The organism is Aureibaculum luteum, assembly GCF_003449015.1.
GTDB classification, from domain to species: domain Bacteria; phylum Bacteroidota; class Bacteroidia; order Flavobacteriales; family Flavobacteriaceae; genus Aureibaculum; species Aureibaculum luteum.
Genome location: NZ_QRGD01000008.1, coordinates 230,687 through 288,357, shown reverse-complemented (window position 1 = coordinate 288,357; position 57,671 = coordinate 230,687). Strand labels below are relative to the sequence as shown.

The 57,671-nt window shown below is 31.1% G+C and carries 60 protein-coding genes and 1 pseudogene (1 of these 61 cut by a window edge); 22 read left to right on the top strand and 39 right to left on the bottom strand.

The window, feature by feature from the left end:
- Positions 1-323 precede the first annotated feature (323 nt).
- The gene (locus D3P13_RS17890) at positions 324-698 is read right to left on the bottom strand and encodes a YchJ family protein (protein ID WP_117884242.1); all 375 of its coding nucleotides are present in this window, start codon (positions 696-698) and stop codon (positions 324-326) included.
- A gap of 137 nt (positions 699-835) precedes the next feature.
- Here D3P13_RS17890 and D3P13_RS17885 point away from each other — a divergent pair, with 137 nt between their 5' ends.
- The 17 genes from D3P13_RS17885 (at position 836) to D3P13_RS17805 (ending at position 20,155) form a co-directional block, all read left to right on the top strand.
- A complete protein-coding gene (locus D3P13_RS17885; protein WP_117884241.1) occupies positions 836-1,798 on the top strand; it encodes an endonuclease/exonuclease/phosphatase family protein in 963 nt (320 codons plus the stop codon).
- A gap of 252 nt (positions 1,799-2,050) precedes the next feature.
- Complete coding sequence (locus D3P13_RS17880) at positions 2,051-2,866, top strand: RNA polymerase sigma factor (RefSeq protein WP_117884240.1); 816 nt, start codon at positions 2,051-2,053, stop codon at positions 2,864-2,866.
- 46 nt (positions 2,867-2,912) lie between these two features.
- Positions 2,913-3,314: a hypothetical protein gene (locus tag D3P13_RS17875; RefSeq protein WP_117884239.1), complete on the top strand. Its 402-nt coding sequence runs from the start codon at positions 2,913-2,915 to the stop codon at positions 3,312-3,314.
- Between the two features lies 1 nt (position 3,315).
- On the top strand, positions 3,316-3,984 hold the full coding sequence (locus D3P13_RS17870; RefSeq protein WP_157972959.1) for a DUF2461 domain-containing protein: 669 nt from the start codon (positions 3,316-3,318) through the stop codon (positions 3,982-3,984).
- A gap of 2 nt (positions 3,985-3,986) precedes the next feature.
- A complete protein-coding gene (locus D3P13_RS17865; protein WP_117884237.1) occupies positions 3,987-4,361 on the top strand; it encodes a TfoX/Sxy family protein in 375 nt (124 codons plus the stop codon).
- Positions 4,362-4,857: 496 nt separating this feature from the next.
- Positions 4,858-6,636, top strand: coding sequence for a serine hydrolase (locus tag D3P13_RS17860; RefSeq protein WP_117884236.1), 1,779 nt, complete (start codon positions 4,858-4,860; stop codon positions 6,634-6,636).
- 118 nt (positions 6,637-6,754) lie between these two features.
- Positions 6,755-8,245 (top strand): alpha/beta hydrolase family protein, encoded by a 1,491-nt coding sequence (locus tag D3P13_RS17855; protein ID WP_117884235.1) that lies wholly within the window; start codon positions 6,755-6,757, stop codon positions 8,243-8,245.
- 62 nt (positions 8,246-8,307) lie between these two features.
- Entirely contained in the window at positions 8,308-9,162 is an 855-nt protein-coding gene (locus D3P13_RS17850; protein WP_117884234.1) for an energy transducer TonB, read from the top strand.
- Positions 9,163-9,425: 263 nt separating this feature from the next.
- Entirely contained in the window at positions 9,426-11,189 is a 1,764-nt protein-coding gene (locus tag D3P13_RS17845; protein WP_117884233.1) for a serine hydrolase, read from the top strand.
- Between the two features lie 86 nt (positions 11,190-11,275).
- Positions 11,276-12,370 (top strand): peptidase MA family metallohydrolase, encoded by a 1,095-nt coding sequence (locus D3P13_RS17840; protein ID WP_117884232.1) that lies wholly within the window; start codon positions 11,276-11,278, stop codon positions 12,368-12,370.
- 161 nt (positions 12,371-12,531) lie between these two features.
- Entirely contained in the window at positions 12,532-12,942 is a 411-nt protein-coding gene (locus D3P13_RS17835) for a DUF6326 family protein (RefSeq protein ID WP_117884231.1), read from the top strand.
- A 2-nt stretch (positions 12,943-12,944) separates the two neighbouring features.
- Positions 12,945-13,655: a DUF4386 domain-containing protein gene (locus D3P13_RS17830; RefSeq protein ID WP_117884263.1), complete on the top strand. Its 711-nt coding sequence runs from the start codon at positions 12,945-12,947 to the stop codon at positions 13,653-13,655.
- A 177-nt stretch (positions 13,656-13,832) separates the two neighbouring features.
- Entirely contained in the window at positions 13,833-16,085 is a 2,253-nt protein-coding gene (locus tag D3P13_RS17825; protein ID WP_117884230.1) for a serine hydrolase, read from the top strand.
- Positions 16,086-16,435: 350 nt separating this feature from the next.
- The gene (locus D3P13_RS17820) at positions 16,436-17,035 is read left to right on the top strand and encodes a LytR/AlgR family response regulator transcription factor (protein WP_157972958.1); all 600 of its coding nucleotides are present in this window, start codon (positions 16,436-16,438) and stop codon (positions 17,033-17,035) included.
- Positions 17,036-17,185: 150 nt separating this feature from the next.
- Positions 17,186-17,764 carry a methyltransferase family protein gene (locus D3P13_RS17815; protein WP_117884228.1) on the top strand — a complete coding sequence of 193 codons (579 nt, stop codon included), beginning with the start codon at positions 17,186-17,188 and terminating at the stop codon, positions 17,762-17,764.
- Between the two features lie 28 nt (positions 17,765-17,792).
- On the top strand, positions 17,793-19,313 hold the full coding sequence (locus tag D3P13_RS17810; protein ID WP_117884227.1) for an ArnT family glycosyltransferase: 1,521 nt from the start codon (positions 17,793-17,795) through the stop codon (positions 19,311-19,313).
- A gap of 428 nt (positions 19,314-19,741) precedes the next feature.
- The gene (locus D3P13_RS17805; RefSeq protein WP_157972957.1) at positions 19,742-20,155 is read left to right on the top strand and encodes a DinB family protein; all 414 of its coding nucleotides are present in this window, start codon (positions 19,742-19,744) and stop codon (positions 20,153-20,155) included.
- A gap of 312 nt (positions 20,156-20,467) precedes the next feature.
- On the opposite strand, the gene D3P13_RS17800 is transcribed toward D3P13_RS17805, so the two are convergent.
- The 8 genes from D3P13_RS17800 to D3P13_RS17765 all read right to left on the bottom strand — a co-directional run bounded on the left by D3P13_RS17800 (position 20,468) and on the right by D3P13_RS17765 (position 27,457).
- Positions 20,468-21,283, bottom strand: a complete 816-nt coding sequence (locus tag D3P13_RS17800) for a DUF4138 domain-containing protein (RefSeq protein ID WP_117884225.1) — start codon at positions 21,281-21,283, stop codon at positions 20,468-20,470.
- A gap of 31 nt (positions 21,284-21,314) precedes the next feature.
- Complete coding sequence (gene traM, locus D3P13_RS17795) at positions 21,315-22,238, bottom strand: conjugative transposon protein TraM (RefSeq protein WP_117884224.1); 924 nt, start codon at positions 22,236-22,238, stop codon at positions 21,315-21,317.
- Positions 22,239-22,249: 11 nt separating this feature from the next.
- The gene (locus D3P13_RS17790; protein ID WP_117884223.1) at positions 22,250-22,864 is read right to left on the bottom strand and encodes a conjugal transfer protein TraK; all 615 of its coding nucleotides are present in this window, start codon (positions 22,862-22,864) and stop codon (positions 22,250-22,252) included.
- Between the two features lie 60 nt (positions 22,865-22,924).
- Entirely contained in the window at positions 22,925-23,743 is an 819-nt protein-coding gene (locus D3P13_RS17785; protein WP_232829234.1) for a hypothetical protein, read from the bottom strand.
- Positions 23,744-23,770: 27 nt separating this feature from the next.
- Positions 23,771-24,352, bottom strand: coding sequence for a conjugal transfer protein (locus D3P13_RS17780; RefSeq protein ID WP_117884262.1), 582 nt, complete (start codon positions 24,350-24,352; stop codon positions 23,771-23,773).
- A 58-nt stretch (positions 24,353-24,410) separates the two neighbouring features.
- Complete coding sequence (locus D3P13_RS17775) at positions 24,411-26,825, bottom strand: TraG family conjugative transposon ATPase (protein WP_117884221.1); 2,415 nt, start codon at positions 26,823-26,825, stop codon at positions 24,411-24,413.
- A 3-nt stretch (positions 26,826-26,828) separates the two neighbouring features.
- Positions 26,829-27,101 (bottom strand): hypothetical protein, encoded by a 273-nt coding sequence (locus D3P13_RS17770; RefSeq protein WP_317124802.1) that lies wholly within the window; start codon positions 27,099-27,101, stop codon positions 26,829-26,831.
- Between the two features lie 68 nt (positions 27,102-27,169).
- Complete coding sequence (locus tag D3P13_RS17765; protein ID WP_117884219.1) at positions 27,170-27,457, bottom strand: hypothetical protein; 288 nt, start codon at positions 27,455-27,457, stop codon at positions 27,170-27,172.
- 223 nt (positions 27,458-27,680) lie between these two features.
- On the opposite strand from D3P13_RS17765, the gene D3P13_RS17760 reads away from it, so the two are divergent.
- The gene (locus D3P13_RS17760) at positions 27,681-28,295 is read left to right on the top strand and encodes an N-acetylmuramoyl-L-alanine amidase family protein (RefSeq protein ID WP_232829236.1); all 615 of its coding nucleotides are present in this window, start codon (positions 27,681-27,683) and stop codon (positions 28,293-28,295) included.
- A gap of 160 nt (positions 28,296-28,455) precedes the next feature.
- Here D3P13_RS17760 and D3P13_RS17755 read toward each other — a convergent pair whose 3' ends face one another.
- From D3P13_RS17755 to D3P13_RS17715, 9 genes are all read right to left on the bottom strand, one after another.
- Complete coding sequence (locus D3P13_RS17755; RefSeq protein ID WP_117884218.1) at positions 28,456-28,815, bottom strand: iron chaperone; 360 nt, start codon at positions 28,813-28,815, stop codon at positions 28,456-28,458.
- A gap of 54 nt (positions 28,816-28,869) precedes the next feature.
- On the bottom strand, positions 28,870-29,190 hold the full coding sequence (locus tag D3P13_RS17750) for an iron chaperone (RefSeq protein WP_117884217.1): 321 nt from the start codon (positions 29,188-29,190) through the stop codon (positions 28,870-28,872).
- 8 nt (positions 29,191-29,198) lie between these two features.
- A complete protein-coding gene (locus D3P13_RS17745; RefSeq protein ID WP_117884216.1) occupies positions 29,199-29,618 on the bottom strand; it encodes an SRPBCC family protein in 420 nt (139 codons plus the stop codon).
- Between the two features lie 11 nt (positions 29,619-29,629).
- On the bottom strand, positions 29,630-30,292 hold the full coding sequence (locus D3P13_RS17740) for a DNA alkylation repair protein (protein ID WP_117884215.1): 663 nt from the start codon (positions 30,290-30,292) through the stop codon (positions 29,630-29,632).
- A gap of 174 nt (positions 30,293-30,466) precedes the next feature.
- Positions 30,467-31,117, bottom strand: a complete 651-nt coding sequence (locus D3P13_RS17735; RefSeq protein WP_117884214.1) for a DUF998 domain-containing protein — start codon at positions 31,115-31,117, stop codon at positions 30,467-30,469.
- Positions 31,118-31,172: 55 nt separating this feature from the next.
- Positions 31,173-31,658, bottom strand: a complete 486-nt coding sequence (locus D3P13_RS22480) for a Crp/Fnr family transcriptional regulator (RefSeq protein ID WP_394336476.1) — start codon at positions 31,656-31,658, stop codon at positions 31,173-31,175.
- 247 nt (positions 31,659-31,905) lie between these two features.
- The gene (locus D3P13_RS17725; protein ID WP_117884213.1) at positions 31,906-32,352 is read right to left on the bottom strand and encodes a DinB family protein; all 447 of its coding nucleotides are present in this window, start codon (positions 32,350-32,352) and stop codon (positions 31,906-31,908) included.
- 405 nt (positions 32,353-32,757) lie between these two features.
- Positions 32,758-33,462: a LytR/AlgR family response regulator transcription factor gene (locus D3P13_RS17720; RefSeq protein ID WP_117884212.1), complete on the bottom strand. Its 705-nt coding sequence runs from the start codon at positions 33,460-33,462 to the stop codon at positions 32,758-32,760.
- The gene (locus D3P13_RS17715; protein WP_117884211.1) at positions 33,459-34,526 is read right to left on the bottom strand and encodes a sensor histidine kinase; all 1,068 of its coding nucleotides are present in this window, start codon (positions 34,524-34,526) and stop codon (positions 33,459-33,461) included. The genes D3P13_RS17720 and D3P13_RS17715 overlap by 4 nt, the downstream gene beginning before the upstream one ends.
- 239 nt (positions 34,527-34,765) lie before the next feature.
- On the opposite strand from D3P13_RS17715, the gene D3P13_RS17710 reads away from it, so the two are divergent.
- On the top strand, positions 34,766-36,943 hold the full coding sequence (locus D3P13_RS17710; RefSeq protein ID WP_117884210.1) for a DUF5916 domain-containing protein: 2,178 nt from the start codon (positions 34,766-34,768) through the stop codon (positions 36,941-36,943).
- A 265-nt stretch (positions 36,944-37,208) separates the two neighbouring features.
- Here the strand turns inward: D3P13_RS17710 and D3P13_RS17705 are convergent, their stop codons facing one another.
- The 3 genes from D3P13_RS17705 to D3P13_RS17695 form a co-directional block, all read right to left on the bottom strand.
- A complete protein-coding gene (locus tag D3P13_RS17705; RefSeq protein WP_117884209.1) occupies positions 37,209-37,652 on the bottom strand; it encodes a hypothetical protein in 444 nt (147 codons plus the stop codon).
- A 27-nt stretch (positions 37,653-37,679) separates the two neighbouring features.
- Positions 37,680-38,426 (bottom strand): hypothetical protein, encoded by a 747-nt coding sequence (locus tag D3P13_RS17700; RefSeq protein ID WP_117884208.1) that lies wholly within the window; start codon positions 38,424-38,426, stop codon positions 37,680-37,682.
- 95 nt (positions 38,427-38,521) lie between these two features.
- The gene (locus D3P13_RS17695) at positions 38,522-40,255 is read right to left on the bottom strand and encodes a LytTR family transcriptional regulator DNA-binding domain-containing protein (protein ID WP_117884207.1); all 1,734 of its coding nucleotides are present in this window, start codon (positions 40,253-40,255) and stop codon (positions 38,522-38,524) included.
- Between the two features lie 425 nt (positions 40,256-40,680).
- On the opposite strand from D3P13_RS17695, the pseudogene D3P13_RS22505 reads away from it, so the two are divergent.
- Positions 40,681-40,854: pseudogene (locus tag D3P13_RS22505) on the top strand (IS110 family transposase); the annotation flags it as partial.
- On the opposite strand, the gene D3P13_RS17685 reads toward D3P13_RS22505, so the two are convergent.
- From D3P13_RS17685 to D3P13_RS17655, 7 genes are all read right to left on the bottom strand, one after another.
- Positions 40,851-41,342 (bottom strand): flavodoxin family protein, encoded by a 492-nt coding sequence (locus tag D3P13_RS17685; RefSeq protein WP_117884206.1) that lies wholly within the window; start codon positions 41,340-41,342, stop codon positions 40,851-40,853. The pseudogene D3P13_RS22505 and the gene D3P13_RS17685 sit on opposite strands and share 4 nt — an antisense overlap.
- Positions 41,343-41,506: 164 nt before the next feature.
- Positions 41,507-41,920 carry a nuclear transport factor 2 family protein gene (locus D3P13_RS17680; RefSeq protein ID WP_198680060.1) on the bottom strand — a complete coding sequence of 138 codons (414 nt, stop codon included), beginning with the start codon at positions 41,918-41,920 and terminating at the stop codon, positions 41,507-41,509.
- A gap of 5 nt (positions 41,921-41,925) precedes the next feature.
- Positions 41,926-42,603 (bottom strand): type 1 glutamine amidotransferase domain-containing protein, encoded by a 678-nt coding sequence (locus tag D3P13_RS17675; RefSeq protein ID WP_117884204.1) that lies wholly within the window; start codon positions 42,601-42,603, stop codon positions 41,926-41,928.
- 78 nt (positions 42,604-42,681) lie between these two features.
- A complete protein-coding gene (locus D3P13_RS17670; protein ID WP_117884203.1) occupies positions 42,682-43,002 on the bottom strand; it encodes a YdhR family protein in 321 nt (106 codons plus the stop codon).
- 82 nt (positions 43,003-43,084) lie between these two features.
- A complete protein-coding gene (locus tag D3P13_RS17665) occupies positions 43,085-43,669 on the bottom strand; it encodes a Crp/Fnr family transcriptional regulator (protein ID WP_157972956.1) in 585 nt (194 codons plus the stop codon).
- A gap of 310 nt (positions 43,670-43,979) precedes the next feature.
- On the bottom strand, positions 43,980-44,288 hold the full coding sequence (locus D3P13_RS17660) for a type II toxin-antitoxin system RelE/ParE family toxin (protein ID WP_117884201.1): 309 nt from the start codon (positions 44,286-44,288) through the stop codon (positions 43,980-43,982).
- A complete protein-coding gene (locus D3P13_RS17655) occupies positions 44,285-44,521 on the bottom strand; it encodes a type II toxin-antitoxin system ParD family antitoxin (RefSeq protein WP_117884200.1) in 237 nt (78 codons plus the stop codon). Before D3P13_RS17655 ends, D3P13_RS17660 begins: the two co-directional genes overlap by 4 nt.
- A 367-nt stretch (positions 44,522-44,888) precedes the next feature.
- Here D3P13_RS17655 and D3P13_RS17650 point away from each other — a divergent pair, with 367 nt between their 5' ends.
- Complete coding sequence (locus D3P13_RS17650; protein WP_117884199.1) at positions 44,889-47,966, top strand: protein O-mannosyl-transferase family; 3,078 nt, start codon at positions 44,889-44,891, stop codon at positions 47,964-47,966.
- A gap of 497 nt (positions 47,967-48,463) precedes the next feature.
- Here D3P13_RS17650 and D3P13_RS17645 read toward each other — a convergent pair whose 3' ends face one another.
- The 11 genes from D3P13_RS17645 to D3P13_RS17590 all read right to left on the bottom strand — a co-directional run bounded on the left by D3P13_RS17645 (position 48,464) and on the right by D3P13_RS17590 (position 57,129).
- Positions 48,464-48,868: a hypothetical protein gene (locus tag D3P13_RS17645; protein ID WP_117884198.1), complete on the bottom strand. Its 405-nt coding sequence runs from the start codon at positions 48,866-48,868 to the stop codon at positions 48,464-48,466.
- Between the two features lie 40 nt (positions 48,869-48,908).
- Positions 48,909-49,097 carry a hypothetical protein gene (locus D3P13_RS17640; RefSeq protein WP_157972955.1) on the bottom strand — a complete coding sequence of 63 codons (189 nt, stop codon included), beginning with the start codon at positions 49,095-49,097 and terminating at the stop codon, positions 48,909-48,911.
- A 418-nt stretch (positions 49,098-49,515) separates the two neighbouring features.
- Positions 49,516-49,788 (bottom strand): type II toxin-antitoxin system RelE/ParE family toxin, encoded by a 273-nt coding sequence (locus D3P13_RS17635; RefSeq protein WP_117884196.1) that lies wholly within the window; start codon positions 49,786-49,788, stop codon positions 49,516-49,518.
- On the bottom strand, positions 49,772-50,017 hold the full coding sequence (locus D3P13_RS17630) for a hypothetical protein (protein ID WP_117884195.1): 246 nt from the start codon (positions 50,015-50,017) through the stop codon (positions 49,772-49,774). The genes D3P13_RS17635 and D3P13_RS17630 overlap by 17 nt, the downstream gene beginning before the upstream one ends.
- 410 nt (positions 50,018-50,427) lie before the next feature.
- Complete coding sequence (locus tag D3P13_RS17620; protein WP_317124801.1) at positions 50,428-51,429, bottom strand: type II toxin-antitoxin system HipA family toxin; 1,002 nt, start codon at positions 51,427-51,429, stop codon at positions 50,428-50,430.
- Between the two features lie 246 nt (positions 51,430-51,675).
- Complete coding sequence (locus D3P13_RS17615; RefSeq protein ID WP_117884194.1) at positions 51,676-51,963, bottom strand: helix-turn-helix domain-containing protein; 288 nt, start codon at positions 51,961-51,963, stop codon at positions 51,676-51,678.
- 70 nt (positions 51,964-52,033) lie between these two features.
- Complete coding sequence (locus D3P13_RS17610) at positions 52,034-52,696, bottom strand: P-loop NTPase family protein (protein WP_117884193.1); 663 nt, start codon at positions 52,694-52,696, stop codon at positions 52,034-52,036.
- A complete protein-coding gene (locus D3P13_RS17605; protein ID WP_117884192.1) occupies positions 52,693-53,223 on the bottom strand; it encodes a hypothetical protein in 531 nt (176 codons plus the stop codon). The genes D3P13_RS17610 and D3P13_RS17605 overlap by 4 nt, the downstream gene beginning before the upstream one ends.
- A gap of 6 nt (positions 53,224-53,229) precedes the next feature.
- On the bottom strand, positions 53,230-53,508 hold the full coding sequence (locus D3P13_RS17600; protein ID WP_117884259.1) for a helix-turn-helix domain-containing protein: 279 nt from the start codon (positions 53,506-53,508) through the stop codon (positions 53,230-53,232).
- Between the two features lie 277 nt (positions 53,509-53,785).
- Positions 53,786-54,628: an RteC domain-containing protein gene (locus D3P13_RS17595; protein ID WP_117884191.1), complete on the bottom strand. Its 843-nt coding sequence runs from the start codon at positions 54,626-54,628 to the stop codon at positions 53,786-53,788.
- 80 nt (positions 54,629-54,708) lie between these two features.
- Complete coding sequence (locus D3P13_RS17590) at positions 54,709-57,129, bottom strand: aminotransferase class I/II-fold pyridoxal phosphate-dependent enzyme (protein WP_117884190.1); 2,421 nt, start codon at positions 57,127-57,129, stop codon at positions 54,709-54,711.
- A 238-nt stretch (positions 57,130-57,367) separates the two neighbouring features.
- Here D3P13_RS17590 and D3P13_RS17585 point away from each other — a divergent pair, with 238 nt between their 5' ends.
- Positions 57,368-57,671, top strand: the 5' portion of a protein-coding gene (locus D3P13_RS17585; RefSeq protein WP_117884189.1) for a DUF7793 family protein. 71 nt of this gene lie beyond the right edge of the window; 304 of the gene's 375 nt are visible here — the first part of the coding sequence; it begins with the start codon at positions 57,368-57,370; its stop codon lies beyond the right edge, outside the window.

Here is a 57,671-nt window from a genome sequence, read left to right as displayed (position 1 = left end):
TAAAGGTGTAATAGCTCAAACTCCTTTGATTACTACTCTTTTCATCTATAAAATTAATAAAGGCTTGAGGTGCCTTCTCCTGTCTCAACAAAATTTTTTAAGCTTTTCGTTGAAAACATTTCCTAAGCTAAGGCGTAAATTTCAATGCAATTCAAATCGAATATTAAGAAGAACTGAGTTATAATTCTTAATTATCCATTCTTCCACATTTTAAAGTTTCATAAAACGAACGTTATATAAGACAATCAAGTATCATTTAATTTTACTCTAACAAAATATATAATTAAGATGGTTTTAGGAATTAACTAGAAATTTCTAAATTATTAAGTTTTACTTAGAGCATCCTTATATACCCAATGATTATTTTCTTTTACAAAAAAAGATTTTTCATGTATAAAATTTAAGTTTCCTTTTTCTAAAAAAAAGGCTTTAAACTCAACAGTATTCACTGTTGAGTTTAAAATGTCTAGCTTTATCCATTCCACAGAGTTAGTCCAAGCTAATATCTCTTTTTTTTCAAACTTAGAAGGTTTAGTTGAACTATGATGACTTTCTTGTAGATATTCAATATGAGCTAAAACAAATGCACTATATCTAGAACGCATTAAAATTTCTGCTGTGGTTACAGAATGTATATCCTGATGTGCTTTTTTGCAACATTCATCATAACGTTTAGAAGGATTACAAGGACATTTCATTTTTTTTAGTAGTTTTGATGTTCTCCAAATAGTTTGTAGAGATTAAAGGTATTTTTAAATGCATAAAAATAGAAAACTATTTCTAGTACAGGCTTCTGTTTTGGCATTTAAATAGAAATAATTATTAAATTTATGGCATGCCAATAATAACAGACACACCACCAGATATTGTTCAAGAGAATCTTGAATTATTACGTAATGATCTTAATGAAAAGATTCCGTCAAAGAAGTTAGATGAAAATTTACTAATTGCAACCTGGAATATAAGAGCATTTGGAAATTTGACTAGAAAATGGGATTCTGATAAAGATGACTCACCAAAAAGAGATTTACATTCTATACTTTGCATATGCGAAATAATTAAAAGGTTTGACGTCATAGCTATTCAAGAAGTAAAATCAAATATACGAGCTTTAAGAGACACTTTAAAAGTGCTTGGTAGTAACTGGTCTTTAATTCTCACCGATGTCAGTAAAGGAAGCTCTGGTAACGGAGAAAGAATGGCGTACCTCTTTGACACAAGAAGAGTTCAGCTTTCCGGATTAGCAGGAGAACTAGTTGTTCCCAATGAATGGACAAAGGGGCTTAAAAAGGATGTATTACAAGAACAATTTGTTCGAACACCTTATGCAGTTAGCTTTAAATCTAATCATCAAACTTTCATATTAGTAACACTTCACATTAAATATGGAAAAAAATCTAGCGAAAGAATTAGCGAGTTGAAAGGAGTAGCAAAGTGGCTATCTGATTGGGCCGGTGATATAAATGCCTATCATCAAAATTTAATAACTTTAGGTGATTTTAATATTGATGAGCGAGGTGATTTATTAGACAAGACTTTTTTATCTGAAGGGTTATTCGTTCCGGAACAATTACAAAGTAAAGACACTACGAGGTCCATATTCAATGAAACAAAATACTATGATCAAATTGCCTGGTTTAACAACAATAAAAAAGTCCCTAATCTTTCACTTAAATTTGAAAAGGGCGGCAATTATGATTTTGTAGATGTTGCATTAAAAAATCGAAAACTAGAAAAACTAAGTTTGTCATGGCTAATTTCAGACCATTACCCACTTTGGGCTGAGTTTAAATTATAGTAACTATAGTTTAAGACATATTAAAATTCAGTTGAAGATTTCAACATTTCATTTAGAAAGTACTCAGGATGTTGGTCATGAGATTCATCATATTAACATTATCAAGGATAGGTATATTTAAATTAAGGTTTATGAATAAAACTTCAAATAAACGATAAATTACAGGCAACAATATTTCTTATATTTGTAGATATATATATTGGATAAACAAATCATATATATCCACTTACTTACGGTGTTTAAAACTTATAATTGAAAGAACAATACGAAATAGAATTTATATCCTTTAAAGACAAACTATCCTCTTTTATTTTCAGACTTGTTACTAATCGACAAGATACTGAGGATATTGTTCATGAAACATACCTTAAAACATTTGAAAAATTAGATACATTTCAAAAAAAATCTTCATTTAAAACTTGGGTTTTTACAATTGCATTAAATAGCTCAAAAAACCATTTAGAAAAACAAAAAAGATGGAAGGAAAACGCCCAAGATTACGGTGCAAGCCTGCATTCAAAATCTCATACTCATTTCGAAAATTTTAAAAACGTTTTTCAATCTTCACCTGAAAAAGAGTATGAAATAAAAGAACATATCAATTATTGTTTTAACTGTATAAATAAAACATTACTATTAAAACAGCAAGTTTGTCTGTTGCTGAAAGATGTGTATCATTTTAAAGTTTCGGAAATAATGCAAATCACAAATTTCACAGAAGGAATAGTAAAACATTCATTAGCAGATGCAAGAAAAAATATGATTCGCATTTTTGATGATAGATGTGCTTTTGTAAGTAAAAAGGGAGTTTGCCATCAATGTACCGCATTGACAGGTGCTTTGAACCCTAAACAAAATGCTCATATCAAAGCCCAAGAATTAAAAATTGTGCAAGAGGGAAACTCAATAAATAAGGAATATTTACTTGACTTGCGACTAGAATTAGTGGGTGGAATAGACCCTTTGAATTCTGAAAATACAATCATCAACAGTTATATGCTCGAAAACTGTGAAAATTGGGTAGAAGAAGGAATTGAAAAAAAAGTACTCGAATCTCGTCCGAAATGATCTTCTGATTTGTCTAAAGCATATAACTAAAATAGATTTAGACAAAATGAAGCAATTTTTTAAAACATTTGTAGCCTATTTCATTATTACATTTGTATGGGCAACATTTTACAATGAAGTATTATTTGATAATGCTTTAAATTCAATGGCTGTAGGATGGCGAGATACGCCGCTTTTTCAATTTGGCTTTTTAACAATGATTATTCAGTCTATTGCAATTTACATACTGTATTCAAAATTTTATGAAGGCAAAAATCCTTTTAAGGAAAGTTTTACATTAATATTTTTAGTTGGTGTATTTGATATTTGCTATGCTTCATTTATTGAGCCAGCAACTTTTGAAGTTAATCCAGTTTGGAAATTTGTCTTAATAAAACTATTCTATTCAATCGTACATTTTTCATTAGTTGGTTTGGCTATGGTTTATGTATTTAAAACTAAAAAATAATATGCAATATTTCACAAAAGAATATATCGATTTTTTCAAAGATTTATCGAACAACAACAATAAAGAATGGTTTCACGACAATAAAAAACGCTATGAAAACAGCGTAAAAAAACCGTTTTTAAACTTTGTTATTGCTCTAATTGAAGAAGTAAGTAAAATTGATAAAGAAATAAATCTAGATGCTAAAAAATGTATAAGTCGTATAAATAGAGATATTCGGTTTGCAAAAGATAAAACGCCTTATAATTTGCATCTTAATGCTCATATTACAAAAGGGGACCCGAAAAATAATCCTTATCCAATAATTGCTATTCGCTTTGGTGGATTTGAAACTGGCATAATGAGTGGTCATTTTATGCCAAGTAAAGAAAGATTGCTTAGTATTCGTAATCAAATAAAAGCTAATCCTAAGATTTTCAGTAAATTATACTCGGATAAAAGATTTGTCAAAAGTTTTGGTAAAATTGAAGGAGAAGCAAATAAAAGAATCCCTATTGAATTTCATGAAATTTTTGAAACAGAACCTTTGGTCGCAAATAAACAGTTTTATTTTATGTCGGAGCAAAAACCAGATTTCATTACTAATTCTAATTTAATCTCAACAATTATGGAACATTGGGAAGCTGCTAAACCTTTGAATGAGTTTATAACCAAAGAAATAAAACAATAAATATGGCGTATGATGAATTTTTAGCGGACAGAGTACGACAAGCCTTAAAGGAGAAGAAAACCTCTTTTGAAGAAAAGAAAATGATGGGAGGTCTATGTTTTATGGTAGATGACAAAATGTGCATTGGAGTGGATATCGACAAAAATACAGGGTTTTCAAGACTCATGGCAAGAATTGGAGATGCTGAATACCAACAAGCCTTACAAAAAAATGGTTGTTCCGAATTTAACATAACGGGAAGAGCAATGAAAGGTTTTGTTTTTGTTTCTACTGACGGTATTGATATGCAAGATGACTTAGAATATTGGGTTCAATTATGCTTAAATTTCAACCCATTGGCAAAATCAAGTAAGAAGAAACCTTCTTCCAAGACATAACTCAAATACAACTTTCAATAATTAACATTTCAAAAGTCCCAAAAAACGAACCTTTTTTGGGACAATGAAATTTTATTTTTAACTTGCCTTCCAAGAGTCTAAATAAACGATTCAATTTATTAAAAATGATAAATTTAATTTTACTTATAATATTAGCACTATTGACCGAGATCATGTCTTACCTTACATAGGTATTCAAAATATAGTATCTTAAGAAGAACTGAGTTAAAAATCTATTTAAATTTCCAAAAGTTTCATAAAACGTCCGTTTAAAGCGTCAGTTCTATTATAAGAATACATTAATTTGACAGCAAATACATGAGATAGATAATCATTGATTAATTTTTTAATACTGTTACAATTATCAAAAAAACAACTAGCTTTAAGAAAGGCCACAACCTAAAATCCTTTAAAACCAACAAATGACAGATAGATGACACTAATATGTCGTTATTAAAACAAGCATAAAGCTATACATTTGTGCCAAATTAAATTTATGGAAACACGGTCAATCGGAAAAAATCTAATCTATCAAAGAAAGTTAAAAGGATATACACAAGAAGAATTATCAGAAAAAACACAAGTTACTATTCGAACTATTCAACGTATAGAAAAAGGCGATGTTAATCCCCATCTTCAAACTGTAAAATTATTGGCTACTGCCTTAAATATAGAGGTTGAAGATTTATTGATATTAGAAAACCCCAACGAAGAAACGTTACTAAAAAAATGGTTGATCCTATTACACGGGACACCTTTTCTTGGTTTTATAATACCATTGGCCAATATACTCTTCCCATTATTTCTTTGGATTCACAAAAGGGAGGACAATAAAGTCTATGACATTCACGGTGTCAAGATTATTAATTTTCAAATCACAATGACAATCCTCTATCTACTTTCAATTGTGGCATTGTTGACAATTGAAAAATGGGGCTTTTTACTTTTTATATCTGTAATACCTTTTAGCGTTGTTGTTATGCTTTTTAATATTATAAAATCACTTAACTCACACAAGTGTTATTACCCCCTATCAATCCCGTTTATAAGTAATAAAAAAAGAAATCTATCAATAAAAATGATAGCTGTTGTGTCAGTAGTAATGATATGCTTTACAAGTTGTTCTGACAGGGCTAATCAGAATATTATCCGTTTAGATGGCTCGTCAATAACAAAAAATGAATTAGATTCCCGCATCAAAACCCTTGTTGATACAGCCGATGTAACAGGATTTACGGTTACCATATTTAACCAAGACTCTGTTGCTTATCAAAAAGCATTTGGCTATTCAAACTTTACAAAAAAAGATAGTCTAAAAATTAACCAAGTGTTTTATGGAGCTTCTTTAAGTAAAGCTGTTTTTGGCTATATAGTAGCACAACTTGCCAACGAAGACATTATTGACCTTGATAAGCCCCTACAAGACTATTTGGATGTTCCCATTCCCGAAATGTATTTTGAAAAAGAATGGAGAGGCTATAAAAATCTAACTGATGATGAAAGGTATAAAGAAATAACGGCAAGAATGTGCTTGTCGCACACGACGGGCTTTCCTAATTGGAGATGGATTAGCAGAACAGGTCAATTTGACCGAGAAGGTAAAATCCAATTTTACTTTGACCCAGGAACAGACTATAGTTATTCCGGAGAAGGAATTGTATTGCTACAAAAAGTAATTGAGAAAATTACTGGAAAAGGACTGGAGCAATTGGCAAAAGAACGGGTCTTTGACCCTTTAGATATGACTATGACAAGCTATGTATGGCAAGAACGCTTTGATAACAACTATTGCTCTGGACATACAACAACGCAAACAGTAATTGATAAAAAAACTGAAGATGAGGCAGGAGCTGCTGGTTCTATGGAAACAACACCTGTAGATTATTCAAAATTCCTAACGAAAATAATCCAATTGAGTTCACATAATTCAGATATTACCAAACTGATGTTTGCACCCAATATTCGGATTGATTCAAAGCAACAATTTGGCCCAGAGTCACTTGAAAATACAAATGCAAATGATAGCATAGATTTGAATTATGGTCTGGGTTGGGGTATTTTAAAATCGCCCTATGGAAAAGGGTATTTCAAAGAAGGCCACGCAGAAGGCTTTCAGCACTATTCCATTCTATTTCCAGAAAAACGTATTGGGATGCTCTTAATGTCGAATAGTGATAATGCAGAAGATATTTTTAAGGAAGTTCTGGAATTCGGCATTGGCGATATTTACACACCTTGGTATTGGGAAGGCTATATTCCCTATGATATGAAATAATAAAACACTTACATTTAAGTGCTAAAAATAGACGCAAACCATTTATAAAATTTGTTCTTAATCTTAGTGTAACGAATAGAAAAACAAATAGTCTTTAAAGATAACAAATCAACCAACTATGAAAATAAAACACTTACTTCTATTACTTTTAGTGACAATCCAAAGTTGTAAATCACAAAAAAGCATAGATGTAGCATCTACTAAGAGTACTTTTCTACAAGAACAGATAGAAATAGGAACACCTATTTGGAACTATTTACGCTCAAATCCATACACACTAAATTCGTTAAATGAAACTGATTTTACTCATAAAATTGATTCCTTAAAAAGTATTTATGAGGCACAGTTGAATACATACAGAGGGAAACTTGATAAAACCACATTTAATGATGAAACCTTGTCAATTAATTATGCCTTTGACAAATTCATTCTCGAATATCCCCAAAATCACGAAAACTTTACAGGAGAAAAAATAGCTTTATCAAAAAAAAACCAATATCGGTTAAGCGAAAATCTTAAAAAGTTCAACGATATAAATTTACTTTCCAATGAGGCATTAACAGATTATGTAGCATCCTATATTTCAATTGAATCTAACAAGAAATTGAAAAATGGTACGTATGACAAACTGGATAATCAGCAACTGGCTGCCGATTGGAATACTATTGAAACAACATTTACAAATCAAGATGTAAATGATTTTTGGAAACAAAAATATTTGTACAATCACATAGACAACTTGGGGATTAAGAACATTGACAAGTTCTACACAGGTTTTATTACGTCTTGCAAAACACAAGAATATACTTCCAAGATACGCAGCATCTATGATTTAAGTAAAAAAGCGAGAGCTTCCCATCCTATTGAGATTTATAAAAAAGTTGATGGTTTTGAATTGGAAATGCACCTTTTCTTACCAGACACATCTGTTTTTAAAGGAAATAGACCCACCATCGTTTACTTTCACGGAGGAAGTTGGTCGGAAGGAAAACCTGATTGGTTTTTTGAAACCGCGAAAGAATATGCCAAACTAGGTTGGGTTGCTACGGCGGTAGAATATAGAATAAAAGGAAGACAAGGCACGTATCCATTTGAAGCTGTTAAAGATGCCAAATCTGCCATACGATGGCTACGGGAAAATTCAAAAAACTATAACATTGACCCGAACAAAATTGTGGCAATAGGAAATTCGGCAGGTGGCCATTTATCCATAGCTACAACCTTGGTCGACCATTGGAATGAAAAAACGGATGATACTACTATAAGTCCCATACCGAACGTAGTCATTGTAAATTCTGCCGTCTATGATGTAACGTCCAATAGTAATAAATGGATTACAGAATATGATGAGAATAAGGATTTAGTAAAAGAAATATCCCCAAATAACCTTATTAAAAAAACTGTAACAAAGTTTCTCTTAATCCACGGGGAGCAAGACAGAAATTGTCCTTACAGTACAACTGTTTATTTTTATGAGAAAATGAAGTCTTTAGGAAATAATGTAGAGTTACATTCAATAAAAGAGGGTTCACATTGGATTTGGTATGACAAAAACTCTAAAGAGGTAGCGCGAATAACTAGAGAATATATCGAAAAATTAGACTATTAATAAAAACAATTCGGTACAAACTGTGTATGGTATAATAGTTTACTAACGAAAAATTAAAACACATGAAAAGCATAAAAGCAACTATTGTTCTTCCTTTATTGTTGTTTATTGCTTGTGCCGTACAAGATAATGCTAGATTAGTTGAATTGGCAAAAAATGATCAATCTGATAGAAAAGAATACAATGCAGAAATAGAGAAGAATGATGCAGAAAGATTGCGCGAAGTAACTAAAATTATACAGAATGGTAAATTAAGAACATCAAATGATTTTTTTAATGCAGCTATAGTCTTACAACATGGCAGTCAACCATCAGATTATAAAAAAGCTAATGAACTGGCTAGAAAAGCCGTGGAAATAGATGCCAATAACCGTGTTGCACAAATTCTCATTGCACAATCCATGGATAGGTATTTATTAAGTATTAACAAGCCTCAAATTTATGGGACACAAAGAAAAGAAATTGGGGAATTAGAATATTTACGAGACATTGATACCACACAAATTTCTGATGAAGAAAGAAAAAAATTAGGAGTACAAACATTAAAGGAAAATCTGGATTATTTTAATTTAATGCATCACAAACAAGAATCTAATATTTTAAATTATATACCTTCCGACTCACTTATTAGAGTTTATTTCCCAGAGAAAAGAGCAGACTTAATAGGAACATTTGAGGAATTATTGTCTAAAATTGAGTATCCTAAAGCTGCATTAGAAAATAATATTTCAGGAAAAGTTTTGGTTCAATATACAATAACAGCAGAAGGAAACACCAAAAACATTATGGTGATTGAAGGCATTGGTTATGGTTGTGATGAAGAAGCTAAAAGAATTATTCAAGAAGCCAAGTTCAAGAATTTCTTAAATCAGGACACAGAGCGTAGAACCAGAATACCCTTTGAAATACAAAACTAATCCCACACATAATTCATTACTGTGGACTTTTCCAATTTCAAGATCTTGTGATAATCCAATGTTGTTCTTTTGCGAAATTCATCGCTACATCGTAGCAACGAATCTCTACAAAAAACCGTTGTAAATAATTACCAGATCAAGTAACCAGGTCATATATATTGATTTAAGCATCTTATAATCAATAAATGACAGATAGGTGACACCAATATGTCGTTATAAAGTACAGATTTCACCAATAACTTTGCAGTAGATAAAATATAATCATGGAAACACAATCAATTGCAAAAAACTTGGTGTATCAAAGAAAGTTAAAAGGTTATACTCAAGAAGAATTATCAGAAAAAACACAAGTTACTATTCGTACCATTCAACGTATCGAAAAAGGTGATGTTAACCCACATCTTCAAACTGTAAAATTATTGGCTACTGCCTTAAATATAGAGGTTGAAGATTTATTGATATTAGAAAACCCTAATGAAGAAACCTTACTAAAAAAATGGTTAATCCTATTACATGGCACACCTTTTCTTGGTTTTATAATACCATTGGCTAATATACTCTTGCCATTGTTTCTTTGGATTCATAAAAGGGAGGATAATAAAGTCTATGATAATCACGGAATCAAGATTATCAATTTTCAAATTACAATGACAATCGGTTATCTATTTTCAATTGTAGCATTGTTAACAATTGAAAAATGGGGCTTTTTACTTTTTATATCCTTAATACCGTTTAGTGTAATTGTTATGATTTTTAACATCATAAAATCACTAAACTCTCACAAGTGTTATTACCCTTTGTCCATTCCGTTTATAAGCAATAAAAAAAGAAACCTATCAACAAAAATGATGGCTGTTGGGTTAATAGGAATGATGTGCTTTACGAGTTGTTCTGATAAGCCTAATCAGAATATTACCCGTTTAGACGGAACAAAAATATCCAAAGATTCTTTAACAGCAAAAATTAATCTATTGATGGAAAACGCAAATGTACAAGGTATGGCTGTGTCGGTTTTCAATGAAAATAAAACGGTATATCACAGAAATTTTGGATATCAAGATTTTGAAAAAAAAATAAAATTAAATGACTCAACCAACATTTATGGAGCTTCTTTTAGTAAAGCTGCTTTTTCGGTATTGGTAATGAAGTTGGTAGAAGAAGGTGTTATTGATTTAGACACGCCTTTGAAGTCTTATTTGCCAAAAAAAATATATGAATATAAGCCAGAAACAAAATGGCATGATGATTATTCTGCTTTAAAAAATGATAGTTTATACCATAAAATAACAGCACGAATGTGCTTAAATCACACTACAGGCTTCGCAAACTCTAGGTGGATGGAATCCGATTACCAACTACGCGTAAATAGAGAACCAGGGACTCGATATGGGTATTCAGGCGAAGGGTTTATTTATTTACAAGTCGTTTTAGAAAAATTATTAGGAAAAAACTTGGAAGAACTCGCACAAGAAATAATTTTTAAACCTTTAAAAATGAATCGTTCCAGTTATAAATGGTTACCTAAATTCGAAGAAAGCTTTGCATACGGACATAATACATTGGGAGAAAAATATGTAAAAGATAAGGACAATGAACCCAGAGCTGGTGGTACTTTAGAAACAACGTCCGAAGACTATACTAAATTTTTAGAAGCTGTACTACAACATAAAATTATTTCAAAAACATCAAGGGATAAAATATTCAGACCTCAAATTAGAATTCGTTCTATAAAACAATTTGGTCCATTGGCTCTTAAAGACTCTACCCTAAATGACAATATTCAATTAAGCTATGGATTAGGTTGGGGAACTTTACGCACACCATATGGAATCGGAGTATTTAAAGAAGGTCATGGCAATGGTTTTCAGCATTATTCGATACTCTTTCCACAAGCTAAAAAAGGAATTATGATTATGACGAATAGTGATAATGGAGAAAGTGTTTTTAAAGAATTATTAAAATTCGCAATAAAAGACACCTATACGCCATCGGAATGGGAAAATTATATTCCCTATAAAAAAGAATAAAAATTACTGTTTAGCCAATAATTTAAAACAGCCAAATTAGTAACAATTATTGATTTGAATCGTCCTATTACTAAATAAAAACATTTATGAAATTCAGGTTCTTAATTCTCATTCTTTGTACAAGTATAATTACGGGATGCAATCAACAAACGACTGAATCAATTGCCCCAAGTTCTTGGATTGGAACAGTAAAAATGGGAGATGCGAATCCAGAAGTAGTTTTCAATATTTTCAAAGATAGTTTAGGACAACTAGCGGGAAATGTTGGTGTGCCGAGTAAAGGTGTTCAGGGCATCCCTTTGAGTAAGGTGTATATTAAACAAGATTCAATCATTTTAGAAAGTTCTGCTGCACAATTAATTTACAAAGGGATTATTGAAAATAATGGAAAAACTATAATTGGCAAATGGATAGAACCTACAAATACATCCCCACTTATTCTAGTGCCATTAACCAAAACAATTGACTATGATAATTTTAAAAAAGAAAATACATCATCTTTAGATTTAGAATTCACTAGTGAAAACTTTAATTTTTATTCAAAAAAAGAAGATTCGAAAGTTCTGGAAAGCTTATCAAAAGCACTTGAAAGTAATTATTTAAGAATAACAGAGGATATGAAAACTAGCTTTAATTCAAAAATCGATGTTTTCATTTACCCAAATATTCAATCATTTCATATTGCTCTAAACGTGCCCGATGCACCTGATTGGGTTGTTGGAGCAGCGAGTAAAAATGAGTTAAAAATGGTAAGCCCTTTAAATCCTGGGAGTGAACATACGTATGAATCACTTATGAAAGCAATTGTTCACGAGCTGACCCATACAATCGTTCTGAATTTCAGAAAACAAGGGCTTGGAGGTTTGCCAAATTGGCTCAATGAAGGTTATGCTTATTACGAGGCAAATCAACTTGACGAAGTTCAACGTAAATTAGTCCAAAATCAAATACTTAACAAAACAGTTCCATCTTGGAATGAATTAGAAAAAGCCAATAATTATCAATTTGGAGATATGAACGGATATCCGGTTTCGTCAACAATTATCGAATTTCTAGTAAAATCTTACGGACTTGACAAATTAAAGCAATTTATTATTGAACCAGAAAGCGTTGAAAAAATTTATAAAATGTCTAGAAAAGACTTGGAGGTTTTATGGTTGAAATATTTAAAACAGGGTTAGGGTCATAAAAAACCGAGCCTAATTATGAAGATTCTCAATTAATTCATTGTTAGGCAACAAGCTAAAAATCGAACTATATTTAAAATTCAGGCAACCATTTGAAAAGTTATTACGTCTATATAAATAAGATACTTGTAACCGAACTTTAAAACCAAAAGAATATGTTAGAAAACCCAAAAGTGAATATCAAAATTAAACTTGCTTCATTGTGGGCTTCTGTAACTTTCTGTTATTTATATGGAGACTATTTTGAACTGTATACGCCGGGAAAAATAGATAGTTTGCTTTCAGGCGATAATATTATGGATAGTCCCACCACATTGTTAATAGCATCAATAATTTTGGTAATTCCATCGGTAATGGTTGCACTTTCAATTTTCCTTAAACCAAAAATAAACCGAATTCTGAATATCGTATTTGGAATACTTTTTACTATAATGATGGTCGGGATAGGAATAATGTCAACTAACGAATGGTATTTATTTTATGTCTTTTTAGCGTTTTTAGAAAGCTTTATTACCGCGTTAGTCGTTTGGTACGCTTGGAAGTGGCCAAAAGAAAAAATTATATAATAATGGAAATAGCGTCACGAAATAAAAAAGCAAGAATTGCGGGAATATTATATTTATTACTTGTCATTTCTGGATTTACATACCTTGTATATATTCCATCAGAATTGATTGATTTGAAAAATGCCACAAAAACAATAGAAAATATAAGAAGTTCTGAACATTTGTTTAGACTTGGAATTGTAACTGCAATCTGCTCTTCTCTTATTTTTATGTTATTACCTTTAGCACTTTACAACCTTCTAAAGAACGTAAATAAAGTTTCAGCAAAATTTATGGTTCTTTTTGTAATAATAAGTGTACCAATTTCTTTTGTAAACATTTTAAACAAATTTTCGGTATTAACCTTAATCAATAAATCCGAATATAGACAAAAAATTGGACAAACGGAATTTCAAACCCAAGTAATGCTATATCTCGAAAATTATAATAATGGAATTCAAATTTCACAAATATTTTGGGGACTTTGGCTTTTACCATTTGGATATTTAGTTTACAAATCTGGATTTCTTCCGAAAATTTTAGGTGTGCTTTTAGTGGCAGGATGTTTTGGGTATTTAATTACATTTTTAGGAGGTTTCTTATATTCAGATTTCAATAAAACGATTATTTCTGACATTTTAGGATTTCCAGCACCAATTGGAGAAATCGGAATTTGTTTGTGGCTTCTAATAATGGGAACAAATAAACTAAACTTTAGAAAAAAATTGCAATAAAAGAATAACAATCAATGTGAAAAAATAGAACCGAAAAAAGTCGTATATAATTTAATGCTAGTTCTAGCTTAATTACGAAAATCCTATCGGATTTTCTATTTGGTTTCTATTTGCTAATTTACGTGTTTAACCACGTAACTAATTATACAAGAAACACGCTAAACAATATAGAAAACAATGAACAGAATAATTACAATATTCTTAATATATTTCCTTTTTTCAACAATAACCAACGCTCAAAATATAGTTATAGAAGGGGTAATAAAAGACTCGGAACAAAAAGAAGCATTGCCTTATGCAAATATTTTTTTGCAGGAAAATTATTTTGGCACCATAAGTAACCAAAACGGACAATTTAAAATTGTCATTCCACAAGAAAAAAGAAATGATAGTTTAGTTGTCTCATATATAGGGTTCAAAACACAAACCTTTAGTATATCAAACATTAAAAATCCTTTGGAAGTGTTTTTAAAAGAAGACGAAACAACTCTTAAAGAAGTAGTAATTACTGGATATACGGCAGAATCAATAATAAAAAAAGCAATAGAAAAAATACCAAGTAATTACTTTTCTAAACCTTATAAATCCAAAGGGTTTTACAGAGTTACATCTCAAAAAGATAATAGCTATATACACTTATCTGAAGCTGTTTTTGGTGTTTATCAATCTAAAATTGACAATCCTAAACAGCAATTTAAGTTGGAAAAGATGCGTGCCATAAAAGATGAAAAAGCATCTCAAGGAATCGATTTGGGTCTAAAACCAAATGGCATTTATGATTTTGATATTATGAATAATTTAGACGAGATAGAATTATTAAATAAGAAGGGACTGAAACGACATACCTTCAAAATTGAAGGTTCAGAATTAATTAATGGTAAAGAAGCTTACAAAATCACTTTCGACCAAAAGGACATTAAAAAATCTGGTTATAAAGGTTATATGCTCATTGATAAAGAAAGCTTTGCCTTTGTCTATTTCAATTTCGGCTTAAGCCCAAAGGGGATTTCTTATTACAAATATGGAGATGCATCTACAAGAGCATTAATGAAAATTGTAGGTGTAAATATTGATATGAGCAGAAGCAATTATCAAATTTCATATAAAAAATTCAAAAATAAATATTACCTAAATAACGTAGGTAATGATGCTACTTTAACTTTTCAAAGTGAAAGAGAACATTATAATTTCACAACTGACACAAGGGTAGATTATTTGGTAACAGAAATTAAAACCGATAGTATTTCGCCCTTTTCTAATGATGAAATATTAGGTAAAGGAAAATTAATAGAAGAACAAAACTCAATTTATGATGCTAAATTTTGGGAAGATTATACTATTATTCTTCCAACAAATGATTTTAATGAAATTGCAAAAAAATTAGAAGCAAACAATAAGGCAAATAATTTTAAGGTTGAGATTGAGGACAAACTTTATAAATTACCAAAAGACAAAAAAGTGAGAATAGACTCTATCCTCACTTTTTACAATCAAAAAGACTTATTTAATGGTAATGCATTGATTTCTTTTGAAGGAAAAACCATTTTTCAGAAAAGCTATAATAACGATTTCACAAGTAATAAAGCAAATTCTCAATTTAGAATTGGTTCTTTAAGCAAAACATTTACTTCAATGATAATTGCCCAACTGGAGAATGAAGGCAAATTAAATTATAATGATGAAATTAAAAAATATTTACCAAACTATCCAAATGGTAATGTTACAATAAGCCAATTATTGAGCCACCAATCGGGAATCCCTAATTTCTTATCGAATAAAGCATATCTTCCACAGATATTATCGAATAAATATTCCATTGAGGAAGTTGTAACTCTATTTTGTAGTGATACATTAGAATTTGAATCTGGAAGTAAATTTGAGTATTCCAACTCGAATTTTGTCATTTTAAGTTTAATTGCCGAAAAAATCGTTGGAAAAAATTTCAAAGAAATCTTGAACCAAAATATATTCAAACCACTAAATATGAGCGATACTTATTTTGGAGAAAGTACTGATAAAAAGGCTCTTGTAACTAGTTTTATGTATGGAAACTCTGAAATAAAATATAATTCTCAAAATGTAGGAGGAGCTGGTGGAATTACTTCGACAACTTCTGACTTATTAAAATGGAGTAACGCCCTCAATAACGTACAATTACTTCCTCAATCAAAATTAGATAATTTATTTAAACCACAGGCTGAATACAATGATTGGGATGCATATTATGGATATGGTTGGATGATTGACAGATATATGTTTTCTTCCTCAAAAAAACACAAGATAAATTATCATCCTGGAACCGATTTCGGATTTTATTCAATGTTCGTAAAACAACCTGATTCAGGAATTACCATTATATTATTAAATAATACGGGAGAATTCCCAAGATTTGAAATAACCGAGCTAATATTAAACGAATCGAACAAATAACTTGGCCTAATAATATCTATAATTTTAATATTGCATTCCTTTAAAAAAACTACATTTATAGCCTCAATAGAACATTCAGTGTAAATCAACACATATGCCAAACAGCCCTATCCTTTTTATTACGAGGACTTAAGAAAAGTATTTTTACTAGTCTGTTGTGTTTCTATTGCAAGCTTTTTGTTTTCTTATCTATTTGAACCTTTCTCTATAAATCCGGCTGAAAACAAAATTAATGGTTTTTGGATTGTTATTTTACACGCATTTATTCCGATTCCAATTGCGATGGGCTATCTTTTTTGCTCAACAGAATAGTAAAAAACACAAGCCGTTGGACACTCGGAAAAGAATTTTTGCACTTATCACTCATACTGCTCATTATCGGTCTTGTCGATTTTTTACTTCGTGATTTTATTTATACCAATCCCGATAATTGGTCGTTGCGTTACCTTTGGGAAGAAATTCGGAATACATTTTTGGTAGGCAGTTTACTACTTGCAGTTATATTGCCGCTAAACCTTGAGCGACTCTTGTATCGACATTTGAGTTTTTTGAAAAGGCTACCAACGTATCCATCAACAGCAACAATCAGTAATTCTGTACACATCGACACACCTATTGCGGGAGAACAATTTGAATTAAATATGGACAAGTTTCTTTTTGCAAAAGTAGAAAGCAACTATACTGAAATTGTTTGTAGCAACACAAACGGGTTCGAAAAATCGTTAAAACGTTTGACATTAAAAGAGCTGGAACAACAACTCAATCCCTTTTCTTTTGTTTTTAAAACACACCGTTCCTATTTGGTAAATCTGAATTCCATCGAATCCATTTCTGGCAATGCCCAAGGATATATGCTTCATTTAAAAAATTATTCTGAAAGCGACATTCCTGTATCTCGTTCTACGATTCAAGAATTTAATAGCATTTATTCCCATCGAGATACTCACTAATTTGTATTTCATCACTCTTGCTTGTTGTTGGTCACTTAAACTCTCGCTGAATTGGTTTTGTCTTTATTTTTGTGAGCATAAAACAATAATGATGTTATTTTTTTGTGATGAAAAAGCACATAATAAAAAAACAGAAATTAAAAATAATTTATGAGTGACTACATAAAAATCGGATTAAAAATCACTTGGTTAATTGTATTGACCTATTGGTCTATTTCAGGGTTTTCTGCCAAAAAAGTCAAGAGCCAAGAGCCTATTCTGAAAAGATTTCTCTTTTATTGGCTTCCTTTAATTGTTGCAGGATTATTGCTCGGTCCAACAGAATGGTTTATGCATATACTGATAAGGGAAAATTTTGTCGAGCACACCAATTTTGTTGGTACAATCGGTCTTACAATTTGCATATTAGGAGCAATTATCACTTGTTGGTCAAGATACAGATTAGGTAATAATTGGAGTTTGTCCGTGCAAAACAAAGAAGACCACGAGCTGATACAAAGTGGATTGTATAAAATTGTACGACATCCAATTTATACCGGATTCTTGTTGCTTTTTATCGGAAACGCGATAATAGTTGGAGATTATCGAGGAATTATAGCAGTTCTAATAGTTTTTATATCATTTTGGTTCAAACTTACAAAAGAGGAAAAATTACTGACCGAGAATTTTGGAAATCAATATCTTGAATACAAAAAAAGAACAAAAGCCTTAATACCTTATATTCTTTAATTAAAATTGACTCAAAAAGTGAAACCTAATGAATAAACAAACCAAATTGTTAGTTTTATTATTTTGTATTATAAAATTAACTTTACATTTAGTAGCGGACACTCATTCGGGTTTTCAGGGAGATGAGTTGTTACATATTGAAGTTGGAAAACACCTTGCCTTTGGCTATATGGAATTTCCACCTTTAATCGGTGTCATAGCATATATTCAGAATCTGTTTTATTCCAATTCCGTTTTTATCCATCATATTTTTCCTCACATTGCAGCCATACTCATCATCATTTATTTGGCAAAAACCACCATTGAATTGGGAGGAAAAAACAAAGCAATATTTTTTGTGCTGTTTGCTATTATTATAGCACCAGGCTTTGGGCGTTCACAACAACTTTTTCAACCGGTGGTTTTCAGTCAGTTATTTTGGGTCTTGGGGTTTTACCAACTGGTAAAATTTGTAAAATATCTCGATAGAAAATCGTTATGGTATCTTACCATATTTTGCATTCTTGGCTTTTTAACAAAATATGACAGTATCTTTTTTCTTTTTGGACTGTCGGGAATATTACTTTTTCAAAGAACAAGAACAGCTTTAGTCACACACAAATTTTGGTTAAATATCATAGTTTTTCTACTTTGTATTGCACCAAATATTATTTGGCAATTTTCAAACGATTTTCCTTTACTACAAATGAGAGACAGGCTTTACCAAACACAATTGGATAAAATAAGCAGGTTAGAGAATTTAACAAGTTTATTAATTGCAATTAATCCGATAGTAACTTTGATATTGGTAATTCCTACAATTTTTTATCTTTTCAAATCAAAAAGGCAAATTGAAACTCGGATAATATCAATCACAATAGGAATGTCCTTTCTACTACTTTTGTTTAAAAACGGTAAAACTTATTATTTCTTCCCGATTATATTAACTCTCTTGCCATTTGGAGCATTATTTTGGGAGGAAATAGTAACACCTAAAAGAAAATGGATAATTTATCCTATTTCGGTACTAATGATTTTTGGTACTGTGCTTATCCCTTTTGGAATGCCTATTTATAGCTTTAATCGTTATCTTGAAAAGGTCTATCCATTCGAAGAAAAAGAAATTCAAGGTGGTGAATTTGGGGTAAAATATGATGAATATTATACACAAGACAAATGGAAAACAACAATACAAGCGTTAAAATCCGTTTATGACGGTTTACCCAATAATGAAAAAAAGAATACTCTAATTTGGGGAAAACATTATGCACAAGCTGGAGCTGTGAACTTGTTCGGGGAATCATTGAATCTTCCAAAAGCATTTTCTTATCACGGAAGTTTTTACAATTGGACATCAAAAGGTAAAATGCCTCATACTCTTATCGCATTGAGTTATCAAGTTGGAGATTTCTTTAAGCCTTATTTTGAAGAAGTGACTTTGGTCAGGTCAATTTATAATCCGTATGCGGATACCGAGGAAGAACTATATCAACGGATATATATCTGTAAAAATCCTAAACAAGATTTCGAGAAAATGAAAGTCCTGTTTAATAATAGAATATTTGAATAAATTTAGTAATTGCTTTTGCTCTTTTCGTCAGATTAAGAATATTGGAATATTACATTACCATCAAATGTTAAACACAAATTGATATTAATTTGTATAAATTTTAATATTGCGTTCCTTTTAAAAAAAACCTACATATATAGCCTCAATGCATTAATTATAAAATCAAAGCTTAAGCCGAACAACCATATCCTTTTTATTAAATGGACTTAAAAATAGTATTTTTACTCGTCTGTTGTATTTCTTTAGACGTAGTCCTATAAAACGAACATTTAATAAGACAATCAAATATTATTTATAACTTGCTTTCCAAAGTCTAAATAAACGATGAAAAATATTTTAACCTTGATAGGACTTGGAATAATAATTTTTAGCTGTTCGAAAAGAAATGTGATTCGAATTCGAAGGTAAAATCATTACTCGTTCAACAATTGAAAAACCCTCACACGAATGAAGGATGGTTCGTGCCAACAAAAAAAGCAATTGAAGGACTCACGTTAGAACAATCTAACTTGAAGGATAGCACAGAAAATCATTCGATTGGAGAATTGGTTTCTCATTTGATTTTTTGGAATGAAATGAATCTCAAAGAATTTAAAGGAGAAAAAGTACCCGAATTTAAAGCTGGCAATAAGGAAACTTTCAAAAAGAACAATGGAACGGATTGGGAAAATGCAGTAAAAAAATTAGATAGTATTCAAACGGAATGGGAAAAATTGACCGAAAATGCAACAGGGGAACAAATTATTGAGTGGAATACAGAAATTGTCAATATGACAGCACATACTGCTTATCACACAGGACAAATTATTTATATTAGAAAACATAATGGTTGGTGGAAATAATCAATTTTTAAATTGGAATACTAATCATTTACAGGAATAAGATTTTACAATTCAAAGAATGAAGTTAAAAGTCTCATAAAACGAACATGGCTGTTGTAGAACTCCAATAAATATCAATTAATTAAAAATGATAAATTTAATTTTACTTATAATACTAACATTATTAACCGAGATTATGTCCTTCTTAAAAATGTAGAACATTTAGAAGAACTGATTTAAAAATCTGTTTATATTTCCAAAAATTTCATAAAACGAACGTTTTATGAGACTATGACATTTACGCTAATTCTTAATAAACGATAGTTCGTGCATCTACAACTTCATCTCCCTATTCCCATTTTTCTCTTTAATCTGAACAGACAATTTTTCTGAACTTCCTAAAGTAAATTTAGGCATTACAACCACAAACATGGTAGTTTTTCCATTCACAAATCTATTTGGAAAATTATAGATATATATAGGTTGAATTTTTAATTGCTGAAAAGATGACTTCATTCTTTTATTGGCATTCACACTATAAAAATTAATATAATCTACTTCAAAGTCTATTCCAGACCTGTTATTAATCTCAATGACAGCGTATACTTCAGAACGGTCATAAATCAGCTTTTTTAGAGAAAACAAAATTGCATTACCATGTTTAACCTTTTGAACTGGATGCCTTTTGGTCAACAAATGTTCACTAAATTTTTCAAAATATTCTTTTCTATATTGATAGGGATTCAACAATTCAATTTTCAATAATGAATCTTGCTTTACTATTTTATTTATGTCTTCCACCTTTTTTGGAATTTCATTTCCAATACTATTTGTTTTGGGGATAAAATAATTCAATTGTTGAAGCTCTTTGTTATAAGCAATAATATAAGAGAAAACAGAACCATCATCACCAATGACCAATAGATTACTGGTTGCTCCAGACTTTGCCTGTAACAAACCTAAATACTGTTCGGTTTCTGTGTTATAAGTAAACACAAAATGCTGTGAGCCTGTAATTCCTTGTCGTATTGGAGTTGGAAAAAATAGGGCAACACTCTTTTTGTCATTGGCATAAATAGTGTCCAAAGATTGTTGTGTTTGGGATGTAACTGAATATGCTAATAGTATTATTGAGATGTAGATTTTCATTTGGATTTGTTTTAAATGTCCATTATGGAGCTTAACGAGGTTTTAAAATGAGTTTGTAATTATTGATGATGGTTACTTTTATTTTTCGGTTATGTCGTTGAAATACTTTGGTTACACTTCCCAATTGTGGCACTCCGGGAATATTCACTTCGTCTATAAGTTCTCCAGCAACTTCTTTGGCAATTTCACCCCTAAAACTATTTTCCACATAAATGCCTTCACTTCCATCTTGTAAGTCAAAAGCTTTTAATTTGGTGGGTTCGTGATTGATGTTTTCAATTTCAATCATGGCCCTATTGGGTTGAAATTTTATAAATCCATAGATAAGTGAGTTTTTGGGAATAAGCTTGTTATTAATGACAGCATCCTTTGTTAAACGCATACGCAAGCGATAATCTTTTTTGACCACTTGATTGCCATCCACTTCAACATAAATGGCTTTATCCGTATTGGTTTCCTTTTTTGAGTTCTCGTTTGTTGTTGGATCTGATGCAAAAAATTGCTCATGTTCTGTTCCCATCCTTTTAGCGGAAGTAAATAATTCTTGAAGCATCTTCAATGAATCTTTGAATCTATCGACTGGATTTGTATTGGTATGTGTTCTAGTGGAGTTCCTATTTGAATACTGAATTTGTCCATTTCGGTAAATACTATCAATGATGCGTTGCTTTTCCTTATCTATAAACTTAGGGTCATACGTTCCTGTGGAATCTAACAAACGTTCATCATAAATACTTGGTGCATTGGTTTGCCTCACTTCTTTTAAATCGTTGAGGGCATCAAGTTTTGATTTATACTGTTTTTGTTCGTCTATAAGTTCTGGGACTGGGACTTCATTATTCTCTATGACCGAATCCTCATCTTTCTTAAATAAAGTCGTTGCATATGCTATTATATACAGCAGAATGGAAGCAAGAATAATAATGAATACAATTTTCTTTTTTTGGATTTTCATAATTTGTGATTTTAATTGGATGCTACACTTTTTTTCAAGGTCTTTTCAAAAAAGTTGGTGATCAATAATCCATGTGTATTGTTGGGGAAATTTCGCTCGACATGAATCAAACTTCCCGTAGTGGTCAACTCGTAAGTATCAACCATAGTCCCACGGTTAATTTCAAATAGTACTATACATTCAAAACGATAAGGCTCTTTTTGTAAATCCACATTGGATTCAATTCGGATTACACGTTGCACCAATGAATACTGTAACAAACGGTTGTAAACGCCATCAGACTTTTTTTGTCGGTAAATGGCATCTACGGTGCTATCTCCTAGCCATAATGCTTTCGATAAGTTCTTTTCGTAATTACTGGCATCTATATTATAGAAATAAGTATGAAACAGTTCCAAATGTGCTTTGGTTTCAACTTCCAGATTTTCTTTTTGTGAAACAAGCTGTAAGGGTATTACATGACCATCTGTATTGACCATGTAAGCATTGTTTACGGATTTATTATAGAGATGGACTACCATAAATACTGAAACAATTGCTACGCTAGCGGAACTAATTACCACAGATAAAACAATAAACCGATTTTGCTTTAATAGCGAATAAATATTTTCATAGGGTGTTTTCATTCTTGTTTTTTATTGATTTTTTAAGCATTATTTTAATTGTCAAATGTGTCTTAGACATCCTTAGCCAGTAAAGAGTCTTAAGGTAAACGTGGTTGCCCTACGGTACAATCTGAATTTTAATAGGACTATAAAACCTATTGAACCAAACTCGATCAATGGTGCGAAATACTGCTCTCCCCAATCCGTTCCAAAGAGGTTGTTCCAAAAGTTGGTGTTGATTTCCGTATAAATGTTATTGATAAATACATTTACGAGAAAAAAAGCAGGAACGAGCATATATACTCCAGCGTAAAGCTTAAAGAAATTATAAGCCATTTCTCTAAATTTTTCAAATACAGCCAGACTTATAACCAAAGGGAAAAAAGCTTGCATAATGCCCAACAGGAAAAATCTTTCTGCCAAAAACAACGGATAGATAAACAAATCCAACAGCCATAGAAATACAGCGATGATAAAGGACAATATCCTTAGTCCAAAGAATGGGGTTACCAATGCTTCATATAACAAGGCCATGGCTTTCTTTGCAGCATCAATGATCCCAACATTTGTTTCAATATCAATGTCCTTTAATTGTAAAGGCAATAATGCAGGGGCGGTATCCGCATATTGGCTTTCAATAGTTACCAGAATGGAATCAAAAACACCTAATAATTGCGTTGAGAAAATGACAAGAATCACTACGGCAAAATTCTTTGCTAGTTCCGCAGGAGTTAATCCCCAAGTATAACCTTCTTTGGTTGCCACGCCCTCATTGTACTTTTTAAGTATGTTGACCAAAAAGAATAGCACTGCCAAGGTTTTCATCCCTAGGATGGTATAATGGGAAAATTCACTGCTTTTAATGGTTGTAAAAACGGCATCTATATATTCCAGCCCCATGCTGCTTTGTAGAAGGATTGACATTGCTTAATATTTTGCTTCCCTGTTATTGATTTTATCCTGCATTTCCCTAAAGGCAATGATCTCTTGGTACAATCTTGTCTTTTGATTGATTTCCGCTACCATTTCATTGGATTCAGCTTCTTTAGCTTTAATCATTTCCAAACGCTCTCCATCGGTCATTTTCAGATTGTCGTTTGATAAAATTTCCTCGATAAACTCAACACTTTTTATCGCATTATCGATAATGGCGTTAAAGGATTCTGTAATGCGTTCTATTTCCTCAGGTTTGACATAAGGCGAATTCAAGATGGCTTTTAAGTCATCTTTTACAACATTAAACAAGCGTTCATTGTTTTTTGCCAATTCTTTTACGGCTTTTAATTGCTTGATAACATTGCTTACTTTTTCAATATTTTCTTTTTGTTCCTCTAGAAATTTTACCGTTTTCAATAGTTCATCGGTTTGCTTTCCTGCTTCGGTCAACGCTTTCCCCATTTCAACATAGCTTGTGTGGTCATAAACAGGCTCTCCCTGGGCCGTGCCATTGGCACACACAAGTATTATTATTGTAATGGATAATACAATTGCACTAATATTGTTTTTCATAGTTTTTGATGTTAGGGGCATTACCCGATTTGAATTTTAATTTATTTTACTAAAGCCTTCAATGACGATGCCTGAGGAATTGGTTGATGGCTTTTTCCATATCTTGATGTTCCTCGTAGAGTTTCATTATGGCCTCATTCTCTACTCCGTCTGTGAGGTAGGCTGCATAAACTTCTGGCGGAACTTCCAACCTAAAAATATTGCTCTCTTTACCAATTTTGATAAACATCTCTGTATATTTCCGTTCACCTGTCAAATTGTTCCTAATGGACTTTAGTTGATTAAGGTCATGTGAAGACAGATTTAGTCTGTTTTGTAATTCTTCATAGCCTTTTTCATTGTATAGACTGTAAATGACCTGAGTGTTTTCTAAGATACTGGCAGACGTGGCATTGTTTGGCAATTGGTTGATGGATTGCAGAATTATACCGATAGCTCCATTTTGTTTACGGATAGCTTGGTAGTAATATTCCACACTTTCCAATACATTATCAAATTTGAGCTGTTTGGCAAACTCATCAAAAAGGATGATACCTTTTTCCGCTTTATTTTGCCAAATGGTGCGTTGAATAGCAGACTTGATCAATTTCAACATGACCGATAATATTTCTTTATTATCCTTGACTTCATCTAGTTCAAAAACAATTAAGCGTTTGTCTTCAATTCGATAAGTTTGGTCTTTATTCACATTGAACAAAAAACTGTAGAGTCCATTCCCCACATATTCAGAAAGGATGTGCAGAAAATCATTTAGGTTTAAATGCCGTTCATGAATGTTAAGGGTATTCAGTAAACTATTCTTTTGAGCTTCCACGAATTTATATAAGGATGCCAATGAGTGGGAGCTGTTTGTTTGCTGATAATAGTAATGCAGTACTTTTTTCAACGCTACAGATTGTGATTTCGAGGCTTCTTTTTTTGAAGCTAATAGTTCTAATAAAAAAACTGCTAGGTCTTCCAAACGCTCAGGATCTACATCGGTGCCATTAGCACTTTCGGGTACATAAAATGGGTTGATACCCAAATTTTTACCATGCTCGTAACGCAGAATCACATGATCATTGGGATAGAGTTTGGCAAACTTCGCATAGGAACCTCCCAAGTCGATTATAACTATTCGTGTGCCACTTTCAAAATACTGCCGTAAAATATTATTGGCCAAAAAAGATTTCCCTTCTCCTGTGGGAGCGAATATGGCAAAGTTCCTTGCTTTGATGCGTTTCTTTTGTTCATCCCATACATCTTTCAGAACTGGAATGTTATGCTGCCTGTCATTAAAAATGACGCCAGTTTTATCCGATTGATAATTGGTATTATTGATATACATGCATAGAGCATGTTTTAAATCAGTAACATAAACATCTTCATTGGAAAAATTTGAACTATAACAAAAGTAACTGTTGACGAAATAGTGTTTTCGTTCTTCGCCTTTTGGATAATAAGGTATAATATCCAATTCCTTAAACTCAGCTTTAATATTCGAAGCTATTGTTTCTAGCTCTCGGGCTTCCCGAGACCAGAAGATAATGTTGAGATGTCCTCTTATAATTTGTGAGGTTTCATCTTCATTGATTTGACCAAGGATATGCTCAATCTTTTTTAGCACCACACGGTTTTGTGTTCCAAAATTGATACTCTTCTTCAGTTCTTCAATCTTCCTTTCTAAAAGTTTTCTCCATTTGTGTTTATCATCCAAGTATAAGATTTGATTAACGATGTGGTTTTCATTGATACCCAGTCCCAATCCATCGATAAAACCTTGATGGAAAATAAAATCGTTGGAGGTAAATTTATCATTTGGTTTACTGCTTTGAACCGAATCGCCAAAGCACAGTTCACTATTTACAGCCATGACATCAAAATGATGGTCTCCAATGGCGATATCCGAACTGTTCAACAAAACATCTGTATCGAAATCTTTATTAAAACCGTTAAAATAGGTACTGGTTAAGAATAGAATTTCATTCTCGTTCAATTGTAACAATGACACCTTTCTGCTATTGTTGACAAAAGAAACGGCATCATTGACGGATGAAATAAACGCCTGAACATTATGATCCAATTCCGTATGAATGCTTTTTTCAACATCACGAAAAGGATTGGTGTATTTGGAAGCATTTAATGCTTTGTTATGTGGCAGGATAAAAAACAAATAACAATGATGTTGTAAATATTCCCTTCCTTTAAAATAGTCGTTAGTCGCTTTTTGCAAAAAACTTTGATTGAGCAGTATTGTTCCCTTATAATTAGCTTTTTGGTAAATATCCTGCTTATGAACAACCGTGGCAGTTGGCAATGATTTGAATGCTTGAAACCAAGTACCGTGTAATTCTTCAAAGTCTTTTTCGGAAAGTGAATAGACTTCAGGAAGTATTGTTTTGTAGCATAGAATGACATTCCCATTATTGGCAAAAACAAAATGCCCTTGAATATCAACTATGGGATGGTATGCAGAGAGGTTTATTTTTTTCATAGATTAATTTTGATAAAATTCTATTTTATGAGTGTATGCAAGACAGGCTTTTTTATTACTAATTGTTTTGGGAAACACTTTTTTTAAATAAAAATGAGAAGGGTTTTTAGTCATATATATCAGAGCGATGTATAAGACAATGTTGAATATCAGCACTGTCAAAATCACAATGAATCCGAAAGAGAAAATGATGACCATCAATGAGCCGATAATGGAAGTCATCATCAAGGCAAAGAGTGAAATGGATAAGCCCATAATCTCGGCTTGCTTTCTCATATTTCTATATATTTCAAATTTTCTCATACTCACAAAGTTTTTAATATTAATAAAGCCACTATGAGGCCTTAAACTACAATTCCGATTAAATAGGTAAAGATGCCTACGACAGCTCCTGCAATAAGGACAAAGACCAATACGCGCGTGATCCCCTTTTTTAAATCCGAATTTTCTCCGAAGAAATGTCCAGCATTAAATAAGAAGCCAATTAGGAAAATAACACCTAAGATGATTGGGAAAATGGAGCGAACGGTTTGAGAAACATCATTTACGGAATCTTCGATACCTCCTATTTGTGCAAAAATGGTATTTGAGATAAATAATACTACTGAGGTCAATACGGATGATTTTTTCATAAGAAATCTGTTTAAAATTTTTATTTGATTTTGATATATTAAAAATAATGTATATTGTTATTCAAAATACTGAATATCAGTTATTTGTGAATAAAATTAATTTTAAGTAAGATTATATTCCTTTGATGCAGATTGTCATCAAATGGTATTAGAATTGGAAAGTACTATGTTAATAACTATAAAATTTTGGAAGAGGCCATCCCTCAAAAACGTCATTTTTTTGATGTTACTCTTGCAACTATGCTTCGTTTTCGGACAAAATGAAACATCAAAAAGAGTAATTGTAATTGATCCTGGGCATGGTGGAAAAGATACAGGTGCAATCGGTTTCAAAAACATTCAAGAAAAAGATGTGGTTTTGAATATTGCAACTGAAATAATCAGGCTAAATGAAAAATTGTTTGATGGCAAATTCGATATCTATTTGACACGATATACGGACACCTTGATTTCACTCTCTGATAGAAGTAAATTAACTAAAGAATTAAAAGCTAATGTTTTTGTCTCTTTGCACTGTAATGCTTCTCAGGTTATTTCAAAGGGAATGGAAGTCTATGTGCATAATACGGGCAAACCTTTTACCAAAACTTCAATTGCTCTTGGTTTTTCTGTCTTAAATGAAAGTACTGAAAAACTAGGTATTAAAAAACGTGGCGTAAAGTTTGACAATTTTCAGGTATTAAGGGAAACCATTGAGTATTGTCCGACTATACTTATTGAAACCGGGTTTATAACGAATAGTGATGAAGGGGATTATTTTTTAAAAGTTAAAAATATCAGTGCGATGGCTTTGTCCATTTTAATGGGATTGTATAATTATTTAAATATGGAATTATGAAAGCATTTTTGGTTGAGATTATTAAGAATTTAAAGGCAATTATGACCACTTTTATTAAAGAGATCAATTCAATATTAAAATTGAATAGGGAAAAGAATTAGTCGTTAATTTAAACTTTTAACTCAGTTCTTTGTAGAGAAACGTTTTTCTGCCATATTTTTTAATTTTCTGTATTCAATTTGGCGTGAGTTTTTAAAGTTTCCTTGATTATTTTTGTTGGAACTTCTTGGTTAAATTTGATTTGTACAGTTCCTTTTCCTGTTATATAACCATTGTCTTCAAACTTTTTTCGTTCTTCATCGCTTAAACCACCTTCACTAAATCCTAGACTTACGTGTTTCGAGTAAGCAGCAAAACCTGTTAAAACTCCATTGAGTTTGTAATTCGGGACGTTCCACGCAATTCGTTCTTCTGCTTCTGGAAATGACGATTTTATTATTTCTTGAAGTTGTTCCATTATCGGTTGAGATTTCTGGTCTGAATTGGCTATATATTCTTCAACGGTTTTCGCTTTTTTCATTCACTTACTTTTTAATAAATGCAATCTATAATTAACCATTCTTTCAATCAAGTCTTACGGAAGTGGTTTGTTCAATGGAAATTGAACAGAACCTTTTCCTCTTTTAAATTCATTCAATTCTTTATCAAACTTTTCCATAGTTGTCGGATGCGGATAAAATCCAACGTACTTTTTATAACCGGCAATCATAATCTGTTGTTCTCGTTTTCCGCCATTTATTAATGAGTAAGCTGGAATATTGTAATTAAATAATTCAGTAGTATTTGGTTCAACATTTAGAATACAGTTCTTAAGTACCAAAAGAGCTTTCTTTGTATCTTTTGGTTGAGTATTAAAATATTCATCAACAGTTTTAAAATTACTTGTTTCGCTCATAACACCAATTACTTTTCTGCAATTACATATTTTTTGAAATTATCAAGAATTGCTTGCCAGCCTTTTTTTTGTAGTTCATCTGAATTTGTTCCTTCCGCATCAAATGTTTGTTTTAAATGCACTTCATTTCCACTTTTTGAAAATTCAACGTCAACATCTCGTCCGTCCGCAATTTTATAAGAAATCAATTCGTTTGGAACTACTTTTTCATATTTTCCTGTAAAATCAAAACCCATACTTCCATCCTTGGCTTCCATTCGAAAGTTAAATTCTCCGCTTTTCTGTAAATCATTTTTTGCATTTGGGCAACACCATTCATTAGATGCAAAATTCCATTCGGTTATATGCTTTGGTTCTCTATAAAGTTCCCAAACTTTTTCGATTGATACTTTAATTTTTGTTTGAACTGTAATTCTATCTTTGTTCATTTTGTTTAATGTTATTTGCTTCTATTTTGCTCTTTTAAATTTAAAAAGTATTCTCTTGTTTCCTTGTCAAATTTTTCAATTGCATAACGAAGAGTTGTTCTAGGCATTTTTTCAGCGTGTTTACCTAGGAACTTTTTTAGCTTATCTTCATCTCTCTTTCCTGCTTCCCTAATCCAACTTCCAACAGCTTTTTGGACATATTCGTCGTTGTCATAAACGAGAATTTCTGCAATGCTAAAAGTGTCTTCTATTTGATTTTTCCGAATAAAATAATAAGTACTAACAATTGCAGTTCTACGTTCCATTGGATTTTTGGACTTTGCTAAATCATATAACACCTTTTTGTCCTTGTTGTGTAAATACCCTCCAATTACATAAGGTGCACTTCTGTCAACCAAACCCCAATTATCAATCCAACTATGATTGTCAATATACGCTCTGTATATTTCTTTCTTTTCTTCTTCGGAAGTTTTCTTATTACGTGCTTTCCAATCTAAAATTGAAACAGCTCCAAGCCTATGATTATCATTTTTATCTTTTAGTAATTTCACGACCTCAAATACTGGAATTTGCTGATATTCTTTAGCTAAAGAAAATATCTCCCTTTTCGGAATTTCTCCCGAATAATCTTGACTGATTATTTTTAGAGTTTCAATAAATTCTTTTGCGGTCATTAGATTTTTTTTTCAAATGTTGCACAACCTAAAATATATGACAAGTAGGACAGAAAACAAGTAGTTATTTTCGGTTTAGCCACAAGTCAAATCTTTTGTGTTTTGTTTTAATTTATTTTTCTAAAAGCCAAATCAAAAGATTTGGAGACCTCGTAAATACGCCTAAGCCTTTGTTTAAGAACCATTTCGCCCTATTTTTTCATATATATTGTTTGCAACCGAGCTTTCTTTCCGATGATTGAAAAGTTTAATGCCTGTGTAAAATATCCATAAAAAATAAAAGAAAAATACAATTCTTTGACCAAGAGCAGGAATGTTTGGAAATATAAATGCCCAACTGCCAAATAATATTGTCAACCAAGTAAAAATTAATGTTGGTTTAATTGCTTGTTTCCAGTATTCGCTTTTTCGCATTTGCTTTGGATAAGTAAATGCTCCAATTAAAAAGAAAATATAACTTCCAAAACTTCCCATTGTATGCAAAAGCATTGTCGTTGATTGTCGGTTGTCAAAATCGCCAGGGAAGATTCCTGATACTGTCATAAATACACCGCTTAATAAAATTCCGTAAAGCGGCAATTTACTTGATTTTGTGATAGTGATATTTTTATAAAGTCCAATAGCAAAAATAGCGATTAAAATTCCTGTAAGAATATAGCCGAAAGAATTCCACAACCATTTGTTCGATGCATCGAGTGAACCAAGTTCGCTAACAGCTTTCGTAAACATTGAATATTCCGGACGAATTGATGACATGATAATATAAACAGTCAAAAACAATATTGGCGTTACAATTCCGATTATTCCGTAAGTTTTGTTAGTCATCTTTATTTTTTTTGTCAAAGATATTGATTTGGACTGTTCCTAAATTTGATTTAAATCAAAAAATGCCCTTTGTCGACCTGACCCTACTCAAAGTTTCTTGTGTCATTCCTAAATGGGATGCCAACATTCCAAGTGGCACTCGTAGCAATTTGTTTTTTGAAGTTTGTTCAAAGAATTGGTAACGTTCTTTTGCAGAGTTGAACTGAAGTGAGATAATACGCTCGGACTGTTCCAAAAAGAATTTTGAAATCAGCATTCTCCCAAACCTTTCCATTTCAGGAAAATCTTTAAAGCATTCTTCGAGGTCGGTTAAGGAAATTTTAACGAGTTCTGTTTCTTCTAAAGTTTGAATATGGAAATGGTCGGGAATGTTCTGAAGAAAGCTGTAAATAGAAGTTATCCATTCATTTTCAGCGGAAAAGTTATCTGTAATTTCTTTATCTCCTTTCTTGTAATAAATTCTTGCAAGTCCTTTATTTATAAAATAAGTATTTGAACAAATTCTTTTAGGCTTATGAAGATAATGATTTTTAGGAAAAATCTCAATTTCACAAATTGATTCAATTCGGTTTTTCAGCTCGTTTGAAACAGAAATGAAATTGGTAATATGGTTAATTAAACTTTCGATAAGGTTTGTTGGTTTTTTCAGCCTTGTTGCTAATGTTTATGTAAAAGTAAAGTTGCGTGTTTACTTGCGAGGATTTTCCGAGGGGAAATCAGACGTTACAAACACGCAACGATCTTTGATTAAGTATTAAACCGTAATTGTTTTTATACGGTGTTAGTTTTTATTCGTCCATTAGTCGCCTATGATAATTTATTTGTCCAAGATGATAAGTCAAATGGTTTATTAAATGAACTAATAAGTATTCATTTGTTTCTACTTTTGGAAACTTTAAAATAGGATAATCTTTTTTTAATTCTTCGTCTGTAAGAGAGACTAATGATTTCTTAACCATTTCGATGGTGTCGTTTATACTATCAATCAACTCTTTTCTTGGAACGTTTTTATTGATAAATTCAAGCTCTCTATTCCTAACATAGTCTGTTTTCCCAATTTCTTTCCCAATAAATGTGTGTAAATTTCCAATTAAATGAAGTGTTAAATTACCAGCTGAATTAGAAATATTTTTTTCTATTCTCCAAATATTTTCTTCATTCTTATAAAGTTCTATTTCAGTGATTAACTTCTTTAAGTCTCTTTCAAAAAAAAATATTAATTCGTTTTTATTCATTTGTTAAATTTTGTATTTTCAATAAATTACTACCAACGTTAAGTGAAAATTGAGCTTTAGCGACTTTGATTAAATAGCTTTGTGAAGCGTTAGCGAAGACAGACTATTTGACCAATGCAATTTTACATAGAGTTGTGTGCTTTTATTTTTTTAATTTATAAATGCTCTAAATTAAAAAAATAAAAGCAACCGTTGTTCATATTCTGTAAGATTTATACCACCAACTTTTTCGTAAATGCCCGAATCTATGGAATATACACTGGCGTGTATGATCCGTTGGTGTAGGGATCTTAATCAGCGTTTTCTATTCGAATCAAAATATCACAATTACGCTTCATTTTTGACTTTGTCAATAATACTATTGAACTTATCAAAGAAGACAATACTGTTTTAAAGTACCACATGTTATGTCAAAAAAGCAGAGATATTCTTCCTAAAATTTTCACCAATAGGAATTTCAATTTGCCCAATTTCAATATCATTCTTTGTATAAGCAGTAATTTTGTCTTTATTGATAATATAGGAACGATGTACTCTAACAAAGCGTTGGTCTAACTTGGTTTCAAAAGAGGAGATACTAGATTTGGTAACATGATTTTCTCTAGCTAAATGTATTTTTACATAATCCTTTAGACTTTCGATATACAAGATAGATTCTAAGTGAACTTTTACTTGTTTACGATCTTTTCTAATATAAATAAAGGCATCTTTACTTTCTGATGAAGGAACTGTAATGGGAGTTATTACACTGCCTCTTTGCAAGGTCCTAAATTTTTCTATTGCGTTAAAGAAACGTTGAAACGTAATGGGTTTTAAAATATAATCTACTGCGTTGAGTTCAAAGCCTTCAATAGCATATTCCCTATAGGCTGTAGTGAAAATAACTTTGGGTTTGTGTAATAAATTTTTAAAGAAGTCTGTACCTTTTAAAACGGGCATTTCAATATCTAAAAATATCAAATCTATGGTTTCCTCTTGTAGTATCTTACTTGCCTCAATAGCACTGGCATAGGTTGCTACCAATTCAAAATCAGCTAATTGAGACAAATGGTTTTTTATTAAACCTCTTGCCAATTCTTCATCATCAATGATTAAGCATTTGAACTTCATTTGACTGGCAATTTTAAATCAACATTAAACCGATTATTTTCTTCTTTTATTGTTAAAGAATATGTTTTATGATACAGAAAGTCTAATTGTTTTTTGACGTTAGAGAGGCCGATGTTTTCTTTTTGAGTTGTCACATTGTTTTCGGCAATTGAATTTACGATATTGAAATGAATATTATTTCCTTTTAAATGTATCTCAATATTAATAAAAGCTTTTTTTAATTCTTGAGAAACTCCATGTTTAAAAGCATTCTCAATAAAGGTTAAAAGAATTAAAGGTGCTATATTAACTCTAGAATCGACATTTTTATCAAATTGAATTGTAACTCTACTCCCATAACGAACTTTTTCTAGGGCGAGGTAATTCTCTATTAATTCAATTTCTTTTTGAAGCGCTACATATTTATTATTGCAGCCATATAACATATAGTCCAACATCTCTGAGAGTTTTGCAATGACCTCAGGAGCTTCGTCAGATTTATCTAGAGTTAAAGCATATAAGTTGTTAAGTGTATTAAATAAAAAGTGTGGATTTAATTGATGTTTTAAGGTGTTGAGTTCAGATGATTTTTTTTGCTCGTTCAGTTGCATGAGTGTTTGCTGCTCTTTATAAAATTTAGCAATTACTAATAAGGTAGTTGGCGTTAAAAACTTAATAGATTTACCTGCAAACTTCTGAATGTTAATACTGTAGCTCCAAAACCCTTTAATAGAATCATACTTAGTAAGAGTCTCTGTACTTACAAAATATTTAGGTTGATAATAAAACTCGATGATGTAAATGAAAAGCATATAAGCAACTACCAATAGCAGAAATAAACCTATACTAAACCTCAAATATTTTTTTGTATTTAAATACCTTGGTATTAATAAATAAAGGCATGGATAGGCTATAACTATTTGTATGGAAATTAAAATGGTTCTAAATTCTATTGCCTGTTTGTAACTTCCATAATATTCAATGTCTATTGTAAGAATAAAATAGGTGTAAACAACAAGCCAAAATAGTATATGTTTAACAAGTGGAATACCAAAAAAGAAAGGTGTGTTTTTAATGCTACTCATCAGCGCACTAAAATACAACTTTAATAAGCCTGCACGTTAAAAATCGCTCAAATATGAATTGCAGAAGTTATATAGGTGAATTCCATAGACCAATCTTCTATTCTTCAATTTACACCTTTCTAAAGATAGAAATGTCTATTTAGTCTATTATTCAAAGTTACAATCGAATCATCCAATAGATTAGCCATTCAAATGTGCATTATGATACATAGCACCATGTTTAATTTTAATTTGAATAAATGAAGAGAGTTGTAATTCTTTTAATCCTTTTTTTAGCAATTTTTAATATTCGTGCTCAGTCTGAGTCGGACAAGATAGTTTTTAATAATACTAATATTAAGTTAGATGGAGAGTTAAATGAACCCATTTGGGATGAACTTGATATACAGGGTGATTTCATAAAATACATTCCTGACAATGGAGATTTAGCTGCTAATAAAACGGTGGTTAGAATGTTTCATAATGGAAAAAATCTTTATATAAGTGCCGTTTATCACGACACGACTTCTGATGTGCAAATAGGCTCTTTAAAACGAGATGCTATTGGAGAAACAGGTGCGTCTAGTGATTCTTTTTCCATCGTTATTGACACCTATAACCTTCAACAGTCTGGGTATTTCTTTATTGTTAATATGGGAGGTGCATTAATAGATGCCTTGGTATCTAGAAAAGGGGATGGTTTTTGGGTAAGTACCAGCTGGAATACTGTTTGGAATGCTAGAACGTCTGTAAAGGGAAATTTAAAATACTTCGAAATAGAAATTCCTTTAAAGGCCCTAGGATATAAAGAAGGCAATCCAAATTGGGGAGTGATGTTCCATACTCGTGATATTAAAATCAACGAATGGACAACAAGTACCCCGATAGAGCGAAATTATCGTCAATTTGATTTACGATTTTCAAAACCCTTTGTAGTTGAAAGTTTATCAGAAATTAAATCTTCTCGTTTTGCTGTGACCCCTTCTGTAACTATGAATTATCAAGAAGATGTCGTGAAGGACGCCAAAGATTCTAATTTTAAGCCTAGTTTAGATATTCAATATAATCTGAGTTCTTCATTAAAATTAGATGCTACAATTAATCCTGATTTTTCACAGATAGATGTAGATCAACAAGTAACTAATTTGAGTCGTTTTGCCCTATATTTTCCAGAGCGTCGAAATTTCTTTTTAGAAAACAGCGATCTTTTTAATAACTTAGGTGTAGATGGCGTAAATCCCTTTTATTCCAGAAGAATTGGTGCTGATAGTGATATATCATTTGGATTAAAGTTATCAGGAAATATTGCCAAGAAAACACGTGTAGGCGTACTTAATGTGGCCACCAAAGAAGAAGGTGCTATTTCTTCGAAAAACTTTAGCACCTTTGTGATTCAGCAACAACTTTCCAATGCATTTACAGCCACGGCGTTTCTTGTGAACAGACAAGAAATAGACGGTTATACATTTGTAAATGATTATAACAGAGTTGGAGGCGTTAACCTAGATTATAAATCAAAAAACAAAAAATGGACAGGATTGGCCAATTATGCAGGTAGCAATACCAGTGATATTTCTGGTGCTAATAATTTTTACAATGTAGGAGTTTGGTACAATAATATAAATGTATCTGGTTTCTCTGGGATTAGAAAAGTTGAAAAAAATTATATTACTGATGTTGGTTTTGTGCCTCGTTTGTATAACTATGATGCTAATTCAGAAAGTGTCATAAGAGAGGGGTACACAGAATCTAGTGGTCAATTTACGTTGGCTAAATTTTATAAAGACTCTAAAAAAATTGATAATTACCGCTATTTTAATTTATCAAATAATACATATTGGGATGATAAGGGTAATGTTTCACAATCTACAAGTGTTTTTAATAGTGAGCTTACGTTTAGAAACCAGTCTTCTATTTATGGATGGGTAACCCATGAGTATGTAAATTTAAAATATGCATTTGACCCGTTGAATAATGGAAATGCCATAGCGGTCGATCAATATAATTATGTGAATTCTGGTTTAGAATATTCTTCTGCAGACAATAAAAAACTTCAATATGGGGGTTCCTTTAGTTTTGGTAGCTATTATAGTGGTCAAAGAAGCCGTTTCGCGGTAGATATGCAGTACAGATTAATGCCCTTAGCAAGATTTCAATTGAGGTATGAGCGTAATGATATTGATTTAAAAGAATTAGGAAGTGATACGTTTCATTTGGCACAATTTACTGGAGAGGTTTTCTTTTCAAACCGATTAAATTGGACTACTTATGTGCAATATAATACCCAGTACGACAATTTTAATATCAATAGTCGCTTACAATGGGAATACAAGCCATTGTCTTATATCTATTTGGTGGTTTCAGATGACTATAATCAAGCAATAGCGCGTCAAAGTTTGGGAGTTGCATTTAAGATGAATTATAGATTTGATTTTTAGGGATTGATATTTGTGACCTAGAAAAACTAGATCGGTTCGTAAATAATTTTCATATCAATTCGCTATTTCTTTATCTGCTACTATTTTTTTATTTTTCCTTTGGTATAGCGATAAAAGGTTCGCTGTAACGTCTAATTACTTTGTCATTTTTATACATAATGTTTAAAATGATGTCGCCTATATTCAGGACGGAGCACTTTGTTACCCAACGTTAAGATATTATTAAGTTATGCAGTTTTTATGTAAATTAACTTTATTGTGGTTATCATTCATTTTTATCAATACGAATTTCATAGATACCAGGCATTCCACTCCAGTCCCATTTGCCAAATGCCGTTCCGTCTTCATTAAACTTATAACTAGAATTTCCTTGGTAGTAATTCCCATTATCTGCTGTGGTTTTCCAAGTACCTTTATAAGAACCGTCAGGTTGAAGTTTATGAAAACTATTTCCTTTTCTGTTTTCTCCTTCAGAAAAATAATGGTAATCCGTAGTAAGACTCACATCATTTAATGTTACGTTATCAATTTTCACATTGCCAACGCCTTCGATGTAGTATGAATAATTTTCATAATTTTTTTGAAATAATTTGACTCCTTTTTCGTATGTTTTTTGAACATCCTGATGTTTTTGAAAACTGAAGAGGAATAGTAAAGAGCTGCCAATTAATGCAGCTCCTACTAGTGATTTTGTAATTGTAATCTTCATAATAAAATTCTAAAATTGAAGTTATCGTTATTTATTTTTCGGAACCTCCAAATGAGTTAAAAAAGATTCTTCAACCATATATTTACTCTTTTTTGTTCGGTATTTAGTTGCATCTTTATTAGATTTCCATTCTATAATAACAATTTGATTGGGACCTTTACCGTTATTTAAATCTTCATATCCAGCTATTGGAAAACTTAGTACAATTTTGCCATTATATTTTTTTGCCAACGATTTGTTTTTATCTTCATCAATAGGCATATCACTAAATATTGTTTGTATTTCATATATTTTATCAGAATATAAAGTGAATTCAAAATCCTTCTCCACACTCACAATATTTTGTTTTAATTCTGTCCAAATTTTCTTCCTCATAGGTGTGAGTTCCGAATTTGGTAATTCTTTTAAAAATGCTTGAACTGCCATCATACTTGGCCAAGTGTATAATCCAAAAAAGTTATTAGGTTTGTAATATCCAGAAACAATTTTATCAATTGTTAAATTGGCTAATGGTTTAAATCCATTTTTTGCGGCTACAGGAAATACTTTACCAAAATAGTCATTCATTAGGTTTCCAACTTCTGGCTTCGTTGTAGAAGATATTACCAGAAATAATTCTCCTTTTTTTAATTTAATTATTTGACTGGTAGATTTTTCCATTTTCGCGTTAGATTTTTTTTTATGACTCATTTGCATCTCTTGTTGAGAATTGCCATCAAATGTGATTAAGAATGTTGCTACAAGTATTGCCGTTGTTAATAATAATCTTTTCATTATGTTTTATTTTGTTTGAGATACAAAACTAATTGAGAGTAGTTGATAATAGAAAATTGAGTGGTAATCGGGAATAAAAAGTTGTAGATGGGATTTTATTTAGAGAAAGCGATATCTGTTTTGAGATATTTGTGAATATTGGAAGTTTTGTTTCTGGAAACAGGTATTTCAAATGTATGCTCTTTTAGGGTCAATTTCATTGATTTTCTATTCCCTTTAATTTGGTATGGAATATTTGTATTGATGATAAACGAGTTATGGCACCTGTACAGTTGATGATTTATAGTCTGGTCTATAATTTTGGAGAGTGCTACTCTCAAAAAAGTTTCTTTTACTTCTCCATCTTTCTTCCAAACAACTTTCGAATAAATGTTTTGTGCTTCAATGTATAGTAAATCAAAGATATTGATAGATAATTCTTCTTTGGTTGAAGAAGCTATAACCATCATCTCTCGAACAACTTGAGGAAACTCGTCTGATAAAACAGGAGGGCGTAATAAATTTAACCTCTTTTTATATTTATAAAATTTTCTACTTTCTCTAAATGTTTTCCATGCGGGGTGGGTTAACACCATAATAAACCCTATTCTTTCTTTATAAAATAATTCAAGATAGTTCATTCCTTTTTCTATTGCGTCTATATTAAGATAGGCAATAGAAGCTTCTCTGTAATGATTTTTGTAGGTGTCTTTGTTTAAATTTGACACTACTTTTTTTATCCATTTATTTTTCTTTTCTTTTAACCCCATTCTATGATACAGTGCTACCTGTGCAGCAGGTGAATGTATCACCCTTGATGCATTGTCTGTGATTAATTTTTCAGCTAAAGCAAATTCTTTTGTTTCCATATACACCCAGAAAAGTGCATCATATGAAGCATCAGAATCAGGAGCAAAAGAAAGTGTTTTTTTTAATTGTTTTTTAGCACCTACATAATCACTTGCTAATAGTAATGCAAACCCATAGGTGCTGTTCATTTGAATGTTAAAAGGATTACGATTTAGAGCATATTTGAGATATTTTAAGGCTTTTTTATACTCACCAATCACGAGTAAATAAAATGAGTAATAGTAATGCGTTTCTGAAGAATGGTTATTGATAGTAAATGCCATTTGAAAAGAATAAAAAGCTCCTGAAATATCAACATCATTGATAAGTTTAATAAGTGCCAAAGATAAATGTGCTTCCAGTAAGGAAGAATTCAATTTCATGGCTTTTAATGCTGCAGTTTTTGCAGTACTATAATTTTTCAGTATGTTACCTTTTTGAATTCCGGCCAATAAAGACCAGCAATTGGATAAACGTGCATAAGCCAACGCAAATTCTGGCTCAATTTTTATTGATTTTTCAAATAAGGAGATAGCCTTTTCTATGTTATTTTCATCCCAAAGGTTCCAATGATGTATACCTTTTAGATAATAATTGTAAGCATTCGAATCTATTTTAATGTTGTTCTCTATGAGTTCCAGATTTAAATATCTAATAATTTTAGCCGAAATGTTGTCAAGTAATTTGAATAGGTTAGTAGTAGGCTCATCAAATTTTGAGGAAAACAAACAAGTACTATCTTTACCGCTTATAATTTGTATGGTTATTCGTACTTGATTATCTGAGGCTAATAATGTCCCCTCCATTAATAAATCAGCGTTCAATTTTTCGTAATAATCAGGTACTTCACTAAAGGAAGATGTTCTATTTACAGAAATAATTTTCAGTTTTTCTTGATTAGTAAGCAGGTGTGTGATTTCTATAGGAATAGCAGAGCAGAGATAAGAATACTCCGTTTTTTTTGAAATGTTTTTGAAAGGAAGTATTGCTATACTTTGCATTGGTTTTGTAGATAAGTTTCTGGATGGTCCATAATGTTAGGTAACGTATTCGTGGATGATGTCGTTGCGTGTTTAAGTAACTAAAATAACAAAATTGAACGAACCAGTGGAAATTCCGAAGGAATTTCCAAGAAATCACAGAACTAGCAATTAATTATATACAACTTAAGTTTGTAATTCATTAAATTAGATACTTAATCAGAAAGAATAAAAGAGAGCATTAAGGTTAATGTATACGTTGAAGCTTAGACTTCGACAACATTGATAATCCTCACTCTTTTTGTTCATCTTTTATTTTTTTTATAAGGTATTCAAGAATCTCATTCTTCAATTTTTACGCAGATTTCTTACAGTTCTATGAGGCTTTAAGACCTCGATTTTAAGTCGTTAAAACTCGCGTAGGTTGTCCTTTCAAAAAACATTTTATTAGGAATAAAGATATTAAATATTTCGGAATTGGCCTTAGTCATTTAGTTTTTGATGATACAGACTCTTGTGGCAATTACTATCAGTTTAAAAACAATGTTTCAGGCTTTAAGAAGTTTAGCAACCACTTAGATTTAGATAGTCATTGTGTTATGGAAGCCACAGGTAATTACTTTCCAACTTTACTTATAAACTTCTCTAATTCCAGCTCGTTTATTTCTTCAGTTATTGTATGTAAACTTCCGATATAATTCATTCCTAAATATTTTGCAGTTTCTGAAAACGGAAGCCAAAAAACATCGCCTAAATTATTTCCAATTGAACAACTAATTCCAGCCATATTTTTTCCACGTAATTTTCGTCCAAGGTCTTTTTCAATTTCTAACAAATCAGTTATTCTGTCAAAAAACACTTTCATAATTCCGCTCATTGAATACCAATAAACTGGTGTTGCAAAAATCAGAGTATCATATTTGTCAATTATTTTCCGCATTAATTTTATATAATCATCATTTTCATATTTATGTTCATAATCGTAATATCCGAAATTATAATCGTTCAAGTCAATAATGTCCCAATTTGATTTTTTTAACAGTTCATTCGTCAGAGTTTTGGTATCTCCATCATTTCTTGAGCTTCCTGTAATTATGACTTTTTTCATTCAGTATTTCGATTTTCCTCAAATGTTTTGCAACTGTTAGTATAACAGCATTAGCGGATTAAACCGCACCTGCCTTTCGGATAACAATATACTGAATTTAAAGCAATATCGGTTCGAGTTTTCACCCGAACCGATATTGCTCTTTTACATTGTTATATGACTTTTTATTTTATTTTTCTTTCAATCTCACTAATGGGTAGGTCGTTTATACTTGCGTAACGTTTTGTCATTAATCCATTATTGTCAAATTCCCAATTTTCGTTTCCATACGCTCTAAACCAATTTTGATTAATATCTCTATACTCATACTCAAATCGAACTGCAATTCTATTTTCGTGAAAACTCCATAATTCCTTTTTGAGTTTATATTCCAGTTCTTTTTGCCATTTTAATTTTAAAAAGTCTTTTATTTCATTTCGTCCATTAAGAAATTCTGACCTGTTTCTCCATTCGGTATTCATACTATAACCCAAAATAACTTTTTCGGGGTCTTTTGTATTCCAAATATCTTCAGCCAATTGCACTTTTTGTTTAGCTGTCTCAAAAGTAAAAGGCGGTAATGGGAGTTTCATTTCCATAATATTTAATTATAGGTTATTATATTTATCATTTTTAAAGCAACACCTGATGCGGATGCAGGATTTTGTCCTGTAACTAAATTCCCATCATTGATAACAAATGGTTTAAATGGTTCTGTATAGGAAAATATGGCTCCTTGCTTTATCAATTCTTCATCAAGCATGAATGGAATTACATCTCCTAGCAAATGTTTGTCTTCCTCTTCCTCTTTTTTTGTAAATGAATTAATTTTTTTTCCTTCTAGTAAGTTACTTCCATCAGATAATTTAACATTAAGTAAAGCTGTAGGCCCATGGCAAACAGCTCCAATAACTTTTCCATTTTCATAAACGTTTTTAATTATTTTTTTTACTAATGGATTATTTAACATATCAGTCATTAAACCTAAACCACCAGGAAAGAAAATGGCGTCATATGCATCAATGTCTACATTAACTAGTTTATGACTAAAATTCAGTCTTTTAAATCCATTACTTTCTTTAAACTTCTTACTGATTTTTTGAGACGAATTGTAGTCTACAAATGGTGGGGTTCCTCCCAAAATACTTGCGAAATCTACTGTGTATCCATCATTAATAAATTCAAAATAAGGATCGGCAATTTCTGAAAATTCGTATCCAGCAGGGTGTTTCCCTGTACCAGTTATATCGGTGCTGGTCACAATAAAGAGTATATGTTTCATTTAATTTTTTTCTTAATTGAGAATAGAGGAAACTCTAGTTTTTAGGCTAGAGTTTCCTCTATCTAATACTATTATAGATTAGTAGTTATAATGTGGGGATTTCATATCTCTACTTGCGTCTTCCACAATTTCCCCATCAAAAATCTTTGTTTGAAAGCTTACACCAAAAGCTCTTGGTTCATTTGGAAAATAGTCCCATGCGAATTTTTGAGCACTTTCTAATGAATTAAATTCATATAAACCACCTACCGTGTTAGAATTTAAGCCTGAAAGCCAAGTTTTTCTAACAAAACCTTCTTGCTTTTTAATTCCTTCATTAATTTTTTTCCAAGCCACTTCTGTAAATGGAACCGAAATTTGCAACTCTGTGTAAACGAAAACTTTTTTTAACTCACTCATGGTTTTTATGTTTTTTAATCATCTAGCTGAATTGCCAAATGATCTTACAAAGTTGATGAGTATTGAAGATTTAAAAGTTGTCCTATGACAACGTTTCATTTAGTTTTGAGCGAAGTTTACTCAAGGTTGAATTTGTCATCCCTAAATAAGAAGCAACTGCTTTACTAGAAATTCGAGAAAGTAATTTGGGCTCATGCTCCATCACCCATTTGAGTTTGTCAATTCCTTCCATGCCTAAAAAACTATAAATACGCATTTGAGAATGAATAAATGCAAATTCTATAAATTGATGATAAATGCTTGCAAAAGAGGGAGTAGTGTCAACTAATTTATAAAAATCATTGCGTGAAATTACTAACAATTCTGAAGGCTCCAATGAAACCAAACAATCTCTAGACGGTTTTTGAAGAATGAAACTAGTGTTTGCAGAGATGATACTATTTTCCAAAGCAAAATATCCTGTTATCTCATTTCCTTTATTATCTATTTCGTAAAGCCTTAAACATCCCTTTTTAATAAAATAAAAGTGATTACACACCTGCCCAAAATTGCATAACATTTCATTTCTCACCGTTTTAATTGGTTTGAAACAAGATGCTATTTTTTCTAATTCTTTCTGCTCAACGGCTACACGATTTTTTATGTAATTTTCCAGCTCTATATACACTTCATTTTTTTTTAAATGCAATCAAAGTTATTACAAATTGACTCAACACGAATTGTTTTATGACATTGTTTTTGTAATTCGAAAATGACTGAGATGTTTGTTGGAACATTTTATTAAGAGACATGCAACATACGTATAACCCTATTGTTGTTATATCGCTTATATATACAAGTTATTACTTTTTGAATGAGTAATCCAATTGCCTACCGTTATTTTGATCGTTTATTTAAACTTTGAACTTTATATTAAACACCGAGATAGTGTCCTATCTGTAACATTGAATATTAGTATCTGTGATTTGGACTCATAGTTATTTAATGAATTTTGGCAGATCTCTTCGACCATGTAAAACTCTTACAATTAGAACATGATCGGAATGAATTTTGTAAAAGACAAGATGATAATTTACTTGTAAACTATATATTCCTCTTTTTAATTCTACACGTTCTTTTCCAAGATTTGGACTGCTGGCAATTTGAAAAAAGGTTTCCTCAATTTCGGATAAATACTTTATGGCTTGATCAAAAGAATGTTCTTTTTCAGTATAATCAAAAATACTGTCTAAATCTTGATCTGCATCTTTCGATAATTGATAATTAAAATTTTTATCAATCATCATACTGTTTTCCTAGACCTTTTTTTAGACTTGATGATATCCTGAACTGAACGTTTACTGATGCCGCTATCTAGACCCTTCTCTATTTCATTACGTAAATCAGCAATTACTTTATCTCTATAAATTTGATGTAGTCTTATTGCATCCCGAATTACTTCACTATTGTTTTGGTATTCTCCGGTAGCAACTTGCTTAGAAATATACTTTTCCTGTTCTTTTGTAAAACTTATATTCATACTCAAATATATAAAACATATCCATATTTAGCAAATTAAGACATATTTATTTTAATTTATTTGTTATTGTTCGGTAAATTCTCACTAAGTCCCGATACTCCTTATCTCAAATCTTTTCTTCAATTCCGGCATTAATTGAAACGTTTTATAAAAATTTCTGTTCTATGTTGTACATTGGTTTCTAATCTTCATAATTTATCTTATTGGATATAATATTTCTTCATTAATTAATATTAGTAATAAAAGTTTAAAAACAGGACGGTACTAGTACTTAATTCATACCCCCTAAATTTGTTACTTTCATCAGTTTTTTTGTTCATTTGGGTCATTTTATTAAACTCAGAGAGAATATATAAAATATTAAAAGATGTTAAATATCAATTATAAAAAGTGGAATAATATACTAGGCTGGGTAGTTTTTGGAATTGCAATAATAACCTATAGTCTAACTTTAGAGCCAACCGTTAGTTATTGGGACGTTGGTGAATATATAGCTACCTCCGTAAAGTTACAGGTTGGACATCCGCCAGGAGCACCTTTATTTCAAATGCTAGGTGCGTTTTTTGCAATGTTTACCACAGACCCTGAACATATCGCAATGATGACTAACTTTATGTCGGCCTTGTCTAGTGCTTTTACCATCCTCTTCTTATTTTGGACGATAACCATTCTAGCAAAAAAAATTATACTAAAAAATGGTAATGAAATCAATCAAAGTAGTGCTATTGCAATTTTAGGCAGTGGCTTGGTTGGTGCATTATCATATACATTTTCAGATAGCTTTTGGTATAGTGCTGTTGAGGCTGAAGTATACGCCATGTCTTCTTTTCTAATGGCTTTACTTTTTTGGCTAGGCTTACGATGGGAAACAGAAATGGACAAACCCAGAGGGCATAAATGGTTATTGCTAATTGCTTTTGTAGTAGGTTTATCTTTTGGCGTACACATACTTTCTCTACTGGTAATTCCGTCTATTGTATTTATTTATTTTTATAAAAGATATCAAAATATAACCTCTAAAAAATTCATTATTGTCAATATAATTTCCGTATTGGTATTGGCATTTGTTTTTAAATTTTTATTCCCCTACACCTTGGCTTTTTTTAGTGTTTCGGAATTGTTTTTCGTGAATAGTATGGATATGCCGTTTAATTCGGGTAGTATAATTGCAGGTTTAGTTTTAATCGCCATCTTTTATTTTACCATACAACATACGCGTAAAAAGAACTTAATAAAGACTAACCTTATCGTTTTATGTTTGCTTTTTATTATGATAGGCTTCTCATCTTGGGTTATGTTGCCAATTCGTGCCAATGGAAATACCACCATAAACGAAAACAATCCATCAAGTGCAAGAGAATTATTAGCTTACTACAACCGTGAACAATATGGTAATGCTAATATTTTTTACGATTCATATTATTCTGAAACACGTCAACAAGACCCGAACAATCCTTATCGTGATGATAAACCAAAATACGAAAAGGATGAAAAAGCAGGTAAATATGTTATCGTAAATCGTTATAAAGATGCCCGTCCAAATTATACCGACAAACACAAAGGTTATATTCCGCGTATGGTTGACCCCAATGTTGCTCAAAATTATAAAGCCATTGCAGGTATTCCGCTAAATAGTAAACGAAGACCCACTTTTGGTGAGAACTTAAGCTTTATGATGCAATTCCAGTTTGGCTATATGTACGGCAGGTATTTTATGTGGAATTTTGTAGGTAGGCAAGATGATATTCAAGGAAATCTCGATAACCACGGTAATTGGTTAAGTGGTATTAATTTTATTGATGAAATGCGGTTGGGCGCTCAACGTAATTTACCAGAAGAAGTAAAAAACAACAAAGGAAGAAATACCTATTTCTTTTTACCATTACTATTGGGAATAATAGGGGTGTTATTCCATATTAAATTCGATAAAAAGAATTTCTATATCCTTTTTCTCTTTTTTGCTTTTACAGGATTGGCCATTATATTCTATACTAACCCCAAACCTTTTGAACCTCGTGAGCGTGATTATGCCGTCGTAGGGTCATTCTATGTCTTTGCTATGTGGATTGGTTTTGGTGTATTGGCTCTCTATCAACAATTTAAAGACAAAATCAACCCAAAAATATTGGCTACAACTACCAGCGTTGTTTGTTTATTAGCTGTACCAATTTTAATGGGCTTTCAAAATTGGGATGATCATGACCGTTCAGGGAAATACGCTGCTAGAAATAACGCTAAAGCCTATTTAGATTCTACACAAAAAAATGCCATTATGTTTACCATTGGCGATAATGACACATTCCCGCTCTGGTATATGCAGGAAGTAGAGGGTTACAGAACCGATATTAAGTTAATTGTATCTAGCTATTTTGCTACGGATTGGTATATAGATCAACAAAAAAGAAAAACCTATTTGGCAAATCCTATTCCAGGACAATTGGTGCATGACGATTATAAAACAGGCTCGTTAGATGTTGCATTTTATTATCCAAATTCAGCTTTTAAAGACACCATAATGGATATTAAAACATTTATGAATTGGATAGCCAGTAATGATTCTAGAACCTTTGTAGATTTTGATGAGGATGGGTTTCCTGAAAAGTATTATCCTACGAATAAATTAAGAATTCCTATTGATAAAGAGGCGGTACTTAGAAACAATATTGTACCTCAAAAAGATGCAGATAAGATTGTACCCTATATTGATATTGAAATTGATAAACGAGGGATTCAAAAACACCGCATATTAATGCTAGACATTTTAGCTCATAACGATTGGACCAGACCTATTTATTTTACAGGAGGAGCTAATGCTGATGATGAATATATTTGGCTTAAAGACTATTTACAGCTGGATGGGTTGGCCTACAAGTTTGTGCCAATTTTAACGTCAAGCAAAGGTTCTCGTGGAAGACCTAAGAGTGTTTTGGGTATTGGTAGAATTGATACCGAAACTATGTACAACAATGTAAAAAAATGGGATTGGAAAAATAGCAACGATGATATATATGTAGATGTTGAAACACGTAAAAACGGTATAGTTTTTAGAAATAATTTAGTACGATTAGCTGAAGAATTAATCAAAGAAGGTAAAAAAGATAAGGCAGAAGAAATTTTAAATTTATCTATTGATAAAATGCCTGTTAAACGATATGGTCACTTCCAAATGGTATTGGGATACCCCGAAGCTTATTATCAAATCAATAAAAAAGAAAAAGCAAGAAATGTAGTCAACACATTGGTTGATATTTTTCAAAACAGGATAGAATACTATAGTGGATTGGATAATTATGGTATTTCACAACATTATGATGATATTGAAGGTACCTTAATAATGTACAATAATATACTTACCACTGTAGACGAAAATGATAAGGAGTTTGCTGATGAACTTAAAAAAGGGTACATCAGTTCTATACGCTCTTTAGAGGGAGTAATTGAATGATAATATAATTTTTGTTTAACTAAGTGAAAGTAAAAAAAATAAAAGTTAATAAAGTTAACTATGAAAGAATAAATTTTCGTTAATCAACAAGTATAGAGCTCTTTTTACGTTGTAATTGTTATGAATTAAATAGTGTATTTAAACTTTAGATAGCAGGTTAAACATAAAATTCCATTGTACCAAAAAACGGTGGTTTTAAGGTACTAAGAAATATCTCAAACTACTTTTAGTAAAATAGTTCCATTTGCCGTTCTTTTTAATAGTTCTGGTAATTCACCTTTTACGGAACTAAAATTGAAGTATAAATTTTAAGATTTTATGTAAAAGATATTGTTTGTTTAAATTTTTAGTTCTACGCCGAGATAGTGTCCTATCTACAGCATTAAAAATTATGCAAATTGTCGCACAGCTGTGCGAGAATTTGCATAATCATTTTTTTATTAAGTCTTTTGGTGGCCTTTATTTTAATTTTGTTTCGGGTCTTTGTAAACCATCGTTTATTTGAACTTTAAGGCATTTAATCTTATGTATTGAGCAATAGCTAAGATAGCGATAAAATAAAACCAAGACAAATAACCTTCAGTGATAGCCCAAAATGCGAAAGGAGATGATATGATTAGCCACTCTATAATAAAAAGGTTCTTTAGTTCATTTCGTTGTATTTCATTGTTTAGACCAATGATTTCTATAAGAAATATTAATAATAGTACAGGAGGCCAAAATATTATTCCATAAGTAAAGAAAGAGAACATAGATCCTAATATACCTATTTGAAAAATATTGCTCCAATCCCCTTTTACATTTATACAATCTATAGTTTCTGAAATCATACCAAGAATAATAGTCCCAAATAAAAGAGTTACAAAAATTACCCAAATGGTTTTAATAATTCTAACTTTCATCGTTTATTTAGACTTTTAACTCAGTCTTTGTTTTACCCAGTTATTTTATTATTAATTCATATTGGTACCCTTCCTTTACAGTAAATGCTTTTGTCATTTTATCATTATTTCTCAAGTATATAGCATCAGTTCCATAAATTTTGATCATTTTGATATTTCTAAAATTTGGATGAGTACCTATTCCCATTTCTAAATCTAATGTATCTTTGGATTGGACAATTGAGGTCACAATGAAGTTCGTTGTGTCAATTTCAAATGACGTCCTTGTATTCTCATTGTTGTAAATCACCTCAGGCATAAAACTGATGTTACGTTCAATATTTTTTAGTATTATTTTTTTATCATATTCAAATATAACTTCTATCGATTCGTCAGATTTATTAATGATTTTGCATCATAACCTGGATCACAAGATTGAAGAGTAAATACTAATAAAAATATTGAAATTAATTTTCTGTTCATTTATTCTAATTGGATACAACATATATATAACCAAATTGTGGTTATATATATGTTGTATCCAAGTTATTATTATTTGAGCAAATGATGTAAAAGGCAGCTATTATTTTATCGTTTATTTAGACTTTTAACTTCTTTGTTATACGTCGAGATAGTGTCCTATCTGCAACATATAATTTATGAATCGTTTATTTATATTCTTGTTTGTGATGTAATATTTTTAAAATATAGACCACTTTATTTTTAATTATAAAGTGAATAGAATATTTAAAATCATCAAAATGAACTAATCTTACGTTTCTATAATAAAATCTAAATAGAAAAGGATTCGCCTCTAAATATTTAATTTGTTTTTTAAAATCACTATCAAAATGCTCTTCTAAATTGGAAATTTTATAGTAGCATTTTGCTATTGAAAGTTCTCTTTCAGCTTCTTTAGAAACCTTAATTTGATAAGCCATTTCTAATCATTACATCATTAATACTCGAAAATTCAATTTCATTATTGTCAAATTTATCTAATAAATTGTCCATCATTTTTGTGTATTCTTTTGACGGAACTTCTAATTTACTAGCCTCTTTAATAACTAAATTTTCTAGATAATTTTTCAAACTTCTTTGCTGTTTTTTTGCTTCTGTCTCTAAAGCATTAATAATAGCTTCGTCTAAATGTAGTTCTTTTCTTACCATAATTTATAATAATTTCGTACAATATACGTATAAATAACGTAACTTCAAAATATTTTATTATAATTGAAGATTTTAAATGTTAGAGTAGATCTGCTTCACTTGTTAATTATCTTATTAATGTTCGTAAAATTCTTACTAAGTCGGTTACTCCTTAACTCAAATCTATTCTCCAGGAACTACTTTAATCAATCATTTATTTAAACTTTAATAATGAATTATCGACGTCTATCTCTACTTCCCTTATCAAATGGAACTAAATCAAACAACAGACGCATTCTTGATCGCACTCGATTTCCACACCATTATTCCAGTTCTTGAGCATTTAAACCAAATTAGTGGTGGGTTGAGTAATTGTAGTATGTGAAATCCAAAAATCGTATTGGATTATATTTAAACTAAAATATTACTTCTTAAAATTTAAATGCCGATTCCATTAATTCAATTTCTTTAGTTGAAATACCTATTTTAATAGCCACATTTGTCCAATTACTAACCGCATTTAAAACTTCACTAATGATTTCATCCCTTTGAGCCTTATCTAATCGGAAGTACTCCCCTTCACTTTTTACTAAATCAAAATCTAACGCATTATTATCCATATCTATATTAAGTGCGAGACCATCTTTATCTATAGATGGGTTTATGTCATATGCAGGTGATAAAACCCACCCTTTATCAGTTAAGATAAAACCATGATTTCTTAAATGATCATCTGTATTTGAAATAGCAATATTAAAAACTATACGCCACCAAAGTTGGGCTAAGTTAATATCAATATTGACACCATAATTTTGAATAAATTCTGCAATTTCAAGATAACTTGAAGTCTTATCTCTAATTGTATCTTCTGTATTTCCGGTCATGGTAATAGCTGATGCAAAATGAATTCGTCCACCTCTATGACGATCAAAACGCTTTGTGAAAAAAGTACGATACTTTACAGATACCTTTTCAATTTTAGATAATGACATTGTAATTCCTGCATCGATTGCCAATTGATATGCTAGATATTCCCAGGCCGCCTTATCAATAGTGTCGTTCTTAGAAGGAAATTTAGCTATCCAAAGGTTTTTATCATCATCAAGAATATTCGCTTTTGGCCTAGCACCACCAAGAGATGAGCCTGGTGCAATCAAAATAGCCAAACATTTTTTAATTTCATTATTATTATCATTTTCAAAGGCGTCAGCTGCAGCTTGTAATTCTCTAATAGACGACCAAGGTGGTGTAGGACTATGATCATCTTTATCAAGAAAGGAACCATTTAAATCTGTTTTAAATCGTAACGCTCTCATCCTACTCACATCATAGACTCCTAATAAAAAATCTATTTCATAAAGTGTTCTTGGTTTTTCTTTCTTTTCTTGAGCTACTCGTCGCCTCATCAATGTTTTTCCCCAAGTATCGGGCATACTATCTAGAAAAATGCCAAAATTTTATTTATTATTAGAGTATTGTGATCCTGAGAAAAATTGAATATCAGGATCTATCAACATTCTGTTCTTTGACTTTAGCCATTGTTTGCCATACTCAAAACTAAAAGCTTTTTTGCCTTTGGAAAAATGAGCCGATAGTATACCCATAATTTCGGGCTCAACCATAGGTTGCCAATGTGCAAATACATATATGTCAAACTAATTTGTGCCATTTGTTCTAAATTACAATAATTCTAAATCTTGCAATTTTCTTCCAAATTCGTCATCAGCTGCCAACTTTAAAAAATCATCTTGTAGTCCCAATGTTCGAAATACATTAAAATATGCACCAATAGCAACACTTGGGTTTCCTTTCTCAATTTGGTATAATGTACTCCTAGCGATGTCCGCCCTCTCTGAAACTTGAATTGTTGTTAATTTCCTTCTCTTTCTTGCCAACTTTATATTCTCTCCCATTTGATTAAGAATCTCTTTATATTTAGGAAATATGATTTGTTTTTTATTGCTCATAATAAATTAAATGATTGTTATTATACACAAATATATTTTATCTGATTGAAATAACGAACATTTGTATATATTATTTTCTCTTATCAACACTCTCTTTATCAAAAGCTATCAAATTAAATAACTGACGCATTCTCGATCTCACCCGATTTCCATACTTTTCTTCTAACTCTTGGGCATTAAGATTGGTACTTGCATGTGTTATCATCTTATGATTTAAAAATGAATCATAACGAGAAAGAAGAATTTCTCCTAAAACGTTGCAGTCAGTTCCGAAATATCGTCCTGAAGGTTCTACCCCCAAATCATCGAAACAGTATGAATTATTGTTGCCAAAATGCTCAATAGTGCTATAACCTGTATGATTAAATGCAAACACTATATTTCTAGCAGGAATTACTTTGTAATGTCTTTTGAGCGGAGTGATATATTGCAACAGTTTCAGTAAACTAGTTTTACCACACCCTACTGGCCCTATTAACAACAGCCCCTTGCCCATGTCAATATTAAGTTTTTTACAATTCTCCGCTTCTTTAATAAAATAATTACATAGTTTAAAAACGACCTCATAATCTTCATCATAAATTTTAAACTTGTTTCCAAAAAGCAACTTTCCTTTTACATTGAGGTAAATCAATATTTTATCAAAATTGTATAAAATCTGATTGTTTTTTAATTCACCCAGTGAGTATTGCATACTTCCCTCAATAATAATATGTGGATTTTTATTTTTCATAAGGGTTCATCGTAACTTTTATTGGTACTCGTCTTTAAGTTGTCTTGAAATGGGACAGTTGCTTTCTGTTTTCCTTTTTTCTTAAAACTATTTTTATTATTAATTTTTTGTTTTGATATGTTTGTATTGTTTATTCCTGTTTTGATATGTTTATCTTTAGGTACCACCACTTGTTCATAGCTAGTCTCGATATTGGTATGGTAATGGTCTACAGCTTGTTCATTGCTTGTCCCAAAATTGAACATGCTAATTTTACTCCCTCTAAAAGGATTATGAGAAGGCTCATATAAAATATAATTCCAATAACTAAGTTGTTTAATAGAACGATGATAAGTTGATTTTGAGCCCAATTTAGATAAATCCATTACCTCTGCACGATTGATATAAAAAGTGGATTTAAAATGATAACTATTCCAAATCTGAAACAAAGCCATATACAAACTAATATGGCTTGGATTTAAACGATTGTCTTTTGAAAACAATTCTAGAACACCATTGAGGTGTTTGATATAATTAATATTTTTCAAAATAGACTAGAATTTATTATGAATCCTGTTTCGTTCTAAGACTTTGCAGATTTCTTCGTAATCATAGTACAACACCCCTCCTATTTTGGTATAAGGTAAAGTTCCATTGATTCTTAGATTTTGTAAAGTACCTGGAGAAATGCCTAGGTACTCTCTAACCTCTTGTGATTTGAGCCACTTCTTTGTGACTTGCCCCGATTGATTTTGCAATAGTCTCTTAAATTCATCTAGCAATTCCATTTTGAATTCTAGGAGATCTTCTGTTGTAATAATTGTTGCTGCCATATGTATAAAGGTTTTTAAAACAAAGCCGCCATCGGTTTTCATTTTTTAAATGACGACTTTGCTCTGATTTAGCTCACAAACTTTACTATTTAAATAAATAGCTATTCGTGAATCTTCGATTTGACTTTCGTTCTACAAATTTGATAAGATTTGTTATTTTTTTTTTACACCACCACCGTAGGTCTGGTCTTTTTTTAACATATAAATCATAAATTTTATGTTTATTCATGATAGCATCAAGTTAAAAACCAAGTAGTAACATTAAATTTAGGTTTATTTAGCGGTATGATTTATTGATCTCACTCATAAGTCCTTCTATCATCTCTTCCAAAAATTTTGTTCTTGATTTCTGCCGATTCTTAATTTCAGAATATATTTTATAGATGTCATTCAACTTGATATTAAAAATGGATTCAAGTTCTCGCTGAATTTCAACAATATCCGTTTTTCCATTGTTTATTGTCTTCGCGGCATGTAACGCATAAATTAATTCTGTCAACTGGGTTTTGGTTCCTGTCCAATGTAAAGTTTTATTATGGTGCATCGGTTTACCGTAACGCATAAAATCATCTATGCTTTTAAATTTTGACTTTAAATACTCTAGAAGTTGGTCGTAAGCTTTTATTTTGGCAATCAAGAAATCATGATGTGTATAGAAACTTGTATCGGTATAACCAGGTTGCAGTTCACAACTATATGATTCTTTAATGGGTTTAATTGTGAAGAAAAGTTCATCAAGATTTGTCAATTCTAAATTGATATATTGTACCAAAGAATCGTGTTTTTTGAAGAATTTCTTAATTTTGTGCTCCTGTCTTAGAATATAATCTCTTTGTGAATTAATGGATAATTCTGGAAACTGCGATTGTATTCGCCTCAATTCTGAATAATAAATAAGGTTTTTTAATACAAGATTTTTATAATTCTTAAAAAAAACTATTTCCTCCTCCATACTATCAAATTCGTACAAAACAGTATATTTTTTAAGCTTGGATAGTGTTTTTCTACATAGAACTATTGCTTTATGGATATAATTAAAATCCATAAATTCTACTTGCTCAATAACTTTCATATATTGTTTGAAATTATTGACAATAGTTATATATTCTTTTTCATTCACAATTTAATATAGATTAAGAATCTAAAATTTTAGTGTTAAATACTCTAATATTCTAAATAAAAGTATTCGTTTAAAGGTGGTTACCTTTGTTGCAACGTAGTCATATATTCCATAAAATAATTATCCTTTGCTTGCACAAATGCGTGATTCGAAAATATAGTGGCACCTACTTTTCTTTTTTCGAAAGCTGCTGTCAGGCCAAAGTCTATAGTTTTAAACTTACTTTCCCAGGCTCTTTTAATAGTTTGATATAATAGTTGTCTGTATATATTATAAGTTCGACTTAATTCATAGTCCATACCTACCACAACTGGAACAAACGTATGATCATCATTTTTATAACAACACATCATACCAACTGGAGTTTCACTAGAATGAGAAGTGTTACTTTTAAAGTATAATAGTAAGAACTCCCAGTTCTTATCTTCGTTCATATTCGTAAATAAACTTTGGGGATATGCAAATGTATTTAGTCCTAAGTTGTTATGCTTTACATTTAAATAAAGCTGATAGATGATCCCTACTGTTTCCTTTTTGCAGGTATTCTGCCACTTTATATCAAAATAACCTTCAAACTTTTTAATATCATTTTTAAAATGACGTTTAGATCGATTGGACAATGAATTTAGATATTCAGCTTCCGAATTCCATTGAATATTATTAATATAAGCCGCATCTGGCATTTTAATTTTAACGAAACCTTGCTCGTGAAACAGATCTGTAAGTTTTTCATCTTTTTCGAAGAAATCCCTTAGCACGATCATTTCTGAAGATTTTACATTATCAATTATATGTATCTTTTTTAACATTAATAAAACTGCTTCTTTAGCGTATAAGCTTGTGCTATCTAAATAAAAGTGCTTTCCTTCTGTTAATAATGACCCCATACTAAGTACATAATTAGACATGTAATAGTCATTATTCTTTCGTTTTTCTTCTACCTGAATAGATACCGATTCGGGTGCTAGCATATCCTCTTTCCAAAGTGCTCTGGTAAAAAATGTTGCAAGTATAGGTTTGTTATCATCATCTGTAACTAAAATATAATGAAACTCCCAATTGTGTTCCTTTTCGTTATTGTTGCTAAATGTTCTTTCTAAAAATTCCATTCCCAACCAATCAAACACACTTCTTTGTCCCATGAGTCTGTTCCAAATAGACTTATCAAGCTTTTGAATACTTGTTTCGTATATCAGCATCAAACTTCCAGTGTTGATAGTTTCTATAGTTGTTCTTTCACTTTTCAATCGAAATAATTTTCTGATATTAGTAGTTGTAGTGTTAGTATCTTCCATTGCCTTTGGAAAATGATAATTCATTACTTTTACCAATTCACTTATCTCCTTCAATTGGTTGTTTCTTGAAATCGTAATTCTAACGCCAGTATTGGTAACGGGTACTGCTGGAAAAAGCCCCAAATTGACAAAAAAGCCTTCCTTGAATAGTCGTTTGACAAAATTATAACCAGTTATCGGCAATCCAGTTCCTATATAAAAAACAGGACTTGTGTTGTTATGAATCACTGGCAAGTCTGTTTTGGACAATAATGAACTAAAATGTTGTGTTCTAAGTTGAAGATCTTCCTGAAGTTCATAAATTTCTTGAGAAAGATGAATATTCGCGGAAGCAATAGCTGCGGCTACAGATGCAGGTTCTAATTGTGCTGAAAAAGTTAGTGGTCCTCCAAAGTTCTTTATTTTATTTCTAAGTTTATTATTCTTACAAATTAAAACTCCCCCGCTAGCTCCAAAGGACTTACTCAGCGTTGCCAAAAGAAGACAATTTTCTGGTAAATCCTTATAAACGCTCATTACATAACCCATTCCATTTTGTCCACACCAACTCATACCATGAACGTCATCAAAATACAAATGAAGTTTTGGATATTTTTTAGATAAGTATTTTAACGCTTCTAAAGGAGCAAAATCACCAAACATAGAATACACACCATCAGCCATATACCAAATTCGTTCAGAAGAATTATACAAACTTTTGATTCGTGATTCTAGCATATCCATATTATTATGACGGATCATTTGTACTGAAACACCTCTTAACCTTAACATTTGGGCTGCATTTTGTACACTCCAATGCACCTGATGGTCTAAAATGACCGCATCTTTATCATTTACTGCAGATGGTATAACTGCCATATGACCTAAAGTACTGTTCTTTGTAATTATTGCAGGAATACCATATAATTCCTGAATTTTAGATTCCAGTTCTGCATATAAAGGATGAGAAATATAGGTTTTAGATAGAGGAAATTGAGTACCGTAATTATTAATGGCCTTTATGGCGGCCTGCTTTAACCTTTCATCATGATCCAAGCCTAGATAGCTCGTCGTTCCAAAATGAAATAATTTACTCCCTTTAACTGTAATTATTCCTTTCTCAAAGTTTTTATCTTCTGCATATAAATGTACAATCTGTTGCTTTTTAGCATTGCCAATAACTTCATTTACGGTATCCAAAAAGTTGTTATGATTAATCTTAGCCATTAGGTATAAAATTTAAGTGTTGATATTTATTTTACACCAAGCTATCTAAATTTGTTAAGAATAGAAAAGTCATTTCACTAATATACCTGCTTTAATCCCTTAGAATTAAAACAAAATCCTTTTTAGACAATAAGCATTAGCTATTTCTAAAAATTAAGTCCTTTAGTTTGCCCAAATGGTTACAAAAACCAGCAAAATAAAATAATTGTTCTAACTTAGGTATCTAAATGTCGCTAAAATGAATGATATTAATCATACAGAGCATGCTAATTTTTGGATTAAAAATGAAATCCTACATTGCACCTATAAAGAGATTAAGTTACTTGATTTAGCAACTGCCCAATCAATTGTTAGGGACCGCTTACAATTTCAACAAGAGGTTTCCTATCCTGTATTTTGTGATATAAGAAATGTAATGAGCTGGGAAAAATCCGCTCGAGATTATTTAGCCAAAAACGGGTCTGTATTGGCAAAAGCCGTTGCTATTTACGATGACAGGTATATAGCTGAAGTAATGTCAAAATTCTATTTAAACAAAAATA

Excerpts from the sequence above, each read along its gene's own strand:
- D3P13_RS17890 (WP_117884242.1), bottom strand. The coding sequence starts at position 698 with ATGAAATGTCCTTGTAATCCTTCTAAACGTTATGATGAATGTTGCAAA.
- D3P13_RS17885 (WP_117884241.1), top strand. The coding sequence starts at position 836 with ATGCCAATAATAACAGACACACCACCAGATATTGTTCAAGAGAATCTT.
- D3P13_RS17875 (WP_117884239.1), top strand. The coding sequence starts at position 2,913 with ATGAAGCAATTTTTTAAAACATTTGTAGCCTATTTCATTATTACATTT.
- D3P13_RS17870 (WP_157972959.1), top strand. The coding sequence starts at position 3,316 with ATGCAATATTTCACAAAAGAATATATCGATTTTTTCAAAGATTTATCG.
- D3P13_RS17865 (WP_117884237.1), top strand. The coding sequence starts at position 3,987 with ATGGCGTATGATGAATTTTTAGCGGACAGAGTACGACAAGCCTTAAAG.
- D3P13_RS17860 (WP_117884236.1), top strand. The coding sequence starts at position 4,858 with ATGGAAACACGGTCAATCGGAAAAAATCTAATCTATCAAAGAAAGTTA.
- D3P13_RS17855 (WP_117884235.1), top strand. The coding sequence starts at position 6,755 with ATGAAAATAAAACACTTACTTCTATTACTTTTAGTGACAATCCAAAGT.
- D3P13_RS17850 (WP_117884234.1), top strand. The coding sequence starts at position 8,308 with ATGAAAAGCATAAAAGCAACTATTGTTCTTCCTTTATTGTTGTTTATT.
- D3P13_RS17845 (WP_117884233.1), top strand. The coding sequence starts at position 9,426 with ATGGAAACACAATCAATTGCAAAAAACTTGGTGTATCAAAGAAAGTTA.
- D3P13_RS17840 (WP_117884232.1), top strand. The coding sequence starts at position 11,276 with ATGAAATTCAGGTTCTTAATTCTCATTCTTTGTACAAGTATAATTACG.
- D3P13_RS17835 (WP_117884231.1), top strand. The coding sequence starts at position 12,532 with ATGTTAGAAAACCCAAAAGTGAATATCAAAATTAAACTTGCTTCATTG.
- D3P13_RS17830 (WP_117884263.1), top strand. The coding sequence starts at position 12,945 with ATGGAAATAGCGTCACGAAATAAAAAAGCAAGAATTGCGGGAATATTA.
- D3P13_RS17825 (WP_117884230.1), top strand. The coding sequence starts at position 13,833 with ATGAACAGAATAATTACAATATTCTTAATATATTTCCTTTTTTCAACA.
- D3P13_RS17815 (WP_117884228.1), top strand. The coding sequence starts at position 17,186 with ATGAGTGACTACATAAAAATCGGATTAAAAATCACTTGGTTAATTGTA.
- D3P13_RS17810 (WP_117884227.1), top strand. The coding sequence starts at position 17,793 with ATGAATAAACAAACCAAATTGTTAGTTTTATTATTTTGTATTATAAAA.
- D3P13_RS17800 (WP_117884225.1), bottom strand. The coding sequence starts at position 21,283 with ATGAAAATCTACATCTCAATAATACTATTAGCATATTCAGTTACATCC.
- traM (WP_117884224.1), bottom strand. The coding sequence starts at position 22,238 with ATGAAAATCCAAAAAAAGAAAATTGTATTCATTATTATTCTTGCTTCC.
- D3P13_RS17790 (WP_117884223.1), bottom strand. The coding sequence starts at position 22,864 with ATGAAAACACCCTATGAAAATATTTATTCGCTATTAAAGCAAAATCGG.
- D3P13_RS17785 (WP_232829234.1), bottom strand. The coding sequence starts at position 23,743 with ATGGGGCTGGAATATATAGATGCCGTTTTTACAACCATTAAAAGCAGT.
- D3P13_RS17780 (WP_117884262.1), bottom strand. The coding sequence starts at position 24,352 with ATGAAAAACAATATTAGTGCAATTGTATTATCCATTACAATAATAATA.
- D3P13_RS17775 (WP_117884221.1), bottom strand. The coding sequence starts at position 26,825 with ATGAAAAAAATAAACCTCTCTGCATACCATCCCATAGTTGATATTCAA.
- D3P13_RS17770 (WP_317124802.1), bottom strand. The coding sequence starts at position 27,101 with ATGAGAAAGCAAGCCGAGATTATGGGCTTATCCATTTCACTCTTTGCC.
- D3P13_RS17765 (WP_117884219.1), bottom strand. The coding sequence starts at position 27,457 with ATGAAAAAATCATCCGTATTGACCTCAGTAGTATTATTTATCTCAAAT.
- D3P13_RS17760 (WP_232829236.1), top strand. The coding sequence starts at position 27,681 with ATGTTACTCTTGCAACTATGCTTCGTTTTCGGACAAAATGAAACATCA.
- D3P13_RS17755 (WP_117884218.1), bottom strand. The coding sequence starts at position 28,815 with ATGAAAAAAGCGAAAACCGTTGAAGAATATATAGCCAATTCAGACCAG.
- D3P13_RS17750 (WP_117884217.1), bottom strand. The coding sequence starts at position 29,190 with ATGAGCGAAACAAGTAATTTTAAAACTGTTGATGAATATTTTAATACT.
- D3P13_RS17745 (WP_117884216.1), bottom strand. The coding sequence starts at position 29,618 with ATGAACAAAGATAGAATTACAGTTCAAACAAAAATTAAAGTATCAATC.
- D3P13_RS17740 (WP_117884215.1), bottom strand. The coding sequence starts at position 30,292 with ATGACCGCAAAAGAATTTATTGAAACTCTAAAAATAATCAGTCAAGAT.
- D3P13_RS17735 (WP_117884214.1), bottom strand. The coding sequence starts at position 31,117 with ATGACTAACAAAACTTACGGAATAATCGGAATTGTAACGCCAATATTG.
- D3P13_RS17725 (WP_117884213.1), bottom strand. The coding sequence starts at position 32,352 with ATGAATAAAAACGAATTAATATTTTTTTTTGAAAGAGACTTAAAGAAG.
- D3P13_RS17720 (WP_117884212.1), bottom strand. The coding sequence starts at position 33,462 with ATGAAGTTCAAATGCTTAATCATTGATGATGAAGAATTGGCAAGAGGT.
- D3P13_RS17715 (WP_117884211.1), bottom strand. The coding sequence starts at position 34,526 with ATGAGTAGCATTAAAAACACACCTTTCTTTTTTGGTATTCCACTTGTT.
- D3P13_RS17710 (WP_117884210.1), top strand. The coding sequence starts at position 34,766 with ATGAAGAGAGTTGTAATTCTTTTAATCCTTTTTTTAGCAATTTTTAAT.
- D3P13_RS17705 (WP_117884209.1), bottom strand. The coding sequence starts at position 37,652 with ATGAAGATTACAATTACAAAATCACTAGTAGGAGCTGCATTAATTGGC.
- D3P13_RS17700 (WP_117884208.1), bottom strand. The coding sequence starts at position 38,426 with ATGAAAAGATTATTATTAACAACGGCAATACTTGTAGCAACATTCTTA.
- D3P13_RS17695 (WP_117884207.1), bottom strand. The coding sequence starts at position 40,255 with ATGCAAAGTATAGCAATACTTCCTTTCAAAAACATTTCAAAAAAAACG.
- D3P13_RS17685 (WP_117884206.1), bottom strand. The coding sequence starts at position 41,342 with ATGAAAAAAGTCATAATTACAGGAAGCTCAAGAAATGATGGAGATACC.
- D3P13_RS17680 (WP_198680060.1), bottom strand. The coding sequence starts at position 41,920 with ATGGAAATGAAACTCCCATTACCGCCTTTTACTTTTGAGACAGCTAAA.
- D3P13_RS17675 (WP_117884204.1), bottom strand. The coding sequence starts at position 42,603 with ATGAAACATATACTCTTTATTGTGACCAGCACCGATATAACTGGTACA.
- D3P13_RS17670 (WP_117884203.1), bottom strand. The coding sequence starts at position 43,002 with ATGAGTGAGTTAAAAAAAGTTTTCGTTTACACAGAGTTGCAAATTTCG.
- D3P13_RS17660 (WP_117884201.1), bottom strand. The coding sequence starts at position 44,288 with ATGATGATTGATAAAAATTTTAATTATCAATTATCGAAAGATGCAGAT.
- D3P13_RS17655 (WP_117884200.1), bottom strand. The coding sequence starts at position 44,521 with ATGAATATAAGTTTTACAAAAGAACAGGAAAAGTATATTTCTAAGCAA.
- D3P13_RS17650 (WP_117884199.1), top strand. The coding sequence starts at position 44,889 with ATGTTAAATATCAATTATAAAAAGTGGAATAATATACTAGGCTGGGTA.
- D3P13_RS17645 (WP_117884198.1), bottom strand. The coding sequence starts at position 48,868 with ATGAAAGTTAGAATTATTAAAACCATTTGGGTAATTTTTGTAACTCTT.
- D3P13_RS17635 (WP_117884196.1), bottom strand. The coding sequence starts at position 49,788 with ATGGCTTATCAAATTAAGGTTTCTAAAGAAGCTGAAAGAGAACTTTCA.
- D3P13_RS17630 (WP_117884195.1), bottom strand. The coding sequence starts at position 50,017 with ATGGTAAGAAAAGAACTACATTTAGACGAAGCTATTATTAATGCTTTA.
- D3P13_RS17620 (WP_317124801.1), bottom strand. The coding sequence starts at position 51,429 with ATGCCCGATACTTGGGGAAAAACATTGATGAGGCGACGAGTAGCTCAA.
- D3P13_RS17615 (WP_117884194.1), bottom strand. The coding sequence starts at position 51,963 with ATGAGCAATAAAAAACAAATCATATTTCCTAAATATAAAGAGATTCTT.
- D3P13_RS17610 (WP_117884193.1), bottom strand. The coding sequence starts at position 52,696 with ATGAAAAATAAAAATCCACATATTATTATTGAGGGAAGTATGCAATAC.
- D3P13_RS17600 (WP_117884259.1), bottom strand. The coding sequence starts at position 53,508 with ATGGCAGCAACAATTATTACAACAGAAGATCTCCTAGAATTCAAAATG.
- D3P13_RS17590 (WP_117884190.1), bottom strand. The coding sequence starts at position 57,129 with ATGGCTAAGATTAATCATAACAACTTTTTGGATACCGTAAATGAAGTT.